The organism is Streptosporangium sp. NPDC001681 (assembly GCF_040298085.1).
In the GTDB taxonomy this organism is placed as follows: domain Bacteria; phylum Actinomycetota; class Actinomycetes; order Streptosporangiales; family Streptosporangiaceae; genus Streptosporangium.
Genome location: NZ_JBEOZN010000024.1, coordinates 1 through 57,671, shown reverse-complemented (window position 1 = coordinate 57,671; position 57,671 = coordinate 1). Strand labels below are relative to the sequence as shown.

Genomic DNA, 57,671 nt, shown 5'->3' with positions numbered 1-57,671 from the left:
GTTCTGGGTCAGCGCGGACTTGCGCGAGACGCCGTGCTTGGTCACCAGGTCGGTGTAGTACTGGAAGCCCTCCTTGAACCCGGGCTCGGTCAGCTTGCCGACCCACTTGCCGCCCTCGAACGCGGCGAAGTCGCCGCCGGCCGACCAGACGAACGGGGAGAGCGACATGTTGGCGTCGGAGCCGCCGTTGAAGGCGAAGCCGTCGACGTCCTTGCCCTTCTTGGCGACGATCTTCTTGCCCGCCTCGACGAGCTCCTCCCAGGTCTTGGGCACCTCGATCTTCAGGTCCTCGAACCAGTCCTTGCGGTAGAGGACGGCGCGGGTGCCGCCACCCCACGGGGCGGCGTAGATCTTGCCGTCCACCGTCTCGTAGCCCCACAGGTTCTGCGGGATCTGCTGGAAGTCGGGGGCGGCCTTGACGATGTCGGTGATGTCGGTCAGCGCGTCCTGTGCCACCCAGGCGGCGACCTGGTCGTTGCCGAACTCGGTGACGTCGGGGCCCTCGCCGCCGGCGAGCGCGGCGGTCCACTTGGCCTGCGCGTCGGGCCACGGCACCCACTGGAGCTTGACCTCGGCGCCGGTGGTCTCCTTGAACTTGGCGTTCAGGTCGCCCATGAGCTTGTTCTGCTTCTCGTCCGGAGCGCCGAGGCGCCAGACGGTCAGGGTCTGACCTGCGAACTTGGGTCCGGACGCGGCGGGTGCCGACGCGTCGGAGCCGGCGGCCGGGGTGGCGGGCTCGCTGCTGCCACACGCGGCGAGACCCAGGGCGAGGGCGGCCGTGGTGGCCGTCGTGGTGGCGATTCTCGCGAACTTCACTGGAGTTCTCCCTTTCAGGCTTTCGCCGGAGTTTGCGCTCATCTGTTATGGCCGGGGTCCCCGCGACCCTCTGCACTCACTGGGAGCTGTCGGAACTGTCACAACCCGCGGTCCCGATCACTTGCCTGCGGGCTGGCTAGGGATAAACTAACAAGAAACTTTCTTAAAAGAAACGATCGTTAGCGGATCGTGACGGGAAGGACGGCCTTGTCCACACGCCCGGGGACCCCCCGGTTGCTGCGCCAGCTCAACGACCGCGCGGCGCTGGAGCTTCTGCTGTCCAGCGGCCCGCTGACCCGGGCTGAGCTGGGAGAACACACCGGGCTCTCCAAGGTGACCGCGGGTCAGCTGCTCGCCAGGCTCCAGGAGCGAGACCTTGTCGCGGTGGTCGGCGAGCAGGCCGGCGGGCGCGGCCCCAACGCCGCGCTCTACGGGGTGGTGCCCTCCTGCGCGTACGTGGTCGGGCTTGACGTGCTCCCCGACCGGATCAGCGCCGGGATCGCCGACATCACCGGCACACTCGTCGCCGAGGTCTCGGCCGACCCCAGCGGGCACGACGATCCGGTACGGCTGGTGCGCGGTGCGGTCGGTCAGGCGTGCGGGGCCGCGGGCATCGGCGCGGACCGGCTCCGCGCCTTCGTGATCGGCACCCGGGGCGTCGTCGACCCCGGCACCGGCGACGTGCGGTTCTCCTTCGACCTGCCCTCCTGGCACAACGGCGTGCTCGCCGAGCTCCGTCGCGACCTCGGCGTCCCGGTGACGATCGAGAACGACGTGAACCTGGCCGCGCTGGCCGAGCGTGCGCACGGCGCGGCGCTGGGCGTCGACGACTTCGTGCTCGTCTGGGCCGGGGTCGGCCAGGGGCTCGGCGTCATGCTGGGCGGGCGGCTGCACCGCGGTTTCACCGGCGGCGCGGGTGAGATCGGCTGGCTTCCCGTCCCGGGCGAGCCGCTCCCCACCGACGTGAGCGAACCCCAGTCGGGCTCGTTCCAGCGCCTGGTCGGCGGCGACGCCGTGGCCGGGCTCGCGAGCGCCTACGGCATCGGTTCCGCCGCCGACGCGACTCCGGTGGGGGAGCGGGTCCGTACGGCCGTCGCGGAGGGTGCCGAGGCCTTTCTGGACGAGTTGGCCGGGCGGCTGGCGGTCGGCGTCGCCGCGGTCGCCGTGGTCCTGGACCCCGGGCTGATCGTGCTCAGCGGCGACGTCGGCAGGGCGGGCGGGGACGCGCTCGCCGCCAGGGTGCAGGATGCCGTGGCCCGGGTCTGCCCAAGCCAGCCCAGGGTCGTGGTCTCGCGGGTCAGGGGCAACCCCGTGCTGCGCGGCGCGCTGGTGTCGGCGCTGCAGCAGGCTCGGGAGCAGGTGTTCTCCGACACCGTCTGACGTTACCGTCTGACGTTCTTCCGCCTGGAGGACGCCGGCGGCAGATCCGTTCTCGATCCTCGCGGGTTCCCTGCCGGACGACGACACCGGACGACGACCCCGGACGACGGCGGAGGCCGGCGGGGTTCCGGAGCGCGGCTCTACCGGGAAGGCCGAAGTTGACGATCCGCAGACCGGCCCATGACCCCTTCTGGAGGACTGGGTCTCCAACCGGCAGGTGTTTGGTGAAGAATTGTCGTCATGCGTGACATCGTGCTGATCTCCGACGCCCGAGTCGCCTCGATCCCCGTCGAGGAGTCCGGTGAGCCCTTGGTCGACGTGCGGGGGCGGTTGGAGACGGACGGGCGGCTCGCCGACGCCGAGGGGGCCTTCGCCCACCTGCGGCTCGGGCTGCTGGACCGGCTGGAGAAGGCGCAGGCGCAGCTTCCCGGGGGATACCGGCTGCTGGTCGTGGAGGGCTACCGGCCACTGGCGACCCAGAAAAAGATCTTCGATGACTACTCAGCGGAGCTGCGGGCGACATTTCCGGAAATGTCGCCCGCGGAGCTCCGGAGTGCGGCGAGCCGCTACGTCTCGCCCGTCGAGATCGCCCCGCACACCGCGGGAGCGGCGGTCGATCTGACCCTGTCCGCCGAGGACGGGACCGAGCTCGACATGGGCACCCCGCTCAACGCCACCCCCGAGCAGAGCGGCGGCGCCTGCTACACCGAGGCCCCCGGCCTGTCGGCCGAGGCCCGGCACCACCGCAAGATCCTCGGCGCGGCCCTGGAGGCGGTCGGCCTGGTCAACTATCCCACCGAGTGGTGGCACTGGTCCTACGGCGACCGCTACTGGGCCATGACCACCGGCGCCCCCTGCGCCGTCTACGGCCCGACCTCCACCTGACCACGGCCACTCGCCCGTCCGGCCGCGATCCGCCCCGCCGTCGAGGAACCGTTCTCGCAGCTCACCGCAGACGAACGCCGGATCCTCGATCTCATCGCGGCGGGGTTGTCCAACCGCCGGATCGCCGAGCGCCTGGCCCTGTCACCGAAGACCGTCCGCGACGACGTGTCCGACGTCTTCGCCAGGCTCCAGGTCGCCGACCGCGCCCACGCCGTCATCCGAGCCCGCGAAGCGGGCCTCGACCGCCGGGTCGGAGCGTCCGGCGTCGACGGGAGCGGCGTCAGGGACGGACCGCGCCGAGGAGCCGGCCCCACCAGTAGTCGTCGAGGTCGACCACTTTGATGATGTCGCCGGTCCGCGGGGCGTGCACCATCTTGCCGTTGCCCGCGTACATGCCCATGTGGCCCAGCCCCTTGCTGAAAAGCAGGTCACCGGGCTGCAACCGGTTCAGATCCAGGGGTACCCGTCTGTTGGCCCCCCAGCTCCACTGCTCCCAGGTGGTGCGGGGGATGCTGACCCCGGCGTTGCGCCAGGCGGTTTGCGTCAGGCCTGAACAGTCATACGATCCCGGCCCCTCCCCGCCCCACTGGTACGGCTTGCCGATCTGCGCGTAGGCGAACTGCAGAGCGGTCCTCGCGTTGCCGGAGGCCGAGCCGGTGTAGGTGATGCCGGCACTGTTGGGGTCGCCGACCCGGAAGGCGCCGAGCCTGCGCAGCAGCTTCGTCTGCTCGGCGATCAGGCGCTTGGTCCTGGTCCTTTCCGCGGCCAGCGTGTCTCGCGCCTTGTCCGCTTCGGTCAGCGCGTCCTTGGCCTTGCCGTGCTGCAGTCTGAGGGCTCGGGTGGCGGTGTCGAAGGTACGCAGCGACTCCGCGTGCCCGGCCGATATCTGGTCGACCGCGGCCATGCCGCTCAGGAGCGAGCGTGGGTCGTCGCTGGAGATGAGCCCCGCCCCGCCGCTCAGCCCGCCGGTCTGGTAGGTGCTGACGGCCAGCGTGACGAGGTTGCGGCGCAGGGCGTCGACTGATTCGCGCTGCTGACCGTAGGCCTTGTTCAGCTTGTCGTAGTGCTTCTTGGCCTTCTTCCAGCGCTCGTTGGCCAGGTTGTAGCGGTCGACGATCTTGCCGGCCTGGTCATTGAGCTTCGCGAGTTTCGCCCTGGCCTGGGAGAGGCTGGGCTGTGGCTCGGCGACCGCTCCGTCGAGAGGTGACAGCAGGACGGCGATCACGACTCCCGCCGCCACAGGTATCCGTCTGACTCGCACCGGCATGCCTGCAACGGCCACTGTGTGATGCCTTTCCTTGTCCCGATGTCGGGCGAAATGCTACAGAAGCAGCACAGGCTATTCACCCTTTACTCCGTATTTCCGCATCGGTGCGAGACGATCATGCTTGGCGTCCGGGCGGGGCTGTGGATCCGCCCGCGATGCGCCCTGTCGCACGTTCGCTGCTCAACACGGATTTTCGAAGCTTGCTCGGGGGCCTCGCCGGCTGCCGGCCCGCCTGAGGGTGAGAGGTCGTTGGGCGAGCAGGATGACTATCGGCCGTAGTAGAAGGCACTCTATGTCGTGCCGGGCAGCCGAGTGTGTGCGGTCGGTGCGTTGGGGGATGAACCGGCCTCGGCGGTGTCTCATCAGCCTGTGTCGGCTCGGCCGGGTGTCAGGACGGCGGCCACGAGGGCCGCGGCGACCGCGGTGACCGCGGCGAGGATATAGCCGCTGGTGAACCCCGAAAGCGTGTCCCCGATCAGGCTGGCCGCTGCGACGCTGGAGATGGCGGCGGCTCCGATGGAGGCGCCGAACTCGTGGAATGTGCTGACGATGCCGGAGGCGATGCCGGATTCGTGCGGGGCCACCTGGCCCAGAGCGGCCGCTGACGCGACGACGAAGAGTGCGCCGGCCCCGGCGGCTGCGAGCGCCGTGCCCGCCACCACGGTCGCGGTGTGCATCGACAGGGCGGGCACGGTCATGCCGATCGCGGCGATGAGCAGCCCGGTCACGGCGAGCCGGCGCGCTCCCGCCCTGGCGATGGCCCGGCCGGTGAGGTTGGCGCCGAGCATCGTCGCCACCGCGACCGGGAGGAAGAGCAGGCCGGTCTGCAGAGCGCCGAAGCCCTGCGCGTGCTGGAAGTAGAAGGTGCCGAGGAAGAACACCGCGATCATCAGCGCCGTTGCCATCATGATGAGGAACGTGCCGGTGGCCACCGGGCGCCGGGCCAGCAGCGTGAGATTCATCAGGGGTGACCTGGCGGTCTTCTGCCTGGCCACGAACATCAGGTAGCCCATCACGGCCGCCGGCAGGAGCCACCCGGTCGTGGCGGTGAGCCACCCGTGGTCTCCGGCGCGGGTGATCGCATAGATCAAGGCGCCGGACGAGGCGGTGACCAGCAGTGCACCGGGCACATCTAGCCGGGGCCGAGGCGCGGCCACGGCCTGGTGCGGCAGCATCCGGGCAAGAGCGGTGAGGATCAACAGCCCGATGGGCACGTTGACGTAGAAGACCCATGGCCAGCCCGGGCCGGCGGTGAGCAGCCCTCCCAGCAGCACGCCGAGGGCCGCGCCCCCACCGCCGAGCGCGGACCAGACACCGAGCGCCTTGTTCCGCTCGTCACCGTCGAACAGGGTCACCACCAGCGACAGGGCCGACGGGGACAGCAGCGCCGCGCCGAGTCCCTGCGCGATGCGGCCGCCCAGCAGCATGCCGGCGGAGTCGGCGAACCCGGTCACCAATGACGCCGCCGTGAAGATCAGCAGGCCGGCGAGTACCACTCGCCTGGCCCCGATCAGGTCGGCGAGTCGCCCGCCCAGCAGCATCAGGCCGCCGAACGTCAACGTGTACGCGCTGACCGTCCACGTCAGCGCCTCGCGACTCAGGCCCAGGTCGGTCTCGATGTGGGGGAGCGCGATGGCCACGACGGTGACGTCGAGGATCAACATCAGCTGGGCCACACCGAGGAAGGCCAGGATGCGCCATCGCGACGGATGGGCCGGCCTGTCCTGTGGAGATGGTTCGTGGATCTCATGCTGCGTCATCGAGGGCCTCCGGCTAACTCGTATGCCAATGTACGACTTCGAGCCGTGAGAGTAACACGTATATCTCCGTACGAGTTAGAGTGGTGGCATGCCTACCGTCTCTGCCGGTCCGCGCCGGCGCGCGGACGCCGAACGCAGCATCGCCCGCATCGTCTCCGCAGCACGCAAGAGCCTGAGCAGCGATCCGGACGCGAGCGTCGACGACATCGCCAAGGCCGCGGGAGTGGGCCGGATGACGCTGTACGGCCACTTCCGCACCCGGGCGGAACTCGTCGAGGCCGCCCTGGTCGACGCCCTGCGCGCCGGTGAGGAGGCGTTGTCGTCCATCGATCTCACCGGGGACGCACGAGAGGCCCTGGACCGATTGCTCGGCTCCAGCTGGTCCCTGGTGGCCGAGTCCATGGCGTTGCTGACCGCCGCTCAGAAAGCTCTTCCCGCCGGGCGCGTTCGTGAGTTACACGCCGCCCCCGCGCAGCGTGTCGAAGAACTCATTCGCCGTGGCCAGGACGACGGCGTGTTCCGCATCGACCTGCCGATCTCCTGGCTGGTCAATGTCCTGCACTACATCCTGAAAGGCGCCGCGGAGGAGAGTCGCACCGGGAGCCTGGAGAGGGGGGATGCCGCCCGCCTCGTCATAGCGACGGCGCAGTCGATCCTGGTCGCCTCCCCACCGGACTTTCACACATCACCGAGGTAGCGCCATCGCGTAGACCCCGCTCTCACCCAGATGTCCTGTCGTTGCCATGTCCTTCGCCTCGCGACGTACCACCCGGCCGTTCCTCGCCGCGGCGGGATCCGCGGGACCAGTACACCTAGGGTGTGGGGGTCCGCCAGCGCAGTGGGCCGTCGGGAGTGGTGCCGATCAGGCGGCCGGCGTGGGCGGTGAGGGTGGTGCTCCCGGCGGCGGAACACAGGTCGGCCCACTCGCCGGGTCCCGGCAGTGGCAGCCGGGTGCGGACGCGATCGGCGCTGTCGACGGCGTAGAGGCGGCCGTTCATGGCGGTCATGGCCACCGCGCCCGTCGGCCCGCCCGCGAGTCCGCCCGTGCTCTCGTCGGCCGGGATCCACTCCGCGGTGTCCGGGGGCAGGTACCAAAGCCCGCCGGCGGCGGTGACGGCCCACAGGTCGCCGTCCACCAGGGCCAGCCCCACCCCGCCCGGCGGGGCGTCGCCGAGCGTGACCCAGGGGGCCCGCGTGCCCGGGTCGCGGTAGACGAGACGGCCGTCGCCGGTCAGCCCGTACAGGCCGACGGGCCTGGTGCCGGACGCCTCGCGCGGGGTGGCCATGGCCACGACGCCGCCGCCCGAGTCGATGCGGCGCCAGCGCAGGTTCTGGCCGCAGACGTCCCTGCGGTACAGCGCGTCGTCGGTGCCCACCCCGTACAGCCGCGAGTCGCACGCGGTCAGCGCGCGGATCGAGCCGCCGGGGCCGATCACCTCCCAGCCGGAGACGCGGCGGGAGAGCCGGTCGAGCACGTTGCGGGTGATCCGCTCCACCGCCGGGTCGTGCAGGGTGTTTCCCCAGTTCACGGTGGAGGCGGTGAACACGGTCCCGGCGCCGAGGCCGAAGACGCCCATGGTGGCCATGCCGCCCTGACCGTACCGGTGCCAGTGCCGCAGGTCGGCGGTGGCCAGGATGACGAAGGACGGCGGGGTGCCGTCGCGCCCGGTGGCCACCGGCACGCCGTCCACCTCGGTGAAGTCGCAGGCATCGGTCTCGTAGCCGATGGCGCCCCTGCCGAACGTGTCGCCCTCGCCCAGCTTGGTGCCCTCGAACACCCAGTGTTCGGGGAAGCGGACCGTGTAGGACTCCTCGTGCATGAGCCGCATGTACGGACCCCAGGTCCCCGCGCCGTGCCGGAAGCTGACCCCGGTCAGGCTGTTCTCCGGACGGTTCACCGGCGCGCTGGACCACTCGACGGTGGTGAGGGCGGGATTCACCGTGGCCATCGGATCGGCGACCGCGTCGCGGTAGCAGACCATGGTGCGCCCGTCGTCCTCCAGCCGGAACTGCCACCAGCAGGTGTTGCCGGAGAAGACGGCCAGGTTTCCACCCCGGCCGACGAACTCCTCGACGCTGTCGCGCATCCCCGCCGACCAGTACTCGTCGTGCCCGCTGACCATCAGCAGCCGGTAGCCGGCCAGCAGTTCGCGCCCGGAGTGCAGGTCCAGGGCGGAGCAGTAGTCGACGTCGTATCCGGCGGGACCCAGCCAGCGGATCATGCCCTCCTCCCAGCGCTCGGGCGGCGGCCCGCCGCCCGGCCGGTCGAAGGAGACGCGCGAGGCCCGGGTGGCCTGCTCGGTCCAGTAGATGGACTCGCCGGGGATGCCCGCCCGGTTGTACGCCTGCCAGGTCGGGAACGGGATCGACAGCAGGATCGGCGAGCCGGCCCTGGCGGCCCGTACGACGAAGTAGACCTCGCAGACCCCCTCGTCGGCGGTGAAGATCGCGCGGTAGAGCGAGCTGGGCCAGCCGGCGGAGACGTCGAGCGTCCAGGACGGGCCGGTGAACTCCCCTTCGAGCACCGCCAGGTCCGTGGCCACGTCCTCGATCAGCACCGAGCCGCGCAGCGGGGCCCGGGAGGCGCGGGCGAGGTGGAAGCGGAGTGAGCCGCCCTGGACGCAGGACGTCGACTCGGCGTAGGCGTGGACCGTCATCGGGCTCCGGTTCCGGGCAGGAGGCCGGGCGGTGGGCGCCGGCCGGGGTGGGCGTGGACCGTCATCGGGCACCTCCGGCGGGGAGCACCCGGGTTCTGGTCCGGGGAAGGAAGTGGCGGAGGAGTCAACCGACGGGCTCCAGCACCTCGCGGAACGCGGCCTCGACCAGCAGGGACTCCAGATCGAGGAGATAGCGTTCCATCGCGGGGCGGGACAGGTGGCGGGTGTCGGCGGTGAGCGAGACGCCCAGCCCGCCGGGCTCGCCGGTCACGTGCAGGCAGAACCGGCAGTTGAGCCTCTCCTGGCTGAGCGGCCAAGAGAGGGTCGTCTCCGCCAGCGCGTCCCGCACGGTCCGCTCGTCGGGGGAGGCGTCCACCTGGTCGGCGAAGCGCATGTCGTTGAAACAGCAGTACGGGTGGATCGGGGTGCCCCGCTCCCGGCTGATCCGCTCGGTGATCCCGTCCCGCTCGGCGGGGTCGTGGTAGGCGGATCGGTAGGCGCGCAGCGCGGCGGGCTTGGCCGCGCGCAGCAGTTCGGTGAAGTCGCCCCGGCGCAGGTCCAGCACGAACAGGCCCTCCTGGGAGAGCGTGGTGACGGCGCCGGCCGTGTCGCCGCGGAAGCGGTTGCCCACGATCGGCAGCATCGCGCACACGTCGTGGTCGTTCACCTGCCCGGCCAGTACCGACGCGGCGGTCAGCAGGACCGTCGAGGTGCTCGTGCCGCGCACGGCGGCGATCCGTCGCACCGCCAGGTCCATCGCCCGCGAGACGAGTCGCGCCCGCCAGATCGGCGGATCCGCGGGTACGTCCTCGCGCCGGTCGAACATGGTCGGCGGAATGCGCCGGTACTCGCTCTCCCAGTGTTCGGCGGCGATCCTCGCGACCTTCAGACCCCGCTCGGAGCCCTGCCAGCGGGCCAGATCCAGCGGTGAGGGCGGGGGCGGGCCCGGCAGGGAGCCGCGCAGCAGGAGCAGCCGCAGGTCCGTGACCGCCACCTCGGCCCCGAGGCCGTCGGCGGCCAGATGGCAGAAGACGAGCACGATGTGGGTGACCTCGCCGCGCTCGACGACGAGCCCGATCCGCAGCGGCCACTCGTTCCCGTAGTCGAAGGCGGTCTGTGCCAGCGTGTCCCGCAGCCGCTCGGGGTCGCCCTCGGAGACGGTGACCGGGACGGCCCCGGTGGTCTCCAGCACCTGCCACGGCTCCGTGCCGCCGCCTCCGTACCCGTGAGCCTTCGCGGGGTCTTGAAGGTACGGTCGCGCGGTTCCGTACGGGGGCTCGCCCAGCCTGGTGCGCAGCGACTCGTGCCGTTCCACCAGCGCGCGCAGCACCTCGGCGGCCCGCGCCACGGTGAGCGGTCTGGCCCGCCGGGGCACGGCGAGCACCCGGCCGAAGTTGAAGTAGTGGTCGTCCGGCGCCGTCCTTTGGATCGTGTCCCAGATGGCGCGCTGCCCCCAGGTCAGCGGTGCCGTCCCCGATCGGTTCCCCGAGAACCGGATGTCCATGTGCTCCCCCTGTTGTAGGAGTCGGAGGTCAGGAGCGCGAGCGCCGTGCCTCGTCGATGTGGCGCTCCAGCGCGTCCAGGTCGTCCAGCAGGTCGAGCCCGTCGCCCGACAGGTCGATCTCCACCCCGAACTCGGTCTCCACCGCGTCGATCAGCCGCATCTGCGCCAGGGAGGTGACCCCCAGCGCGGACAGCGGGACCGTGGCGGTCAACGCCTCCCCGGCCGTGACCGCGCCGTCGGAGGCCGAGGCCACCATCGCCGCCAGCCGTTCCCTGACCATGACGATCTCCTCTCGTACGCTCCCCGGCACCACTCGGTCGGACATCTTCAGGACCTCCTCGCGCTGAGCGGGCGCAGGTCGGTCCAGACGCGGTCGATGTGGGCGAGACAGTCCTCCCTGGTACCGCGGGCGCCCTCGTGCCGCCAGCCGTCCGGCAGGTCCCGGCCGTCCGGCCAGATCGAGTACTGCTCCTCGTGGTTGACCACGACGTGGTAGTCCAACTCAGCTCCCGGTCTCCATGAGGCGCGCGGCCTCCTCGTCGGACAGTTCGGCCAGTTCGGCGACGAGCAGTTCCTCCACCGCCGCCGCGAGGTCGGCCACGGAGCTCCGCGCGAACAGGGTGCGGATCGGCACGTCCACCTCGATGGCGGCGCGGAGCCTGGCGACGGCGCGGGTGGCCAGCAGCGAGTGGCCGCCCAGCGCGAAGAAGTCGTCGAAGGCACCGACCTCCTCGATCCCCAGCACCTCGCCGAAGATCTCGGCCACCAGCTCCTCGGCGTCGCCACGCGGGGCGGTTCTCGTCCGGGGGCCGGCCTCGGGTGCGGGCAGCGCGGCCCGGTCGAGCTTGCCGTTCCCGGTCAGCGGCAGGGTCGTGAGGTTCACCCAGAGCGTGGGGACCATGTGGGCGGGCAGCGCCCCGGCCAGGTATCCGGCCAGTTCCTCGCCGGTGGCCGTGCCGACGACGTAGCCGACCAGGGTCTCCCGGCGCACCGCCACCGCGGCCTGGCCGACACCGGGGTGGGTCAGCAGCCATGCCTCGATCTCGCCGGGCTCGATCCGGAAGCCGCGGACCTTGACCTGGTCGTCGAGGCGGCCGAGGAACTCCAGCCGCCCGTCGGACCGCCAGCGCGCCAGGTCGCCGGTCCGGTAGATCCGTTCTCCACGCAGGACGGGGAAGCGCTCGGAGGTGAGGCCCGGCCTGGCGAGGTAGCCGGTGGCCACCCCGGCCCCGCCGACGCAGAGCTCGCCGGGGGCTCCCGGCGGGACCTCCCGGCCGGTGCCGTCCAGCAGCAGGACCGAGGTGTCGGCGATCGGGACGCCGATGGGCGGCCGTCCCGGGGAGCCGTCCAGCTCGGCGGCGGTGGCGATGATCGTCGCCTCGGTCGGGCCGTAGGTGTTGACCAGCCGCACCCGGTCGCCGAAACGCTCGCGCCAGCGGGTCACGGCCGCCTCGTGCACCTGCTCGCCGCCGAGGATCACCAGACGCAGGGTCGGCGGCCAGGGGATCTCGTCGATGTCGTCGACCAGCGCGTGCCAGTAGGCCGTGGGCAGGTCGAGCACGGTGACCTGGTCGAGGTGGTCGGGCAGGGTGACGCCGCCCTCGGGCAGCAGCTCCAGCCGGGCCCCGGCGGCCAGCGCCGGGTAGATCTCCTCGGCGTGGGTGTCGAAGCTCAGCGAGGCGAACTGGACCATCCGGTCGCCCGGCCCCAGCCCGTACGCCTCGCGCATCCACGCGACGCGGGCGGCCAGGTTGCGGTGCGAGACCACGACGCCCTTCGGTGTTCCGGTGGACCCGGAGGTGTAGATCACGTAGGCGGCCCCGCCGTCCGGCGCCGCCGGATCGGCGATCCGGCCGGTCTCCGGAGCGGCAGGCCGGTCGTCCACGTGGACGGCCGGGGTGGTGGAGGGCAGCCGGTCGCGCAGGGCCGCCGAGGTGAGGACGAGGCGGGTGGCGCTGTCGTCCAGCATGAAGGCGAGCCGCTCGGCGGGGTGGTCCGGGTCGAGCGGCAGATAGGCCGCCCCCGCCCGCCAGACCGCGAGCAGGGCCGCGACGGCGTCGGGCGACCTGTCCAGGCAGACGCCGACCACGTCGCCCCCGGCGACGCCGTGCCCCCGCAGCAGCGCGGCCAGCTCGTCGGCACGGGCGTCCAGCCCGGCGTAGCCGAGCGTGGCGTCCCCGCATCCGATCGCGACCGCGCCCGGCGTGTCGCGTACGGTCGCCGCGAACAGGTCGGGCACCAGGGCGGCGGTGGGCCGTACCAGGCCACGGGAGAGGCGCAGGAGCAGGGCGTCGTCGTCCCCGGTGCGCAGCGGCAGCTCCGAGACGCGGTCGCCGGACGCGCCGGGCAGCGCGGTGAGCAGCAGGCGGAACCGCGCGGCCATGGCCTCGACCGTGGCCCGGTCGAAGAGTTCGGCGTCGTAGACGAAGCTGAGCATGAGCTCGTGCTCGTCCTGCCACGCCTCCAGCATCAGCTCCAGCTTGGCCTGCCGCATGCCGTGCTCGAACGCCGTGGCGGTCAGCCCGGCGAAGGCGTCTCGGGCCTGCCCGGAGTCCTGCGTGTGCAGGATGAGCATGGTCTGGAACAGCGGCGTGCGGGTGAGGTCGCGCTCGACCCCCAGGGCCCGCACCAGCTCCTCGAACGGCACGCCGCGGTGGGAGAAGGCGTCCAGGACACCGGTCCTGGTCTCGCGGAGCAGGTCCGAGAAGGTGGGGTCGGCCGACAGGTCGCCGCGCATGACCAGGGTGTCGCTGAGATAGCCGACGACCGGTTCGAGCTCGACCCGGTCCCGGCCGGCGGTGGCCGTACCGACGAGGATGTCGCTCCGGCCGCTGTGCCGGGACAGGAGAACCTGGTAGGCGGCGAGCAGGACCATGAACATGGTGGCGCCGTGCTCCCTGCCCAGCCGGGCCAGGGCGGCGGCCTCGGTCTCCGCCAGCCGGACGGTGGCCACCTCGCCGCGCCTGGCGGCCCCGGCGGTGCGCGGCCGGTCGACCGGCAGGTCCAGCGGGGTGGGGCCGGCGAGCCTGTCCCGCCAGTAGCCGAGCAGGCCGCCGAGGTCGCGTTCACGCTGCCAGCGGGCGACGTCGCCGAACTGGAGCGGGACCGGGGGCAGGGCGGTGTCGCCGGAGTACAGGCGTGACACCTCGTCGAAGACGAGGTTGAGCGACCAGCCGTCGCCGAGGATGTGGTGGAGCACGACGCACAGGACGTGGTCGTCCTCGGCGATCCGGATCAGCGCGACGCGCAGGGGCGGTTCGGCACCCAGCTCGAAGGGCGCGTTGGTCAGAGCCGAGACCAGCTCCAGTGCCTCGGCCTCGGCTGCGGCGCTCATCTCGTCGACGGCCACGGGACCCGGTGGATCGATGACCACGACCGGCGCGCCGTCCACCTCGGGGAAGCGGGTGCGCAGGCTCTCGTGGCGGGCGGCCGTGCCCGCCAGGGCGCGGGCCAGGGCGTCCCGGTCCAGTGGCCCGCGCAGCCGCCTGACCAGGCACATGTTGTACGACGCGTCGTCTCGGTCGAGCCGGTTGAGGAACCAGAGCCGCTCCTGGCCGAAGGAGAGCGGCGGGGCGGTTCCCTCGGGCCTCGGGCGCGGCCCGTCGCTCTCGCGGGCCGGGACGCCGAAGCCGGACCCCGCCCCCGCGATCGGGACGCCGGGGTCGGGCAGCAGTTCCGCCAGCCCGGCGACCGTCGGCCGGGTGAACACCTCGCGGACGGGAACCTCCGTTCCGGACAGCGCCGCCAGCCGTGAGGTGACCATGGTGGCCAGCAGCGAGTGCCCGCCCAGGGTGAAGAAGTCGTCGTGCGCCCCGATCTCCGCCGTCCCGAGCACCTCGGCGAAAACCTGGGCGACCATCCGCTCGGCGGGGGTGCGGGGGGCGGTCGCGTCCCGCGCGGGCGTCCCGCCCACCTCGGGAAGCGCGTTGCGGTCGACCTTCCCGTTGGGGGTCAGCGGCAACGCCGCCACCTCGACGAACACGCTGGGCACCATGTAGCCGGGCAGCTCGCGCGCGGCGTGCTCCCCGAGACCGTCGAGCGCGCCGCGGCCGTCCGGTCCTGGCCGCGCGGGCGGTGGCGCGGCGGGTACCGCGAAGGCCACCAGCCGGTCCCCGCGCACCGCGACGACCGCCTGCCGCACGCCGGGGTGGGTGTCGAGCACCGCCTCGATCTCGCCGAGCTCGATGCGGTGCCCCCGTAGCTTGACCTGGTTGTCGGTACGGCCGAGGAACTCCAGGGTGCCGTCGTTGCGGAGGCGGACGCGATCTCCCGTCCGGTAGTGTCGCGAGCCGCCGGGGCCGGGAACGAAGCGCTCCGCGGTCAGGGCCGGGCGGCCCAGATAGCCGGTGGCCACCCCCACGCCGCCGATGAGCAGCTCTCCGGCCACCCCGATCGGGCACGGTCCGCCGGCGGGGTCGGTGACGTGGACGACGGTGTTGGCGATCGGGCGGCCGATGACGATCTCGCCGGGATTCTCCGGGACGTCCCAGGCCGTGGACCAGATGGTGGTCTCGGTCGGGCCGTAGACGTTGACGAGCCGGTCGAGGTGCGGGCGGAGCTCGCGGGCGAGCCGGGGCGCGAGCGGCTCACCGCCGGTCAGGCCCACCACGCGCGGCAGGTCCCCGGTGAGCAGGACCCGCCAGCCCGAGGGGGTGGCCTGTACGTGGGTCACGCCCTCGGCCCTGATCAGGCGCGCGAGCCGCGCGCCGTCCCGGGCCGTCTCCACGTCGGCGACGACCACCCGGCCACCGGTCACCAGCGGCAGGTAGAGCTCCAGGGCGGAGATGTCGAACGACAGCGAGGTCAGCGCCAGCCACACGTCCCGGGGGGCGGAGCGCAGCAGCGCGCGCATCGCCAGCAGGAAGTTGGTCAGCGCCCGGTGGGGCACCACCACCCCCTTCGGCCGCCCGGTGGACCCGGAGGTGTAGAGCACGTACGCGGTGTCGCCGGGGCGTGGCCGCGTGGTCACGGCGGGGGCCGCGGTCGCCGGGGGAAGGTCGTCGAGGCCGGTCAGGACCAGCGCCGCCGCGGAGTCCTCGATCACGTACGCGACGCGGGCCTCGGGGTAGTCGGGGTCGACGGGAAGGTAGGCCGCGCCGCTCATCGCCACGCCCAGCAGGGCGACGAGCATGTCGGCGCCGCGTTCCATCCGGACCGCGACCAGTGAGCCGCGCCCGATCCCCGCCGCGCCCAGCCGCCCGGCGAGCTCCGCCGCCCGCCCGGCCAGTTCCGCGTACGTGAGTTCCTCGGCTCCGGACCCGCCCGCCGGCGCGGTGCCGGCGGGCGCGGCCCGTACCGCGATCGCGCCCGGGGTCGCCGCGGCCTGTTCGAGCAGCAGGTCGACCAGCGTGATCTCGGGCGGTTCGGTCCCGGTGTCGTTCCACTCCTCCAGCAGGGCGAGCTCGGCGTCCGGCAGCATCCGCAGTGAGCTCACCGGCGAGCCGGGGTCGGCCACCACGGCCGCGAGCAGTTCCTGGAAGCGGGCGACCAGCCGTTCCACGCTCTCGCGGTCGAACAGCTCGGTGCTGTAGATGACGGTGCCGTACAGGTGGCCGTCGTCGCCGGGGGAGAGGTCCATGGACAGGTCGAGCCGGGCACGGGACCAGCCGCTGGGGAAGGGCGTGGCGTCGAGGCCGGGCAGGGGCTCGGCCCACTCGCCGTGGGTGTGGAAGGCGAACATGGTCTGGAACAGCGGCGTGCGGCTGAGATCACGTTCCATGTCGAGGTCCGCCACCAGGCGCTCGAAGGGGACCTCCTGCCGCGAGAGCCCGTCCAGCACCATCCTGCGGGTGCGCCTGAGCAGGTCGTCGAAGGTGGGGTCGCCGGACAGGTCGCAGCGGAGGGCCAGCGTGGTCGAGAGGAAACCGATCATGGTCTCCAGCTCGGTGCTGCCGCGACCGGCCGAGGGGGTGCCCACGCAGAAGTCGTGCTGGCCGGTGTGCCGGTGGAGCAGGACCTGGTAGGCCGCCAGCAGCACCATGAACGGCGTGCATCGGGCACGCCGGGCGAGGGCGCCGATCGAGGCGGCCATGTCGGCCTCGATCCGGAAGTCGACCTCGGCGCCCTCGCCGGTCCACAGGGCGGGGCGCGGCCGATCGGTCGGGAGCTCCAGGGCGGGCACCCCGGCGAGCCGCTCGGTCCACCAGCGGAGCTCGGAGTCCGCGGGGCGCAGGTCGCGCGCGTACTCGCCGTACTGCAGGGGAAGCTCGGGCAGCGCCGCGCCGCCCCGGCTGCCGTAGTGGACGGCGACCTCGGAGCGGAGCACGTTCAGCGACCAGCCGTCGCCGTTGATGTGGTGCAGGACGACGCAGAGCACGTGCTCCTCGGGGCCGAGTTCGATCAGCGAGACCCGGAACGGCGGCGCGGCGGCCAGGTCGAAGGCCGTGTTGGTGACCGCGGAGACCAGGGCGGCGGCCTCCCGCGCGTCCCGGGCCGCCAGCCGCTCGACCGGTACCGGCGAGGGCAGGTCGACGATCGCCAGGGGCTTCCCGTCCACCTCGCGGAACCTGGTCCGCAGGCTCTCGTGCCGGGTGGCCGCGGCGGTGAACGCGGCCTCCAGGGCGGTCCTGTCAAGGCGACCTTTCAACCTGTAAACATAGGATGTGTTGTAGGTCGGGTCGCCCGGGTCGAGCCGGTGCAGAAACCAGAGCCGCTGCTGGCCGGGTGACAGGGGGTACTCCGTCGCCGGCCGGCCGGTTGGAACGGTCTCTGGTTGGAACACGCAGGGCTCCTTTTTCGGCCGCGGGTCCGGTAACTCGCGCAATCGCGCTGGAAATTGGTACGCAAAAGGCCCACTCCGTGCATATTTGCCCAGTTGGGCGGGCCTCGGGAAAGGTCACTTTCTGGAAAGAAACCTTTCAGTTAGTTCTGGGTGGTCAGTGTTACACCTTCACTCCGAGGGCGCAAGGCCCACTCTCGCGAGGGTTTTGTCCTCCCAGTGAACCTCCGCCAAAGGTCTTGCAAGGCTGTGGCGATCATGTAAGACTGGCGCTCGATTTTGAATAGTAAAGATTCTTTCCTGTAGTGGTCTCAATGGCCACATGCCTTGATCGCATATACATCCGATCTTTAGTGGGAGGTTCACCCGGTGAACCTGACCGTCCCCCAACTGCTCGGAGACCGGGCACTCGCCGACCCCGACGGGGTCGCGCTGATCGTGCACGGCTCGGCCCGGCTCACCTACCAGCAGTGGCACGAGCGATCCCTCGCGCTCGCGAACGGCCTGCTCGCGCGCGGTGTCACCTCGGGTGACCGGGTGGGCCTGGTGTTCGGAGCCGCCGACTGGACGGACTACGCCGTGGCGTTCTGCGGGGTTCTGGCGGCCGGGGCGGTGGCCGTACCGCTCTCCGACCGCCTCGCCCCCGATGACCTGCGTCTCATGCTGGCCAACTGCCGTGCGACCGGGATCGTCCACGCGGCCGGCCTCACCGCCGACCTCGCCGTGCCCGAGGTCGGCTGGAGCGCGACCGTCGACCGCCTGAGCGCCGAAACGTCCTATGAGAAGGCCGACCTCGCGGCGCCGGAGCCGGGAGATCTCGCCCAGATCCTCTACACCTCCGGCACCACGGGCCGCCCCAAGGGAGTCTCGGCCACCCATGCCAACCTGACCTATGGCTGCGGTTCCAGACGCCGCCCGTTCGCGCACTCCCGGCATCTCGTCCACGCCTTCCCGATCGGCACCAACGCCGGGCAGACGATGCTGATCAACGCGCTCGACGCCCGGCCGGCCGTCGTGACGCTGCCGCGCTTCACCCCCGGCCGCTTCGCGTCGCTGATCGAGTCCTACCGGGCGGGGACGGTCTTCCTGGTCCCCGCGATGGCCATCGAGCTGATCAACGCTGGAGTGGCCGAGCGGCACGACCTGTCCAGCGTGCTGCTGCTCGGCTCGGCCGCCGCGCCGCTGCCCTCGGCCGTCGCCCAGGCGCTGACCACGGCCTTCCCCAGCGCGACGATCGCCAACTACTACACCTCGACCGAGGCGGCCCCGGCTCAGACGATCATGATGTTCGACCCGGAGCGGCCGGGAAGCGTCGGCCGCGCCATCGCCGGGGGACGGGTCAGGATCGCCACCGCGACGGGCGAGCCGCTGGCGCGGGGGGAGACCGGAGAGGTCTGGATGCGATCCCCCGCGGTACCGCGCGCCTACTACGGCGACCCCGGCAGCGAGACCTTCCGCGACGGCTGGGTGCGGATGGGCGACCTCGGCTACCTCGACGCCGACGGTTATCTCTACCTCGTCGACCGGGAGAGCGACGTGGTGAAGTCCGGGGCCTTCAAGGTCTCCACGATCCACGTCGAGGAGGCCGTCCACCGGCACCCGGCGGTGATCGAGGCGGCCGCGTTCGGGGTTCCCCACCCGGTGCTCGGAAGCGTCGTCACCGTCGCCCTCGCCACCAGGGCGCCCCTCGCGCCGGAGGAACTGCGGATCTTCCTCAAGGGCCGGTTGGCCCCGCACGAGCTGCCCGCGCACATCGTCACCGTCGGCGCCCTGCCGCGCAACGACGGCGGCAAGGTCGACAAGAAGGCGCTGCGCCGGACGATGGGGGGCGTGTGATGTCCGGGTCCGAGGTCACGTTCACCCAGCAGGGGATGTGGGTGACCGAGCAGGCCGCCGGTGGTGGCACCGCCTACCACATGCCGTTGGTCGTTCACCTCCGCGGCGACCTGGACACCGGCGCGCTGCTGGCGGCCTGCGCCGCGGTGGTCGACCGGCACCCGGCGCTGGGCGGCGTGGTGGCGGAGGTGGGCGACGAACTGCGGCTCGTGCCCGGCGCCGAGGTCCCGGTGCGCCGGGCGGCGGCCTTCCTCGCTGATCTCTCGGCCGGCACCCCGGCGAAGGAGCCGACCGCCCCGGGCTCCCCGGACCACGGGCCGGGCGTGCGGGAGGAGATCCTTCGCGCCTTCGACCTGGAGAAGGGCCCGCTGGCCCGCTTCACCCTGTTCGAGACCGGCCCCGGGCGGCACCTGCTGCTCTTCGTCGCCCATCACCTGATCTTCGACGGGCAGTCCAAGGACATCCTGGTGCGTGACCTGGCCGCCTTCTACAACGGCGAGCCGCCGCCCCCGCTGCCCGGAATCGACCACGGCAGGGCCGAGCGCGACCGGGTGGCCGCCGTGCTTCCCGCCGCGCGCGAGTTCTGGAAGCCCCGCTGGCGAGATCCGGGCGAGACCGTCGTGCTCGGCCGGGCGCTGAGGTCCCGGCGGGCGGGCGAGGGACGCGTGCTCCGGTTCACCCTCGACCCACAGGTCTCCTCGGTTCCCGGCCTGACCCGGTTCGAGGTGCTGCTGGCCGCGCTGCACACGCGGCTCCTCGGCTACGGCAACGCCTCGGTGACCACCGCCGTCGACCTGTCCACCCGGCCCGAACAGGCCACCGGCCACATCGGCCTGTTCGTCAACGAGCTCCCGGTCGCCTCCACCCCGTCCGGGCGGGAGACCTTCCGCGAGTTCGCCACCGCGCTCCGCGCCGAGCTGCGCGAGGTCTACCGGTTCCGCCAGGTGCCGCTCTCCCGGGCACTGCCCCGCATCCGGCCGCATGCCGCACTGGTGCCCGTCTCCGTCAGCTATCGCACCCGCCGCGCCGCCGACCCGGTCTTCACCGGCCTCGACGCGTCCGTGGAGTGGACGGTCTTCAACCACGGGGTACGCGGCGCGCTGCACCTGCAGTGCGTGGACGGCCCCGGCGGGCTGGAGATCAGCCTGCGCCACGACCCCGAGACGGTGCCCGACGCCGCCCGGGTGGCCGAGGACCTGCGTCTCCTGCTGGAACGCGCCACCGATGACCCCGACCTGCCACTGCACGAACTTCTGGAGAACGAATGGGTTCCGTCACCACGCTGACCGACCAGGTGCGCGAGATCTGGGAGGAGGTCCTGGGCATCTCGCCGATCGAGGACGACGACGACATCTTCGACCTGGGCGGTCATTCGCTGACCATCACCCAGATCATCGCCCGGATGCGCAAGCGCCTGGACATCGAGGTCTCCCTGGACGACTTCTTCGACAACCCGACGATCGCCGGGATCGCCGGGATCGCGAGCTCCCTCGGCGATGACTGAGACCCTCGACGGGCTCCGTCTCTCCCGCCTCGCCGACGAGGACCTGGAGCTTCTGCTGCTGGTCAGGCACTTCGAGCTCAAGCTCCTGGAGCTGTACGGCAGGGGCGAGCTCAACGGCACCACCCACACCTGCCTCGGCCAGGAGTACGTCCCGGTCGCGCTCCGCCCCCTGCTCGGCCCGGCCGACCACGTCTTCAGCAACCACCGGGGCCACGGCCACTACCTGGCCAGGTTCCGCGACCCGCACGGCCTGCTCGCCGAGATCATGGGCAGGCAGGGTGCGGTCTGCGGAGGCGTCGGCGGCAGCCAGCACATCCACCGCGACCGCTACCTGTCCACCGGGGTGCAGGGCGAGAGCATGCCGGTCGCGGCCGGTGTCGCGCTGCATCTCAAGCGCGCCGAGCCAGGGGCCCTGGCCTGCGTCCACATCGGCGACGGCACCTGGGGCGAGGGGGCGGTCTACGAGGCACTGAACCTCGCCGCGCTCTGGCGGCTCCCGCTGCTCGTCGTGGTGGAGAACAACGGCATCGCCCAGTCCACCCCGACCGCGTCGCAGATGGCGGGCACGGTGGCCGGTCGGGCGGCGGCCTTCGGCATCCCGCACCTGCTGGTCGTCTCCACGGACGTCAACGAGATCCGCCTCGCGCTGGAGGAGGAGGTGGCGCGGGTGCGCGAGGCGGGGCCGCTGGTGGTCGAGTTCGTCACCCACCGCCTCGGGCCGCACAGCAAGGGCGACGACGTGCGCCCGGCCGACGCGGTACGGGCCGCCAGGGACAACGACTGGTACGGCCGCTACGCCCACGACCATCCCGGGCAGTTCCACCGGATCGACGGCGCGGTCAGGGCCGAGGTCCAGGCCGTCGCCGACGAGGTCGCGGCGCGCCCGCTCTCCCGCTGGGAGGCACCGTGCGCGTAGCGGAGAACCTCAACGCGGCACTGCACGGGCTGCTGGACGACGACCCCACCGCCTACGTCCTCGGCGAGGACATCCTCGATCCGTACGGAGGCGCCTTCAAGGTCACCAAGGGCCTGTCCAGCCGCTTCCCCGGACGCGTGATCGGCACTCCGATCAGCGAGGGCGCGCTGACCGGCGTCGCGGCGGGTCTGGCGCTGACCGGCAACACGGCCGTGGCCGAGATCATGTTCGGCGACTTCGTGTCGCTCGCCTTCGACCAGCTCTGCAACTTCGCCGCCAAGTCGGTGTCGATGTACGGCGGGCGGCTGCCGCTGCGGATGGTGGTGCGCTGCCCGACCGGCGGCGGCCGGGGCTACGGCCCCACGCACAGCCAGAGCCTGCAGAAGCACTTCGTCGGCATGCCGGGGCTGTCGCTGTACGAGATGTCCCCCTTCCATGACAACCGCGCGGTGCTCGCGGCGATGCTGGAACGGGGCGAGCCGTGCGTGTTCTTCGAGGACAAGATCCTCTACACCCGGCCGATGGGCCGGGTGGACCCGCTGTTCCTCCTCCGCCGCGACGGAGACCTGGCCGTGGTGGACATCCGCGACTCCACAGAGCGCCCCGACTGCGTTGTCATCGCCCCCGGCGGGATGGCCCACCGGGTGCTGGCCGCGATGCGCTCCCTGCTGGTGGAACAGGAGATCTCCACCCGGCTGCTGGTGCCCTCCCGTCTCTATCCGCTGGACGCCGACGCGCTCCTGCCACACCTCGCGGACGTCGTCGTGGTCGCGGAGGAGAGCACCGCCGGGGGCACCTGGGGCAGCGAGGTGGCCCACCTGCTGCACGCCCGCGTCTGGGAGCGCCTGCGCGGCCCCGTCCGCCTCGTCCACTCGCGGGCCGCCGTGATCCCCACCGCCGCGCACCTGGAGAACGAGGTCCTGGTCGGGGAGTCCACGATTCACCGTGCCGTACGGGAGGCCCTGCGTGGCTGACATCCGCGTCCCCAAGCTCAACAACAACGACACCGAGTACCTGATCGTCGAGTGGCTCGTCGAGGACGGCGGTCCCGTCATCGCGGGGGAGGCGGTCGCCGTGCTGGAGACCTCCAAGGCCGCCGACGAACTGGAGGCGGGGGAGTCCGGCCACCTGCACCACGCCGCCGCCCTCAACACCTGGATCGCTCCCGGCGCGCTCCTCGCCCGCGTCACCGCCGAGGCCACCCCGCCGCCCGCCTCCCCCGTCCTGGAAAGTCCCGCCCCGGCTCCGTCCGGCTCTGCCCTTTCCGGCGCTGTTCTTTCCGGCCCCGAGCCGGTGGCAGGCGAGGGCATGGCGGGACGAGGGAACGCACCGGCTCTCCAGCCGGTCGTCACCGATCCCGCCCGCGCCGCCATGGAGGAGTTCGGGGTCTCCGACTCCGATGTCGCGGCCCTGGGCCTGGCCGTCATCCGCCGGGCCGACGTGGCGGCCCTGGTCGCCCGCCGTACCGGGGAGACGACCGCCACTGTGCGGGCCGACGCGCCGGAACCCGGCACGGATCCGGATAAAGCCGACGGGCGACAGGCGGGCACCCACCGCCTGTCGCGGGTGCAGCGCGCCGTCGCGCGCGCCGTCACCGTCTCGCACGCCGCGATCCCCGCCGCGTACACGGTCGTGAGGTTCGAGGTGGGCCCGCTGCTGGCACGGACCGGGGAGCTGAGCAGACAGGTCCGCAGGCCGGTCGGCCTGGCGGAGCTGTTCGTACAGGCCGTGGCGGCGCTGCACCCCGCCTTTCCGCTCTTCTTCGCCTCGATCGACGGGGACGAGGCACGGCTGGCCGACGCCCCGCGCGTCGGCGTCACGTTCGACCTGGGCGAGGGCCTGTACGTGCCGGTCGTCCGCGACACCGGGTCGCTCAGGGAGATCGCCGAGGCGCTCATGCGTTACCGGCTCGCCGCGGCCGAGGGAGACTTCCGCGAGAAGGACCTCACCGGCGCCAACATCGCCGTCACCCTGCACACCGACGCCGACGTCGTCCTCGCGATCCCGCTCATCTTCCCCGGCACCGTCTGCGCCCTCGCGATCACCTCGCCGCAGTCCGAGCCGGTACTCGCCGAGGACGGCACGGTGACCGTGCGAACCGTCGCCAACATCGGCCTCGCCTACGACCATCGACTGATCAACGGCCGGGACGCCGCGCTCTTCCTCGCGGCCCTCAGAACGGAGCTGCGGGCTTGAGCGAGACAACGCTGTCGGACGCGAAGAAGGCACTGCTCGCGAGAAGGCTCCGGAACCGGGGGGAGTCGCGGGCCGTCGTCGCCCGCGCTCAGGGAACCGTTCCGCCCCTGTCCCACGCGCAGGAGCGCCTGTGGTTCCTGGAGCAGTACCGCCCCGGCACCACCACCTACACGGTCCCCGTCGCGGTGCGCCTGCGCGGGGAGCTGGACGCCGACGCGCTGCGCCGGGCGCTGGACGAGATCGTCGCGCGCCACGAGGCCCTGCGGATGCGGTTCCTCACCACCGAGGACGGCACCCCCGAGCTCGTCGTCGACGAGCCGGGACCCGCCGAGCTGCGCGTCACCGAGGCGGCCGACGTGGCCGCCGCGATCGAGCTGCTCGACGCCGATCTCGCCGTCCCGTTCGACCTGGAGCGCGGCCCGCTCTTCCGCACGGTGCTGGTCCGGGTGGCGCCCGACGACCACGTGCTCCTGCTCGCCGCCCACCACACGGTCATCGACGGCTGGTCAAGCGACCTGCTCATCCGCGAGCTGCTCGCCCTGCACGACGGCGAGACCCCGCCGCCCGCGCCGGTCGGCTACGGCGACTACGCGCTCTGGCAGCGGGGCCGGGACCACCGCCGCGAGCTTGATCACTGGCGCGACCGGCTCGCCGGGCTGCCCGCCCTCGAACTGCCCACCGACCGGCCGCGCCCCGCCGAGCAGCGTCACGCGGGAGCCGCGCTCGACGTCCGGGTGGACGCCGACCTCACCCGGCGGCTGGCCGAGCTGGGTGCCGCGTCCGGCGCCACGCCGTACATGACGTTGCTGGCCGCCTTCCAGGTGCTGCTGGCCCGCTACTCGGGGCAGGCGGACTTCGCCGTCGGCTCCCCGGTCGCCGGACGCGGGCTGCCCGAGCTGGACGGTGTCGTCGGCATGTTCGTCAACACCCTGGTCCTCCGCGCCGACCTGGCGGACGACCCGCCGTTCACCACCTTCCTGGCCCGTACCCGGGAGAGCGCGCTGGACGCCTTCGCGCACCAGGAGCTCCCGTTCGACCAGCTGGTCAGCGAGCTGAACGTGGTCCGCGACGTCAGCCGCTCGCCGCTCGCGCAGGTCACGTTCGCGCTGCAGAACTTCAAGGCGGGCCAGGAGGACGGGCGCGTCTCCTACCTCACCCTCCCGGCCAGGACGACCCGGTTCGACCTCGGCCTCTACCTGTTCGAGAGCCCGGACGGGCTGGTCGGTCACCTCTCCTACAGCACCGCGCTGTTCGACCCCGAGACCATGGAGTTGCTGGCGGCGCGGTTCGAGACGCTACTGCGCTCGATCGTGGCGGATCCCGGTGCGCGGGTGGGCGAGCTCTCGCTGCTCGGCGATGACGAGCGGGACCGGGTCCTGGGCTTCGGGGCCGGACCCGCGCTCCGGCCGTCCGGCCATGACCTGCTCCACGACCTCCTCACCGCGCAGGCCGCGCTGACCCCCGGCGCGACGGCGGTGGTCCACGCCGGCTCGCCGGCCTCGGGCACGGCGTCTGTGACGTCCGGGGTCCGCGGCGGCTCGCTGACCTACGCCGAGTTCGACGAGCGTTCCACTCGGATCGCCGCCCTGCTGAGGAACCGCCACGGCGTGGGGCCGGACAGCAGGGTCGGTGTCCTTCTCGAACAGTCCACGGACCTCGCGGCGGCGGTCATCGGCGTGCTGAAGGCCGGTGGCGCGTACCTGCCCCTCGACCCCAAGCAGCCTCGCGACCGCCTGGCGTACATGCTCGCCGACGCCGGGGTCGTCGCCGTCCTCACCACCTCCGACCTGTGCGACCTGGTCCCCGATCTCCCCGAGGCGCCGGTGATCCGCCTGGACTCCGAGGCGCTGGACGAGACCGGGTTCGAGCCTCCCGGGGTCTCACCGGACCACCTGGCGTACGTGATCTACACCTCGGGGACCACCGGGCGGCCGAAGGGCGTCGGGGTGCAGCACCGGCAGGTGCTCAACTACCTCACCGGGGTCAGGGAGCGCTTCGAGGTCGAGCCCGCCTCGGTGCACACGCTGCTGCAGTCGCTCTCGTTCGACTTCGGGGTGACGATCCTCTACCTGTCGATCATGACCGGCGGTGAGCTGCACCTGGCCGACCCGCAGGCCCCGGCCGAGGAGCTCGCCGGGCAGCTGAGCCGCACCGACTACCTGAAGATGACCCCCTCCCACCTCGCCTCGCTGCTCGCCGCGGTGGACGACCCCGCCGAGCTGCTCCCACGCAGGCTCCTCATCCTCGGCGGTGAGGCCTCCGGGTGGAGCTGGGCCCGCGAGCTGGCCGCGCACACCACGGTGGTCAACCACTACGGCCCCACCGAGGCCACGGTCGGCATCTCCACCCACGCCGTCACCGGTGAGGAGGCGCGGGCGCTGAACCTGCCGATCGGCAGGCCACTGCCCGGCGCCCGGGTCTACGTGCTGGACGAGCACCTGCGGCCGGTTCCGCCGGGCATGACCGGCGAGATCTACCTCGGCGGTGACCGGCTCGCCCGCGGATACCTCGGCCGCCCCGGGCTGACGGCCGACAGGTTCCTGCCCGACCCGTACGGCGAATCCGGTGCCCGGATGTACCGGACGGGTGATCTGGGCCGCTGGCTGCCCTCGGGTGACCTGTGCTTCCTCGGCCGCCGCGACCTGCAGGTCAAGGTCAGGGGCTATCGGGTGGAGCTGCCGGAGATCGAGTCGGTACTCGCCGGCCAGCCGGGGATCGCCCACGCCGTCGTCGAACTGCGCGCGGACCGGCTGGTCGGGTACGTCGTCGCGGAGACCGCCGGCGACCGGAGCAGCGTCAGCGAGCTGCGGGCGAGGCTCGGCGAGCGGCTTCCCGAGTACATGATCCCCGGTCGGTTCGTCTGGTTGGACGAGCTGCCGCTGAAGTCGCACGGCAAGGTCGACCGGGCAAGGCTGCCGGAACCCGACGAGGCACGACCCGACCAGGAGGCCGGATTCGTCCCGCCGGGAACGCCGCTCGAAGAGGCGATCGCAGCGGTATGGGCGAAGGTGCTGGGACTCGTCCAGGTCGGCGTGCTGGACGACTTCTTCGACCTGGGCGGACACTCGCTGCTCGCCGCGCAGGTGGTCGCCCGCCTCAGGAAGGCCATCCCGGAGGGCGGGCGCCAGGTCACCATCCTGGACCTGTTCAAGAACCGGACGGTCCGCGAGCTCGCCCGGCTCGTCGAGACGGCCGACGACGGCCCGCGCATGCTCCTGCACCGGCTCACCCCGGCCCGCGCGGCCACCTCGACCCTGGTCTGCGTGCCGTACGGCGGTGGCAGCGCGGCCATCTACCAGCCGCTGGCCGACGCGCTGCCGGCGAACTGGGCACTGCACGCGGTCGCCGTCCCCGGCCAGGAGATGGGGCTGATCGAGGAGACCCGGCCGGTGGAGGAGGTCGCGCGGGGCTGCGTGGCGGAGATCCTCAGGGACGTCCGGGGGCCGCTCGCGCTGTACGGGCACTGCGGGCTCGGCGTCATGCTGACCGTGGAGATCGCCCGCCACCTGGAGGCGGCGGGCCGCCAGGTCGAGGCGATCTACCTCGGCGGCATCTTCCCCTTCGCGCGCCCCAACTCGCTGCTGGCCCGGCTGTCGAACCTGACCGACCGCCTCCGCAGCGACCAGGTCTGGGCCAACGCCCTGCAGGCCGCCGGTCTCGACGTGGAGGACCTGGAGCGCGACCAGCTCAAACTGATGATCGACAACCGCCGCAAGGGCACCAGGGAGGCGGAGCGCTACTTCACCCGCCTCTTCACCGACGGCGTCGAACCGCTCAGGGCGCCGATCATCTCCGTGGCGGGCGACCGCGATCCGGCCACCGAGTTCTACCAGGAGCGCTACCGCGAGTGGCACCTGCTGACCGGCTCCACGGCCGTGGTCGTCCTCGACGAGGCCGGGCACTTTTTCCTGAAATATCGGGCGGAGGAGCTCGCGGCCATCGTCACCGGCACCCACCGGGCCATCGCCTCCGGCGACACGGCGAAGCTGGGCCGCACCGACAGGTCCACCTGGTGGCTCGACGGCGTCTCCATCCAGGACGCCTCTGCTCAGGGCGTCTCCGTTCAGGACACATCGACCCGGGCCGCCTTCACCCGAGCCGTCACGCCTCCGGCCGGGCCGGTAAAGGACGCGGAGGCCGGAACCGGTCAGGACCCCGGTGAGCAGGCCATACCCACCGGAGCCGTCGTCCGGGCCGGGCGGACCCCGGCCGGGCCCGCTCTCGCCGGTCCCGGCACGGGCGGCGCGCCACCGGCGACCGGGCACCCCGGAGCGGCGGTCTCCTCGGTGAGTCCCGGCCCCCAGCCGAGCATGAGGCGGTTCGCCACCGTGGCCGCGGGACAACTCGTCTCGATCGTCGGGTCGTCGCTGACCGAGTTCGCCGTACCGCTGTGGATCTACATCACCACCGGCTCGCTCGCCAGGTTCGCCCTGTTCTCGGTCCTCGCGCTGGTCCCGGGCATGCTGGTCTCCCCCCTCGCCGGTGCCCTCGTCGACCGTTACGATCGGCGCCGGGTCATGCTCGCCGGAGACGTCGGCGCGTTCGGCACCCAGCTGGCACTCGGCGTCCTGCTGTGGACCGGCAACCTTCAGGTCTGGCACATCTACCCGCTCCTGGTACTGCTCTCCGTGGCGCTGACCTTCCAGCGCCTCGCGTACAACTCGGCGGTACCGCAACTGGTCCCCAAGCGCTTCCTCGGCCACGCCAACGGGGTGGTCCAGATGGTCACCGGCACCGCGCAACTGGTCGTCCCGCTGCTCGCGGTCGGCCTGATGGCGGTGGTCGGCCTGGAGGGCATCCTCGTCCTGGACGTCGTCTCCTACGTCTTCGCGATCGGGGTGCTGCTCTTCGTCCGCTTCCCGAGGACCATGGCGTGGAAGCGCAGGGAGTCGCTGGTCGCCGAGATGGTCGAGGGCTGGAGGTTCTCCTGGGGTAACCGGGGCTTCCGCGGCATGCTGTTCTTCTTCGCGGTGCTCAACGTCTTCCTGTCCCCGCTCTTCCTGCTCATCTCGCCGCTGGTCCTTGGCTTCGCCACGCTGGAGGACGTCGGCCGGATCTCCTTCGCCGGCGGCCTCGGGGTCTTCCTCGGCGGCCTGACCATGACCGTCTGGGGAGGACCGAGACGGCGGCGGCTGCGCGGCGTCATGCTCTCCACCCTCGTGCTGAGCCTCTTCTGCCTGGTCACCGGTTTGCGGCAGAACCTGCCCCTGATCGCGGTGGGCGCCTTCGGGATGTCGTTCTGGCTGACCATGCTCAACGGCGTCTACGCCACGATCATCCAGGTCAAGGTGCCGCAGCGGTTCCACGGCCGGGTCATCGCGCTCAACACGCTCATCGCCTGGTCCACCCTGCCGATCGGGTTCGGCCTGGTCGCGCCGTACGGCAGCGCCCTGTTCGAGCCGCTGCTCACCTCAGGAGGGCCGCTCGCCGGCACGGTCGGCCTCGTGCTCGGTACCGGCGAGGGCCGCGGCGTCGGCCTGATGTACGTGCTGTTCGCGGTCGCCATCGCGGTCACGGCGCTGGTCGCGATGCGGACCCGCACGCTGTCCAGGTTCGACGTGGACGTGCCCGACGCGCTCCCGGACGACCTGGTCGGGTTCCAGAGCATCCAGAGGCGTCAGGAACGGGAGCGTGACGAGCCGGTCGCCGAGGTGGTCTCGATCCGGAGATGACCTCGTCCTGACCGGTGGAACCCCGGAAGAGGACCGGTACACCGGAGGGTTCCGGGGGAGAACGAGGTGGGGAACGCCGACGGGGCGCGGCCACCGGCCGCGCCCCGTCCCCCTGCGTTATATGGCTACCCGCGTCCGTTCAACGCGATGGCCTGGCTGACGCCTGGTCGGATCAGTAAGCCGGGCCGCCGGGAGCGAAGTCCTCCCAGTGGTAGCACGCCCAGTAGTAGCCACCGTTGACCTGCGCGAGCTGGTCCTCGTCCAGTTCGCGGCCGAGCGCGGACAGAGCGGAGAGCTCCGACTTGCCGTTGGTTGCCATTTGTTCCCCCTTCGATTGACTTGCATGACCAGTGTCGCGACGGCACTTGGAAACCTCTTAGGAATTACTAGCGACAGGCTTGAGCATCGTCGACCGGCTGAAAGGCGTGCGGCTTGAGAAAGGCGTGCGGCACTTCAGGCTCGCAGGCGCAGCCCCCTTGGGGTCGGGTGGAAGCCCGCGGACTCCAGGGCGGCGGCCAGGGGGGAGTCGTTGATGGCGGTGCCGTCCGCGCGCTCGACGGTCAGCTTGCCGAGGGCGCCGTCGCGTACGGCGAGCGCGAGGGCGTCGACGGCGGGCCGGAGGCGGTCGTCTCCGGAGAAGGAGAGCAGGGTCTTACCGCCGCGCTCGACATAGAGGATCAGGTGCCCGTCGACGAGCACGACCAGGGATCCGGCCTTCCTGCCCGGCTTGTGGGACACCTCGCCAGGATGGGCGGGCCAGGGCAGGGCCGCCCCGTACGGGTTGGCCGGGTCGGTCGCCGCCAGCACCACCGCTCGCCGACCGCTTTCCCCCGTGCCCTCGGGCTTCCGGGAGCTCCACGGGTCGGGTACCGGTGCCGCGCTCGGCGGCGCGGCAAGGGAGACGGACATGGCGCGCATCCGGTCGACGGCACCGGGAAGGGCGAACTGGGCGCCGCCCAGCCCCTCCACGAAGTAGCCCCTGCGGCACCGGCCGCTCTCCTCGAAGGCACGAAGCACCTGGTAGACGGCGGCGAACCCGCCCGGCAGCCGCTCGGCGGTCACCGCGCCCCTGGTCACCACGCCGTACCGTTCCAGCAGCACCTCGGCCTGGGCGTGGGCGCGCTGGGTGGCGTCCTCGGCGGGGGCGGGCAGCGTCCACCAGCGCCCGCCCACCGTGGGCGGGCCGCTCCGGCTCGGCAACACCGCCCGCCGGCGCCGGGTCGGAGCCGGGCGATGCGCGGGGCGCCCCGTCCCGAGCGTGGCCCGTAGCGGCGCCAGCGTGTCACCGGTGATCCGGCCCGACCACACCAGGTCCCACACGGCGGCCGACAGGGCACGGTCGTCCGGGACCGAACCGGGCAGAAGAACGCCGGCCCGGCTCGCCAGCTCGCGGAAGAAGAGCGCGCCCCCACCGCCCAGCGCCTCCAGCACCGCCCCGTGCACCGGGGTCAGCGTGATGTCGGCGGGATCGGGCATCAGCAGCGGCGCGGTGTCGGCGAAGTAGAGCGACACCCAGCCGTCGCCACCCGGCAGAGACCCCTGCCCCGCCCAGATCACCTCGCCGGAGGCCGTCAGCTCGTCCAGCAGCGACGGGTCGTATCCGGGCACCCGCGAGGGCAGGATCAGCGTCTCCAGCGCCGAAGCGGGCAGCGCCGAGCCCTGCAACTGCTCGATCGCGCTCACCAGCGCGTCGATCGGCGGCCTGCCCCGCCGCGGGGAGTCGGTGATGCCGTGCCAGGCGGGGGCGAAGACGGCCAGAGTCTCCGCGGAGACCGGTTCCACCTCCTTGCGGAGCCTGGCCAGGGACCTGCGGCGCAGCATCCGCAGCACCCCGGCGTCACACCACTCCTCGCCTCGGCCACCCGGCCTGAACTCCCCGCTCACCACCCGCCCGGATGCCGCCAGGCGGCGCAACGCGTCGGTGACGACCGCGGTGCCGAGGCCGAACCTGGCCGCGGCCGTGCTCGCGGGGAAGGGGGCGCGCGTGCGGGCGTGCCTGGCGAGCAGGTCGCCCAGCGGATCGTCCACCGGTTCCAGGAACGCGTGCGGCACTCCCATCGGCAGCGGCACGCCGAGCGCGTCGCGCAGCCGGGCGGCGTCCTCGACCGCCGCCCACCGCTCCTGCCCGGCCACCCGAACCCTGATCGCCCGCCGGGAGCCCTCCAGCATGGCCAGCCACGCCGGGTCACCCTCGCGCACGCTCACGTCCTCGGCCATCAGGGGGCCGTGGGAGCGGAGCAGGTCGGCCAGGTCCTCGGCGTCGCGCAGCGGCCGGTCCAGCCGGGCCAGCTCCCGCTCGGTGTCGGCGATCACATCGGGGTCGAGCAGCTCGCGCAGGTCGGCCTGGCCCAGCAGCTCGGCCAGCAGGCTCGTGTCGAGCGCGAGTGCCTGGGCACGGCGCTCGGCCAGCGGAGCATCCCCCTCGTACATGAACGCGCCGATGTAGTTGAACAGCAGCGACGCGGCGAACGGCGACGCCTTCCCGGTCTCCACCTCCACCAGCCGGACCCGCCGCGCCTCGATGTCGCGCATCAGCCGGACCAGCCCCGGAACGTCGAACACGTCCTGAAGACACTCGCGCATCGTCTCCAGCACCACGGGGAACGACGCGTAGCGGCCGGCCACGTTCAGCAGGTGCGACGCGCGCTGCCGCTGCTGCCAGAGCGGCGACCGCCTGCCCGGCACGCGGCGCGGCAGCAGCAGGGACCGCCCCGCGCACTCGCGGAACCGCGCCGCGAACAGCGCCGAACCGCCGAGCTCCTCGGTGACGATCCGCTCGATCTCGTCCGGGTCGAAGGCGGCGATGTCGGACGGAGGTTCCGAGAGAGTGTCGGGGATGCGCAGCACGATCCCGTCGTCGGAGTGCACGGCCTGCACGTCGACGCCGTAGCGCTCCCGCAGCCGCCGCCCGATCGCCAGCGCCCACGGCGCGTGTACCCGTGCTCCGTACGGGGAGTGCACCACCACCCGCCAGTCGCCCAGCTCGTCGTGGAACCGCTCGACCAGCAACGTCCGGTCGTCGGGCACATAACCGGTCGCCTGCCGCTGCTCGGCCAGGTAGGCGAGCAGGTTGGCCGCGGCGAACCCGTCCAGCCCCGCCGCCCTGATCCTCTCCAGCGCCCCATCCCGTGCCGCGTTTCCGGCCTCCGCGTTTCCCGCTTCTGCCTTCGCCCTTCCCGCCTCCGGGTTTCCCGTCCCTGAGCCCGGTGTTTCCGGATGCCCTGTCCTCGTGCTTCCCGTCCGTGCGTTCCCCGCGACCGAGCTCGGCGTTCCTCGGGCTCCCGCCCCCGCGTCCCTCGGCCGCGCGCTCTCCGTACCACCGTCTCCCGCCTCGGCGTCCGCGCCCGCCGAGGACATCTGGCGGAGGAACGCGCCGATGGCCTTCCCCAGCTCCGCCGGGCGCCCCGCGGTGTCGCCGTGCCAGAACGGGAGCTTCCCCGGCTGTCCGGGCGCGGGAGTGACCAGCACCCGGTCAGCCGTGATCTCCTCGATCCGCCAGGAGGTCGCGCCCAGCACGAACACGTCACCGGCCCGCGACTCGTAGACCATCTCCTCGTCCAGCTCGCCCACCCGGGAGGACTTCTCCCCGACCAGGAACACGCCGAACAACCCCCGGTCGGGGATCGTGCCGCCGCTTGTGACCGCCAGCCGCTGGGCTCCGGGACGGCCCCGCAGGGTGCCGGCCACCCGATCCCAGACGATGCGCGGTCGCAGCTCGGCGAACTCCTCGCTCGGGTAGCGCCCGGCGAGCATGTCAAGGGTCGCCTCCAGCGCGCTTCTGGGCAGCGTCCGGTAGGGGGCGGCTCGCCGTACCACCTCCTCCAGCTCGTCGACGGTCCACTCGTCCAGCGCGGTCATCGCCACGATCTGCTGGGCGAGGACGTCGAGAGGGTTGCGCGGATAGCGCAGCTCCTCGATCTCCCCACTTCTCATCCGTTCGGCCACCACGGCCGTCTGGACCAGGTCACCCCGGTACTTGGGAAAGATCACACCACGTGAGACGGCTCCCACCTGGTGCCCGGCCCTGCCGATCCGCTGCAGGCCGCTCGCCACGCTCGGCGGTGCCCCCACACAGGCCACCAGGTCCACCGCGCCCATGTCGATGCCGAGTTCCAGGCTGGAGGTCGCGACCACGGCGGGCAGTCGCCCGGACTTGAGCGCCTCCTCGATCTGGGAACGCTCCTCCTTCGACACCGACCCGTGGTGGGCCCGCACGATCTCCGGGACGACCCCCTTGGCCGAACCGGCCTGCGCCATCATGGCCGCCGGGGTGGAGAGGGAGGCGGGGAGCTCGGGGAAGTTCTCGGCCCAGTGCGCGGGATCCGCCTCCGTGCCCTTCTCGGACCGCTCCGCCTCGGCGGCCCGCTCCCACGCCAGCTCGTTGAGGCGGGTGCAGAGCCGTTCGGCCAGCCGCCGTGAGTTGGCGAACACGATCGTGGAACTGTGCCCCCCGATCAGGTCGAACAGCCGCTCCTCCACATGCGGCCAGATCGACCGCTTGGCCGGGGTCTCGGTCAGCCACCGGTCGTCGTCGGAGGCGGGGGAGGTGGGCGGCGTGTCGAGCTCTGTCATGTCCTCGATCGGGACGACCACCTCGACCTCGATCTCCTTACCCGCGGGCGGCTGGACCACGGTCGCCGGACGGGACCCGCCCAGGAAGGCGGCGACCTCGCTCACCGGCCGTACGGTCGCCGACAGGCCGACGCGCTGCGCGGGCCGGGGCAGGAGGGCGTCGAGCCGCTCCAGGCTGAGTGCCAGGTGCGCGCCGCGCTTGGTGGCGGCCACCGCGTGCACCTCGTCGACGATGACCGTCTCCACGCCGCGCAGTGCCTCGCGGGCCTGACTGGTGAGCAGCAGGAACAGCGACTCGGGGGTGGTGATCAGAATGTCTGACGGCCTGGTCGCGAACCGGCGCCGCTCCTCGGCTGAGGTGTCGCCCGAGCGGATCGCCACCGAGATCTCCGGCACCGGGAGGCCGAGCCTGCTCGCGGTCTGTCTCAGCCCGGCCAGCGGCGCCCGGAGGTTGCGCTCGATGTCGACGGCCAGAGCCTTGAGCGGCGACACGTAAAGGACCCGGCACAGCCTCGGCGGCTCCTCGTCCCGCCGGGAACGGCTCCGCCTCCCCCCGGCGCCCGTGCCGCCCGTCATGTCCGGGACGGCGGCGCCTGCCGGGGCGTCCATGATCGTGGTGGCGGCTCCGGCGCTTCCGGGGAACCCGGCGTCCTCGCCGGGCGGGGGAGACCCGGGGGCCGAGTGCCCGGCCGCCAGCCGGTCGAGCGACCACAGAAAGGCGGCCAGCGTCTTGCCGGAGCCCGTGGGGGCGACCACCAGGGTGTTGTCACCCCGGGCGATCGCCGCCCACGCCCCCTCCTGTGCCGCGGTCGGCGCGGCGAAGGCCCCGGTGAACCAGTCCCTGGTCATCCGGGTGAAGTGCCCCAGCGCCCCGCCCGCGCCCGCCGTCTCGCTCATCGCGCCCCCTGCCTCCCGGCTCGGCCGACCAACCGGGCCACCGCCCATACTGCACGGCGTCACCGACAGAACCCGTCACCGCCTGCCGCGGGCCGGAATCATCGGCTGCGGATACGTGATCCACCGGTGCCACCGCCAGATCACCGGGCCACGCCCCAGGAGTAGGTTGGCTCCTGTCGCCACAGGCATGCTTTGGCGAACACAGGACGCATTGAGTGGTGAGCTAACGGTGAGCATCGACTACCAGGCCATCGAGGCGAAACGCGAGCGGATCAAGGCGGAGCACCTCAGGGAGAACCGTCCGCCGAGCAGCGCGAGAGGGCTGCACCACTTCGCGCTGATCTCCTCAGACGTCGAGACGACGATCAGGTTCTACCAGGACCTGCTGGAGTTCCCCCTCACGGAGATCTTCGAGAACCGCGACTACCGGGGGTCGAACCACTTCTTCTTCGACATCGGCAACGGCAACCTCCTCGCCTTCTTCGACTTCCCGGGGCTGGACCTCGGCCCCTACCGGGAGGTCCTCGGCGGGCTCCACCACGTCGCCGTCTCCGTGGACCCCTCCACCTGGGAGCGCCTGCGAGGCAAGCTGGTGGCGGCGGGCGTGCCGCACCAGGTGGAGAGCGATACCTCCATCTACTTCACCGACCCGGACGGGGCGCGCGTGGAACTGCTCGCCGACCCCCTCGGCGAGATGTACGGCTCCCGCGTGCTCTGACGGTCCGCGTCGCCACTCAGCCGCGAGCCGGTCGCCCTCGGTTACGGTTCCCGCGTGCTCCGGCGGTCCGCCTTGCCCCCGTGGTGGCCCGTACTCCCGCCGACGCGCGGACCCCGCCCCCGCCGGTCCCCGTCCCCGGGTCTCCCTTTCACCGGGACCGGGCGACCGGGACGCCGCCGACGTGCGGCGTGCCGGGCGCGGGCCGAGGTACGCCGGTGTGGTCTCATACTTGGGGCATGCGCCTGTCGGATTTCTGGAAGCGGATGAAGCTGCACTTCGGCGACCAGTACGCCGAGTCGTGGGCCCATGACTACGTCATCGCCGACCTCGGCGGCCGGACCGTGATCCAGGCGCTGGCCGAGGGGGTCGGGGCGAAGGAGGTCTGGCACGCCGTGTGCGGGGTGACCGACGTCTCTCCCAGGCTCCGCTGAGGAGTGGGCCGGGGGACGACGGTCAGGAGGGCTCCGCGGGCGGGGCGAGAAGTCTCTCCACCGAGCCGGCCGCGTGCACGGGGTCGTCGGCTCTCTCCTCGCCGTCCGGCGACCACAGAAACAGCCAGCCGTCCCTGACGGGGGTGGCGAAGACGATGGTCTGCCGGCCGCTGTCCGGATGCCATACCCACAGCACCGGGGCGGTGCCTCCGAGGGTACGGCTCACCAGCCCTCGTTGTCGCAGTTCGGCGGCCAGGGAGTCGAGATGGGCTAGGCGTTGCTGCGTGAACGTGTTGGGCACGTCGGGCACCTCGGGTCGTTTCCCCTCAGGATCACCCCAGGTCAGCCTGGTTACAACAGGCTCAGGACAATTCTCGGAAATGTCGCCTCCCGGATGGGTCCGCGCTCCTCGCGGCCACGGCCACAGATCTGCGACCGGCCCTGCGCGGGCCCTGTGCGGGAGAGTCCCGCGGTGGATCACGGTTCCCGGAACACGTGATGCCAACGGGCCGCGATCGAACAGTCGTTCGGCTATATTGAACAGGCCGTCACTCCTGGCGTGCCCTCCCGAAATTGTCGGCGGCACCCCGTAGCTTTCTGGCAACCGATCCAACCCGCGACCCTCCAGGGGGGCTCCCATGGCAGCTAACGACCGCGAGAAGGCGCTCGAGACCGCGCTCGCTCAGATCGAGCGGCAGTTCGGCAAGGGCTCCATCATGCGCCTGGGCGACGAGACCCGGGCGCCCATCGAGGTGGTCCCCACCGGCTCCATCGCGCTCGACGTGGCGCTCGGCATCGGGGGCTTCCCGCGCGGCCGCATCATCGAGGTCTACGGTCCCGAGTCCTCGGGAAAGACCACGATCGCCCTGCACGCGGTGGCCAACGCCCAGCGTGGCGGCGGCATCGCCGCGTTCATCGACGCCGAGCACGCGCTCGACCCCGAGTACGCCCAGAAGCTGGGCGTCGACACCGACGCGCTGCTCGTCTCCCAGCCGGACACCGGTGAGCAGGCGCTGGAGATCGCCGACATGCTGATCCGGTCCGGCGCCGTCGACCTGCTGGTCATCGACTCGGTCGCGGCCCTGGTGCCCAAGGCCGAGATCGAGGGTGAGATGGGCGACAGCCACGTCGGCCTCCAGGCACGCCTGATGTCCCAGGCGCTGCGCAAGGTCGCGGGCGCGCTCAACAACACCGGCACCACCGCGATCTTCATCAACCAGCTCCGCGAGAAGATCGGCGTCATGTTCGGCTCGCCCGAGACCACGACCGGTGGAAAGGCGCTGAAGTTCTACGCCTCGGTCCGTCTCGACATCCGCCGTATCGAGACGCTGAAGGACGGCACCGAGGCGGTCGGCAACCGCACCCGGGTGAAGGTCGTCAAGAACAAGATGGCCCCGCCCTTCCGGGTGGCCGACTTCGACATCCTCTACGGCGTCGGCATCTCCCGAGAGGGCGGCCTGATCGACATGGGGGTGGAGCACGGCTTCGTCCGCAAGTCCGGAGCCTGGTACACCTACGAGGGCGACCAGCTCGGCCAGGGCAAGGAGAACGCGCGAAACTTCCTCAAGAACCACCCGGACATGGCGAACGAGATCGAGAAGAAGATCAAGGAGAAGCTCGGCGTCGGCCCGCGCGTCGACAGCCCGGCCACCCCGCCGCCTGCCGCTCCGGCGGCCGCCGCGTCCGGTCGCGGTTCCAAGGCGGCCACTCCCAAGCCGGGTGACGCCTGATTCGGGCTGAACGATGATGATGGGAGCCGACCTCGGTCCGCCCGGTGAGGCCGGGCCGAGAGACTGGGGTGCCTGGCCCGACGAGCCCCGGATCGGCTCGCCGGGCAGAAGCGGGCGGGGGCGGGGCGATGGTCTCCCCGCTTCCGAGGGGGAGGCCGCAGGTCCTGCCGGCGGCGAGCCGCGAAGCCGGAAGGGACGTGGCTCCCGCCGTGGTGGGCGACGGTCCGGGGGCGGTTCTCCGGGCGCTCTTCCTGATGGCCCCCTTCCTGACGGACCGGTCGAGGAATCTCCCGCGAGGAAGGGAGCCGGGGCCGATCCGCAGGCGGTGGCGCGGGCGATCTGCCTGCGGCTGTTGACGATGGCGCCGCGCACCCGAGCTCAGCTCGCGGAGGCGCTGCGCAAGCGTGAGGTGCCCCAGGAGGCGGCGGACGCCGTGCTGGAGCGCTTCTCCGAGGTCGGGCTCATCGACGATGAGGCGTTCGCCGCGGCATGGGTGAGCTCTCGCCATGCCGGGCGGGGGCTTGCCAGAAAGGCCCTTGCCTCCGAGCTCCGGCACCGGGGGGTGGACGAGGAGACCGTGAAGGACGCGATGGAGCAGCTCGACCCCGAGCAGGAGGCGGAGACCGCCCGTGGCCTCGTGCGGCGCAAGCTCTCCTCGACCCGCGGCCTGGACCCCGCGGTCAGGACCCGCAGGCTGGCCGGCATGCTCGCTCGGAAGGGATACGGTCCTGGCCTGGCGTTTCGCGTTATCCGCGAAGTGCTGGAGGATGATGAGGCAGAAACAGCGCCATTCACGGAAGATTCGGGCTATCCCCTCGACTAGCTCAAAGCAGCCTGACGCTAGGTCTTTGCTTGCTCGTTACCTCTCTGACGCTTAATCTCAACGGCAGTGAGGAGTTACTCCGCGCAGTGCGGATTGTCATAGCGGTGTAATACGGACAAACAGGCTTGGCGGATGAGGGCGAGAGAGCGGGCCGGCGGGAAGAGCCGGTGAGTGATCTCTCTGGGCTCACTTCTGTCCCGACAGCGCCGTCTGTTGAGCTTTCCGTGCCGTGCGTGTGACCCCTCGTGTGCTTGATATTTGCGACGCGAGGAAGGTGAGGCGCGCATGGATCCGGTCGTGGTCGTCATATTGGCAGTGGCGGTTGTGGCTCTTGTCGTGATGACAGCCGTGCTGGTCGTGTTGCTGCGTCGCATCGGAGGAGCCGGGCCGAGGGGCCTCACCTCGGAGCAGGAGGCCGAGGTCTCGGCCCAGCTGGAGGAGGCCAGGCGTGAGGCCGCCGGTATCCGGGCGAAGGCCCAAGACGACGCCGGAGAGCTCCTGCGCAAATCGGAGTCGGCGGTCGAGGCGGCGGCCGAGATGCGCAAGGAGGTCGAGGCCGAGGGCAAGGTGCTGAAATACGAGCTCAAGGAACTCCGGGCAGACCTCGAACGCAGGGAGAACCGGCTGGCCGAGCGGGAGCAGCGCCTCGACGATGAGGCCAGGCGCCAGGCCGACCGGGCCCGCAAGCTCGCCGAGACGGAGACCGAGCTGGCCGATCGCCGCGAGGATCTCGAACGGGTGGCCGAGGAGCGCAAGGCCATCCTGGAGCGGGTGTCCGGGCTGACCGGCGACCAGGCCAGAGCCGAGCTGGTCCGGGAGATCGAGAACCAGGCCAAGCGCGAGGCGGCCCTGATCGTCAGGGAGATCGAGAGCGAGGCACGCAAGGAGGGCGAGAAGCGCGCCACCAAGATCGTTACATTGGCGGTCCAGCGGGTGGCCACCGAGCAGACCGCCGAGTCCGTCGTGAGCGTCCTGCACCTGCCGGGTGACGAGATGAAGGGGCGCATCATCGGCCGCGAGGGCCGTAACATCCGTGCCTTCGAGTCGACCACCGGAGTCAACCTGATCATCGACGACACGCCGGAAGCCGTGTTGCTGTCGTGCTTCGACCCGGTCCGCCGCGAGACCGCGCGGCTGACCCTGGAGAAACTCGTCCTTGACGGCCGCATCCACCCGCAGCGCATCGAGGAGGCCCACGAGCGCAGCAAGGCCGAGGTCCAGGAGCTGTGCGTGCGGGCGGGGGAGGACGCCCTGGTGGAACTCGCCATCACCGACATGCACCCCGAGCTGGTCACGCTGCTCGGCCAGCTCCGCTACCGCACCTCCTACGGTCAGAACGTGCTCGGCCACCTCATCGAGTCCGCCCACATCGCCGGCATCATGGCGGCCGAGCTGCGGCTCGACACGACGCTGCTCAAGCGCTGCACGCTCCTGCACGACATCGGCAAGGCCCTCACCCACGAGGTCGAGGGCAGCCACGCGCTCATCGGCGCCGAGATCGCCAGGCGGTACGGCGAGCACGAGGACGTGGTCCACGCCATCGAGGCCCACCACAACGAGGTCGAGGTCAAGACCGTCGAGGCCGTCCTCACCCAGGCCGCCGACGCGATCAGCGGCGGCCGTCCGGGCGCCCGCCGAGAGTCGCTGGAGGCCTACGTCAAGCGACTGGAGCGCCTGGAGGAGATCGCCGCCTCCTACGAGGGGGTCGAGAAGGTCTTCGCCATGCAGGCGGGCCGTGAGATCAGGGTCATGGTCAAGCCGGGCTCGGTCGACGACATCCAGGCTCAGGTGATCGCCCGCGACGTCGCCAAGCAGGTCGAGGAGGAGCTCACCTACCCCGGTCAGATCCGCATCACGGTCGTCCGTGAGTCCCGGGCCACCGAGTTCGCCCGCTGACCGGCCCGGCACTCGAAAGGTCGCCCGCCGGACGGAGACTCGCGCCGGGGGCGGGAGGCCGCAGGTGAGCGTTCAGACGTGGAAGATCTGCTGGTAGAAGGCGAGCTCGGTGGCCAGCGCCGCGCTGCGGGTCTCGGCGCGGCGGAAGCCGTGGGCCTCGCCCTCGAACGTGAGGTAGGTGCAGGGAATGCCACGCTCGGCGAGGGCGTCGACGAAGGCCTGCGACTGCTCAGGGGGGACCACGGGGTCGGAGAGGCCCTGCAGGAGCAGCATCGGGCAGCTCACCCCGGCCACCTGGCCGAGGGGCTCGCGCGAGGCGTACAGAACAGGATCTTCCTGGCCGATCAGCCATTCGATGTAGCGTGACTCGAAGTCGTGGGTGGTCGCGCTGAACGTGGCGAGCGAGCTTATGCCGTAGTAGGAGACGCCCCCGGCGAACGCGTCGGACGTGCAGCAGGCCGCCATGACCGTCCAGCCGCCCGCGCTGCCGCCTCGGATCGCGATCCGCGCCGGGTCGGCCAGTCCCTCCGCGGCCAGCCATTCGGCCGCGGCGATCGAGTCCTCGACGTCGACCACGCCCCACTGGCCGCGCAGCCGCTCGCGGTAGGCGCGGCCGTAGCCGGTGGAACCGCCGTAGTTGACGTCGATCACCCCGATGCCCCTGCTGGTGAAGAACGCCTTCTCCAGGTCGAGCGCTCCGACGCTGTGCCCGGTCGGCCCGCCATGCACGAACACGACGTACGGCGGGGGGCCCTCGCCGCGCGCCGAGGGGTTGGCCGGCGGGTAGAGGAACGCGTGCACCTCGCGCCCGAACCGGCTCTCGAACTCCACGGTTCTGGGGAGTGGCAGGTAGGCGGGGTCGGGCAGCTCGTTGATGTCCCTGCGCAGTTCCTGCGCGCCGCCGGTCACCGTGTCGACCCGGACGATCGAGCGGGACAGCGCCGGGCCGTACCCGATACCGACCAGGGCGTGCCCGTCGGTGGCCAGCGCCGGATCCCAGCCGTCGTAGGGCACGTCCAGGTCGCTCAGCAGGCCGCTGTCCGGGTCGAAGACGCCCAGCCGCAGACCGCCCAGCCCGTGCAGGACCGCGAGGCTGCCGTCGGCCATCAGCGCGTACGGTGTCGCGCCGAGCTGCCACAGCGGGCCCGCGAACTCCTCCTCCGCCGGGTAGAGCGCCCGGGTCGCGGTGCCGTATATCCCGACCAGGTAGAGGTTCCACCAGCCGGACCAGTCGGAGATCGCGTAGAGGTGCCGCTCGTCACGCCACTGCGGGGCGAGCACCGACTCGGAGATGCCCCCCTTGACCTTCCAGGAGGTGCCGTCGGCCAGCCGGCAGACCCGCAGCTCGGTACCGTTCCACGGCATCTGGGGATGGTTCCAGCAGATGAAGGCCAGGTGCTCGCCGTCGGGGGAGACGGTGGGGGAGGCGTAGAAGTCGTGCCCGCTGATCCGCTCGCGGGGCTCGACCTCGCCGGAGAGGGGGATCGACACGATCGACCGGCTCACCTCGCCGTCGTCGTGCCGCTCCCTGACGCACCAGACCTGACCGTCGTGGACGAGGAGGTCCGCGTAGCGCAGGGCGGCGGGCTGCTCGGGCTCGGGTGTGAGCGGCCGGGGCTCGCCATCGGTGGGCAGCAGGTAGAGCCGCTGGTCTGTGAAGTTCGTGAACACCAGGCCCTCGCCGGGCACCACCGCGTACGACCGCCCGCCGTACTCGTGGACCCTGGTCCTGGCGCTCCACGGCGCGCTCAGCAACTCACGCCGGGTGCCGTCCGCGCTCTGGTGCACGATGGTGGTCCGCCCGCCCTCGGCGGGACGGTCCTCGGTCCACCAGACCTCCTCGCCGAGCACTGTCGGGAACCCGAGGCGCAGCCCGGAGCGGGCGACGTCGGAAGTGGAGATCGGCGAGGGCCAGGTGGCGTACGGCAGGATGGCCTGCTCGGGGGACATGGCGCAATCCTGCCCGATAACCCGCTCCGTGTCGCCGGTATCACGCTCGCGTCACCAGAGATATGCCGCCGGCGGTCGGCACGAGCCGCAGGATCGGGGGGGAATGAGGGGGTAGAGGTAGTTGATCCGACCTCTTTCACAGGTGAGGATTTCACCGCCGGTGGAATCCTCACCTGCCGCGGAGCACCCGGCCCGACATGGGAGGAGGGCGGACACCGGACCCGGTGACCGCCCTCGACCGCTGTGGTTCCTACGGCGCCGGATTTCCCGGGCCGCCCTCGACCGCGGTCGGTGAGTCGGGCCGGGCGATCGGCTGTGCTGCCGTCTTCCTGCTGCGACGGCTCCGCATCTCCAGCCAGGTGGCGACGGTGCCCACCATCACGTTGATGATGATGTAGATGATCGCGATGACGATCACCGCGGGAATGATGTTGTTGAAGTTGGAGGGCAGCACGCGCGCCCCCGCGTTCAGCAGGTCCTCGAACGACACGATGAAGCCCAGGGCGGTGTCCTTCAGCAGCACCACCAGCTGCGCGACGATGGCCGGCATCATCACGGTGACAGCCTGCGGCAGCAGGATCATCCGCATCACCTGACCGGGACGCAGGCCGACCGCCAGCGCGGCCTCCCGCTGTCCCCGGGGGATCGACAGGATGCCCGCCCGCACGATCTCCGCCAGCACCGAGCCGTTGTACAGGACCAGGCCGACGACCACCGCGGTGAACGGCGTCACGGTGAGCCCGAAGACCGCGCTCCCGCCGAACATCACCGCGAAGATCATGATCAGCAGCGGGATCGCCCTGAAGAACTCGACCACCGCACCCGCCGCGAGGCGGATCCAGGCCCGTTCCGAGAGCCGGCCGATGCCGAAGACGAAGCCGAACGGCACCGCGATCACGGCGGCGACCGCGGCCGCGCTGAGCGTGTTCAGCAGGCCGGGCAGGATCAGGTTGAGCCACACGTCGCCGCGCAGGAACGGTGTCCACATCTCGGCGCTGAGCTGGTTCTTCTCGTCGAGCTTGGTCACCATCACGTACACCGCGAACAGCGTGGCGGCGATGACCAGCACGGTGAGCACGGTGTTGCGGATCCTGGCCCTGGGACCGGGAATGTCGTACAGGACGCTGACGCGCTCGGAGCTCCCGGCGCGCCCGCGCGCCGGGCGCCGGGTGCGCTCGGTGGTCACCGCGGTCATCGGACCACCGCCAGACGCTTGGCCAGCCAGCCGAACAGCAGCCCGGTCGGCAGGGTCAGGATCAGGAAGCCCAGCGCGAACCCGGCGAAGATCTGCACGACCGCGTCGCCGTGCGCCTCGAAGAGCGTCTTCATCGTCAGGGACGCCTCTCCGACCCCGATGGCGGCGGCGATCGTGGTGTTCTTGGTCAGCGCGATCAGGATGCTGCCCAGCGGGGCGATCACCGCGCGGAACGCCTGGGGCAGCACGATCAGCCTCAGGTTCTGGCCGAAGGTGAGCCCGATGGCCCGGGCCGCCTCGGCCTGGCCGACCGGCACCGTGTTGATCCCGGCCCGGATCGCCTCGCAGACGAACGCCGCGGTGTAGGCGGACAGGCCGATGATGGAGAGCCACATGTAGTTGGTGGACAAACTCGTGGAGAACGAGACGTCCAGGACCAGTCCGAGGCCCAGCCCGCAGAACACGATCACCAGGGTCAGCGGGGTGTTCCGCAGGACGTTCACGTACGTCGTGCCGATTCCGCGCAGCACAGGTAACGGGCTGACCCGCATCCCCGCGAGGATCGTCCCGAGCACGAGCGCCACCAGCCCGCTGGCGAGAGTGAGCCGGATCGTCAGCCAGAAAGCGCCCAGAATGACCGGGAATTCATCGAAGAGTGCCTGCACTCGTCCCTCCAGTGGTCACCGGCCGGGGCGTCCGCGCGCCCCGGCCGAGATGTGACCGGTCAGTAGCGCTCGACAGCCGGCGGGTTGGTGAAGAACTTCCCGAACTCCCCGAAGTTGGCGTCGACGGCCTTCTTCCAGCTGCCGTCCTGGAACATCTTCTCCACCGCCGCGTTGACCTTCTCGCGGGTCTCCTTGTCCTCCAGCTTCAGGCCGATGCCGTACTTCTCCTCGGAGAAGGGCTGGCCGACGAGGCGGAACTTGCCGGGGGACTGGGCGGCGAAGCCGGCCAGGATCGTCGCGTCCGTGGAGATCGCGTCAACCTGCTTGTTCTCCAGCAGCGGCAGGCAGGCGCCGTAGCCCTGCTGCTCGGTGAGGAACTGGCTCTTCCACTCGTCGCCGAACTTCTCGACCAGGCGCGCGGGAGAGGACGAGCCCTGAGCGCCGCAGACCTTCTTGGTCTTGAGGTCCTCGACGCTGTTGATCGTGGTGTCGTCCGCCCGGGTCAGGATGTCCTGGCCGGTGACCAGGTACGGGCCGGCGAAAGCGACCTTCTTCTTACGGTCGTCAGTGATCGAGTAGGTCGCGATCACCGCGTTGACCTGGCCCTGCTGGATGAAGGACTCACGGTTGGCCGAGATGGCCTCCTTGAACTCAATCTTGTCGTCGGCGTAGCCGAGCTCCTTGGCGACATACCTGGCCACGTCGACGTCGAAACCCTTGAAGGAGCCGTCGGGCTGCTTCTGCCCGAGGCCGGGCTGGTCGACCTTGATGCCCACGACGAACTTGTCGCTTCCGCTGCCGCCGTCACCACACGCGGTCAGGCCGGCCATCGCCGCGGCGGCTGCGATCACCACGGCTCCAATACGACGTACACGCATTCTTGCTACCTCGTCTTTCCTCAGGGGTTGAACAGAGCCGTCAGTGAGTGAGGATCTTGGAAAGGAAGTCCTTGGCCCGGTCGGTACGGGCGTTCGTGAAGAACTCCTCGGGGGTGTTCTCCTCCACGATCTGGCCCTCGGCCATGAAGACCACGCGGTCGGCCGCGCGGCGGGCGAAGCCCATCTCGTGGGTGACGACCATCATCGTCATGCCCTCCTGGGCAAGGCTGATCATGACGTCGAGCACCTCCTGGACCATCTCGGGGTCCAGCGCAGAGGTCGGCTCGTCGAACAGGATCATCTTCGGGTCCATGGCCAGGGCGCGGGCGATGGCCACGCGCTGCTGCTGGCCTCCGGAGAGCTGCGCGGGATATTTCGACGCCTGCGCGCCGATGCCCACCCGCTCCAGCAGCTCCATGCCCCGACGCTCGGCGTCGGCCCTGGCGATGCCGCGGACCTTGATCGGCCCGAGCGTGACGTTCTCCAGGATCGTCTTGTGCGCGAACAGGTTGAAGGACTGGAACACCATCCCGACCTCGGACCTGAGCTTGGCCAGCGCCTTGCCCTCGGCGGCGAGCGGCTGCCCGTCGAAGGTGATCGTCCCCTGGTCGATCGTCTCCAGCCGGTTGATCGTCCGGCAGAGGGTCGACTTGCCGCCCCCTGAGGGGCCGATGACGACGAGGACCTCACCACGAGAGATCGTCAGGTTGATGTCCCGCAGGACGTGCAGGCTGCCGAAGTGCTTGTTGACGCCTTCGAGCACCACCAAAGGAGTCTTGTCCCCGTTCTCCGTCATGGTGGATAACGTAATTCTGTAAAGGGCACCCCGTGCTAACCCTGCGGTACCGATCAGATCACGGCCTACTCACCTCCCGGTAATCGGCGGACGGTGACGCGCCCGTTACCCTGAGTCCGGCCGATGGTGAGCCGTACCCGAAGGTTCGGCGGAGCGCCTACCCTTGTCGTGAGATGACTGCCACCGTGGAGAGCGCCCGCACGTACGAGGTCCGTACCTATGGGTGCCAGATGAACGTGCACGACTCCGAGCGTCTGTCGGGTCTGCTGGAAGACGCCGGATACGTTCCGGCAGCCCAGGGGGAGACGGCCGACGTGGTCGTGTTCAACACCTGTGCCGTACGGGAGAACGCCGACAACAAGCTCTACGGCAACCTCGGGCACCTGCGCCCCTCGAAGATCGGCAATCCCGGCATGCAGATCGCCGTGGGCGGCTGCCTGGCGCAGAAGGACCAGGGAGAGATCGTCCGCAGGGCGCCCTGGGTGGATGTGGTGTTCGGCACCCACAACATCGGCTCGCTGCCGGTGCTGCTCGAGCGCGCGCGCGTCCAGCAGGAGGCCCAGGTCGAGATCAAGGAATCCCTGGAGACCTTCCCGAGCACGTTGCCGACCAAGCGCGAGTCCGCCTACGCCGCCTGGGTGTCGGTCTCCGTGGGCTGCAACAACACCTGCACGTTCTGTATCGTGCCCGCCCTGCGCGGCAAGGAGAAGGACCGCCGCCCCGGCGACATCCTCAACGAGGTCCGCACCCTGGTCGACCAGGGCGTGCTGGAGATCACCCTCCTCGGCCAGAACGTCAACACCTACGGTGTGGAGTTCGGAGACAGGCTGGCCTTCGGCAAGCTGCTGCGGGCCTGCGGCGAGATCGAGGGGCTGGAGCGGGTCCGCTTCACCAGCCCGCACCCGGCGGCGTTCACCGACGACGTCATCGCGGCCATGGCCGAGACGCCTAATGTGATGCACCAGCTCCACATGCCGCTGCAGTCGGGCTCCGACCGGGTCCTCAAGGCGATGCGCCGCTCCTACCGGGCCGAGCGCTACCTCGGCATCATCGAGCGGGTCCGCGCAGCCATGCCCGACGCGGCCATCTCCACGGACATCATCGTGGGCTTCCCCGGTGAGACCGAGGAGGACTTCCAGGGCACCCTCGACGTGGTGCGCGAGTCGCGGTTCGCCAACGCCTTCACCTTCCAGTACTCCATCAGGCCGGGCACCCCTGCCGCCACCATGGACCACCAGATCCCCAAGGAGGTCGTGCAGGAGCGCTACGAGCGACTCGTCGCCCTGCAGACCGAGATCTCCTGGGCGGAGAACAAGAAGCAGGTCGGCCGGACCCTCGACGTGCTGGTGGCCGAGGGCGAGGGCCGCAAGGACGAGGCGACCCATCGCATGTCGGGGCGGGCCCCCGACAACCGCCTGGTGCACTTCACCCCGGGGGCCGAGGTTCCGCGCCCCGGCGACGTGGTGAGCGCCGAGGTCACCTACGCGGCGCCGCACCATCTGGTGGCCGACGGCCCCGCCCTGAGGCTCCGCCGTACCCGCGCGGGCGATGCCTGGGAGGCCCGCCAGGGTGCCCCGGCGGGCTCCGGCTCCGGTGTCATGCTCGGCATGCCCTCGATCGGCCGCCCGGCTCCGCTCCCGGACATCTCGGGCTGCTCCGCCACCTGAGGTCCCGCACGAGGCTTCGGGTACGCCTCCGCTGAGATTTTTTTCCGGACGGATCTCCCCGGGACGTCCCTCGCCGAGGTGGCCGTTCCGGGGGGCGTACGCTCATGATCGAATAGTTGGAATCCCCTGCGGGAGCGGGGATTCCGGCGCTGTCACCTTCCCTGCCAGGGCATACGCGGACGATGACACCACGAGTCCTCTAAGGGACGATATTTCGTGATTCATTTGTGATTGGTGTGTGAGCATTTCCCCGCTGTGGTTACTGTGGTTCGGCACCCTTCGGAAACCGAGGAGGTTTCCCCCCGAGAACCGCAGGGAGTTTTCCCCATGCATGTCCCTCCATCTCCGGGCGGTCCCGGAGAAACAGAGATCCTTACCGGTCCCGCCGGTGAGCCCGGCAAGCCACGCAGGTCCCGCAGGTCCCAGCGGAGAAGCGGCCCGGCCATAGCCGCCTTCTCCGTCCTCGCCGCCGCCCTCCTGGGCGGGGGCGTCGTCTTCGCCGTCGTGAACGGCGACCAGGACGGCCCTGGAGCGCCGCCGGCAAGGGCGCCGGAGAGCACCCAGGAGGCCGCTCAGAACCCCGAGCCCGACCAGAACGCGCCGCAGGAGGAGAAGCAGAAGCCGGAGAAGGAGTCGAACACCGCCTCCGGCGGCGATGACACCTCCACCGGAGGCGCGGGTACCGACGCGGGCACGGGCACCGACCGGACGGGCCAGAGCGAGCCGGGAGCCGATTCGGCCGCGGGGAAACCCGCGGCGGACAAGCCGTCGCAGCAGCAGAGCAGTCCCCAGAAGCCGCAGGAGGTTCCGGACGACCCCCGTGCCGACGGCGCCACCGGCTACGTGCACCCCCAGGGCCCGATCGGCGGCTGACACGGGGCCGGCAGCCGTGCCTCCTGCCTCTGCGCGGCTTTCGGTCATGAAGCGGGACGCCGGGGCGCGCTGAGAGAATCACCGTGCCCCGGCGCTCTTTCCCGGGGCGGTTCCCCGGGAGGACTCGGTTAGTCTGGCCGGGTGCTTGTCGCCGCGGCTGTGTGCCCGCACCCCCCGCTGCTGCTCCCCGAACTGGCCGGAGCGGCGGCTGTGGAACTCGACGATCTCAGGGCGGCCTGCGCGGCCGCGCTCGGCGCGTTGCGTGATGCCGGAGCCGACACGATCGTGGTGGTCGGCGGCGCGGACCGGACCGTCACGTACGGCGCGGACGCCGCGGGAAGCCTCGCTCCCTGGGGCGTCGACGTACGAAGCGGCGAGGGGGAGCCCGTCCTGCCACTGTCGCTGTCGGTCGGCCGCTGGCTCCTCGACAGGGAGCACCTGACCGCCTCGGCATTTCATGCGATCTCCTTCGACGCGCCCCCGGCGGAGTGCGCGGCCCTGGGCGAGCGGCTGGCGGCCACGGCCGGTCGCGTGGCGATGCTCGTCATGGCCGACGGCTCGGCCTGCCTCACCGAGAAGTCCCCCGGTTATCTGGACTCGCGTGCCGAGCCGTACAACAGGGCGATCGCCCTGGCGCTGGCCCGCGCCGAGATCCCGCCGCTCGACCCCGGAGAGGCCGCCGAGCTGTGGGTCGCCGGCCGTGCGGCCCTGCAGGTCCTGGGCGGCTGCGGCAGCGCCCTGCGCGGAGAGCTCCTCTATGACGACGCGCCCTACGGCGTCGGCTACTTCGCCGCCCGCTGGACGGAACGGACGGCCCCGCCGACGGACTGACGCGGGAGATGGCAACGAACAGGTGGACCGCAGTGGTCACGGTGACGGATGGGCGCCGTGCCCGAGGTGACGGGGATGCGAGGTCGATGGTGGGAACGGTGGCGTTCGGGAGTGTCGCGACGCAGTTGGGGGACATGGTCGTCGCGGTGACCGAGGAGGGGGTGGTGAGCGTGGGCTGGGGTGACCCGGCGGCGTTCAGGACCCGCGCGCTTGAGCGGCTGAGGCTGGACGAGGTGGACGATCCCGGCAGGACCGCCGGGGTGCTCGCCGAGCTGAGCGACTATTACGCGGGCAGGCTGAAGGTCTTCGGCGTGCCGGTGGACTGGCGGCTGACCTCGCCGGTGCAGCGCAGGGTGCTCGGCACGCTTTACGAAACGGTGCCATATGGCAAGGCGGTGACCTACGGGGAACTGGCGGCCCGGAGCGGGACGGGCGTTCCGGCGCGGGCCATCGGGTCGATCATGGGAGCCAACCCGATCCCCGTCATCGTGCCGTGCCACCGGGTGGTCGCCGGAAACGGCCTCGGCGGGTTCAGCGGGGGCGAAGGCGTGGAGTCGAAGCGGTGGCTGCTGACCCTGGAAGGGTATCTGCAGCCGACGCTCGACTGGGACTGACCGGGACCGGGATCCGCTCCATCGTGCGGCCGGCGCCTACGGGCCGTGGGGCGGAGGCGTGTCGGGCCGGCCGGTCTGACCGGGATCGGGCGCGGCGCCGCTCTGACCGGTGCCGGGTGTCGTGCCCGGCTGATCGTCGATCTTGTCAGCCATCTCCCTCGCCTTCTGCGCGGCGGTGCTGATCTGCTGGTCGTGCTTCCCTCCGGTCTTCTCCCTGGCGATCTGCTCCGCCTTGTCGATGCCCTTCTTGACGAGCTCCTCGGTCTTGGCATCGCCGCCCAGCATGTTCTTGACCTTGTCGAAGATGGACATGATGTATCCCCCAATCCCGATGCACGGGATGCATCGCCTCTCCCCCATACCCAGCGAGTTGGCAGAATTACCCCGTGCCTCAGCTACCCGTCATAGCCGTCGTCGGCCCGACCGCCGCCGGAAAGTCCGATCTGGCCGTGGATCTCGCCCTCGAACTGGGGGGCGAGGTGATAAACACCGACTCGATGCAGCTTTACCAAGGTATGGACATCGGGACGGCGAAACTCTCCATGGGGGAGCGGCGGGGGGTTCCCCACCACCTGCTGGACATCTGGGACGTGACCAGAACCGCCAGCGTGGCCGAATACCAGTCGCTGGTCCGGCCGCTGATCGACGACCTGCGGGCCAAGGAGGTGGTGCCGATCCTGGTGGGCGGGTCCGGGCTGTACGTGCGGGCCGCCCTGGACGACCTGGAGTTCCCCGGCACCGACCCGCGGGTCCGTGCCCTGCTGGAGGCCGAGCTCGACCTGCACGGCCCCGCCCCGCTGTACGAGCGGCTCCGCGAGCGCGACCCCAAGGCGGCCGAGACGATCCTGCCGAGCAACGGTCGCAGGATCGTCCGCGCACTGGAGGTCATCGAGATCTCCGGGCGGCCGTTCTCGGCCACGATGCCGTCGTACGACGCCGTCTACGACAGCGTTCAGCTGGGGGTGGAGGTGCCGAGGGCGGTGCTGGACGCCCGGGTCGAGGCGCGGGTCGAGCGCATGTGGCGGGCCGGGCTGGTGGACGAGGTCAGGGAACTCGCCGCACATGGGCTCGCCGGAGGCCGCACGGCCAGTCGTGCCCTCGGGTACGCGCAGGTGCTGCGCTTCCTCGGCGGTGAGTGCACCGAGGAGGAGGCGAAGGAGGAGACGGTACGGGCGACGCGCAGGTTCGTCCGCCGTCAGGAGTCGTGGTTCCGTCGCGACCCCCGGGTGATCTGGCTCCCCCAGCAGGAACCCGACCTGCTGGGACGCGCGCTCGCCGCGATTCGCGGCTGACCGCGCCGGCCTTCCCGGCCGGGCGTGGTTCCCGATCCCGCCCGGCCGGGAAGGCCGGCGGTTCCCCGGCCGATGTGCCGGAGGATGGGCCGTTCCCCGGGGCGACGGGGGCGGACGCGGGCCTGGATAGAGTTGGGGCATGCGATTCGCGAAGGGGCACGGCACCGAGAACGACTTCGTCATCCTTCCCGACCCGGACGGTGAGCTGGAGCTGCCCGCGACACTCGTGGCGGCGCTGTGCGACCGGCGCGCCGGGATCGGCGCGGACGGCGTGCTACGGGTGACGCGGACGAAGCTCAGCCCGGAGGTGTCCGGCCAGGCCGGCGAGGCCGAGTGGTTCATGGACTATCGCAATGCCGACGGCGGCATCGCCGAGATGTGCGGCAACGGGGTGCGGGTCTTCGCCCGTTACCTGGTCGACGAGGGGCTCGCCGCGCCCGGGGAGTTCGGCGTCGCGACACGCACGGGGGTCAGGCGCGTACGGCTGGCGGAGACGGGGGACGTGACCGTCGACATGGGCCCGCCCCGGGTGCTGGGGTCGAGCCGCGCGATCGTCGCGGGCCACGAGTACGAAGGCGTCCACGTCGACATGGGAAACCCCCACCTGGCCTGCGTCATCGGCGACCCGGTGGCCCAGCTCGACCTGAGCCACCAGCCCGCCTTCGATCCCGAGGTGTTCCCCTCCGGAGTCAACATCGAGCTGCTCAATCCGGTGGGTCCGCGCCGGGTCGTCATGCGGGTCTTCGAGCGCGGTTCCGGTGAGACGCGCTCCTGCGGCACCGGCGCGGTCGCCTCGGCCGTGGCCGCCGCGCGACTGGCCGGTGAGACCAGTGGCACCTGGGCGGTCGAGGTGCTCGGCGGCACCGTCACCGTCACCCTGGACGAGCGGACCAGCTACCTGGCGGGGCCCGCCGTCCTCGTCGCGTCCGGTGAGATCACGCTCTGACCCGCGCGGCACCGTCGCGGGCGCGTCGGGTCCGGTAAGGTCACGCTCCAAGCCGTGCGGGCGGAAGCCGTAACGCCGCCCCTCTGGACCGTGCGGGATCGCCAAGTCGTTTGGGGCATGCTTCCCGACCTGGCAGACTGACGTCTCATGGACGTGGACATCTGGGCCTGGGTGGGCGACACCCAGCGGCAACTGCACGAAGCAGGTAACACCGGTCTGGCTATGGCGATCGGAGATGTGCCCGCGCAGGCGCTGGAAGGCCGATACGCGCAGCTCGACGTGCTCGCGCCCGCGATCGCGCAGCAGGCGGAGAACCTGCAGATGCCCTGGCTGGAGTTCTACGCCCGCTACTGGCATCTGATCGGCCGTATCGGCGACCGCGCGCAGGGGGCGGTCGCGATCGCCGACGCCGAGGCACTGGTCGAGTTCACCAGGCGCGAGGACGTCCGCGAATGCCCGGCCGCGCCCGGTGCCGTCGTGGCGCTGGCCCTCGCCCAGGCGAACGCCGACGGCCCCGGTTACGCCGCCGAGCGGCTGGCCGCGCTCTCGGCACTGGAGGTCGAGCCCGGCTCGCTGGCCTTCGCCTCCGTCGCCGAGCACTATGTCGCGGCGCTTCTCGACGCGGGGCGCGTCGAGGAGGCCGTCTCCCACGCCGAGACCGCCGTGGCGGCGCTGGGCGGCGCGGGCCGCGAGGCGAGCTGGGAGCTGGGGGCCGCCTCGGCCCGCGCGCTGCTCGCCGCGGGCCGCGCCGAGGACGCGCTCACCGCGCTCGACGCCGCGGCCGGTTTCAAGCCGGACGACCCGGTGGCCAAGGGGTATCGCGAGGGAGTGCTCCGTGCGCTCGTGCTCGTGACCCTCGATCGCGTGCAGGAGTCCGTCGACGCCCTGCCCGATCTCGACGTGGTCGGCGAGCACCCCCGCGCCTGGGTCGAGTGGTCGTACGCCATCCGCGCGCTCGCCGGGTCGGCGCAGATCACCAACACCTGGCAGCTGGGCCGGGTGCTCAAGCAGTGGATCGACTACTTCGCGATGATGGGCGGCTACCGCGCCCGGGTCGAGCTGGCGCTCGTCGCCGGGCAACTGGCGGTCGCCCGCCAGGGAATCTGGCAGGCCCGTCTCCTGGCCGACCTGGCGGAGTCGGCGGCGGGAGAGCTCAGGAACTCCGGTGACGTCGCCGAGCGGATCGCCGCGCTGCGCGCCGCCGCCGACGAGGCCACCGCGCTTCCTGCCCCGGTCTCCGAGGACGAGCTGGTCGGCTCCTTCGACGCCGCCGACGGCTTCAACGCCGACCCGGAGCGCTGGGTGGGCTGGCTGGCCCCGCTGTCCGGCCGCGACGTGGAGGGCACCCGGCGCCACACCACCACGCTGGGCTTTCTCGGCTACCCGGCGAGGGGTGCCGACATCTACTGGACCATGCTGGTCGAGTCCGGCGACATCGAGAACGCCGACCCGCAGGACTCCGCGTACCTCAGCAGCCTGCTGATCGAGGCCCGTCAGGACGAGCGCCTGGAGCAGATGGCCGAGCGGCTGCCCGCCGCGCAGCGCCACATGGCCCTGGGGCGCCTGCACACCGCACGGGAGCGCTGGGAGCAGGCGGCGGCCGAGGGAGAGGCGGCGGTCGCCGCCGGCGGCGGTATCGACGCGGCCAGGCTGTGGTCGGCCGCGGCGCAGCAGCTCGGCGACAACGCCAAGGGTGCGGGCATCCTGCGCGATCTTCTCGACTCCGAGGAGATCGAGCAGCAGGACCTGTGGAGGATGGTCGTCATGGCGACGGCCGCCGAGGACTGGGAGACCGTCCGCCTGGGCGCAGCCAGGATCGGGATTCCGCTGCAGTCGAGCGAGGGACCGATCGAGGAGGAGATGGGCCTGGTGCGCATCATCCTCCCCGCCCCCGACGGCAGCCAGCGTCAGGTCCTGAGCGTGCGCACGGGCCCCGCGACGGCGCGCCTGGCCATTCCCCAGCCCCCCGGCATGGAGTACAACGCCGGTGACCTGGTCGTCTTCGAGCCGCAGTTGCTGGAGCCGATTCCGGAGAGCGCCGAGGAGCAGGAGAAGTTCGTCCCACCCTTCGCCGCGGTGAGCATGCTCCGCCCCGGTGGTTACACCAGCTGGTTCTTCGACGGTGCCGCGCCCAGTCAGGCCGACTGGACGGAGTTCAACGAGGTCATGGCCGAGCGCGGCTGGCCGATGTGGGTCTACAGCGACGACAACTACACCGTGACCCACCCGACCACGGGCGAGCCGCTGCCCGGCGTGTTCGGCTGGATCGCGGTCCCGCCGGACATCAGCCCGGTCGAGGTCGACGCGCTCCTGGACGACGCCACCGAGCGCTGGGTGCACCCGCTGGCCTGGCTCGATCTGGCCAAGGCCGTCGATGTCGAGGTGGAGCGGCACGAGCGGATCACCAAGGAGTACGGCCTGTAGGACGGATCGCCGCGGGCCGTTCCCGAAGCCCGCGGCGCCGCTCGGAGCCTTGAGCCCGGAAAACCGCACCGCCCGTGAGGAGGCCCCTCACGGGCGGTTCTTTTCTTGGTCATTAGAATCTTGTTCGGCATGTGGGGTGGACTGAGGAGGATTGAATGCTGGACCGATTCCGGCTGGACGGCAAGGTCGCGATCGTCACCGGCGCGTCCTCGGGGCTCGGCGTCGCGTTCGCCAGGGGCCTGGCCGAGGCGGGTGCGGACATCGTGATCGGCGCTCGCAGGAAGGACCGTCTTGAGGAGACCCGCGCCCTGGTCGAGGAGACCGGCAGGCGCTGCGTGGCCCTCGTCACCGACGTGGTCAAGCCCGAGGACTGCCAGGCCCTGGCCGAAGCCGCGGTCGCCGAACTGGGCGCGGTGGACATCCTGATCAACAACGCGGGTGTGGGCACCGCGGTCCCGGCGCTGAGGGAGACGCCCGAGCAGTTCCGGCAGGTGGTGGAGATCAACCTGCACGGCACCTACTGGATGGCGCAGGCCTGCGCCAGGGTCATGAAGCCCGGCTCCTCGATCGTCAACGTCGGCAGCATCCTGGGCGAGACGACCGCCGGGCTGCCGCAGGCCGCCTACAGCGCGTCCAAGGCGGGGGTCGTCGGCCTTACCCGTGACCTCGCCCAGCAGTGGACGGGACGTCGCGGCATCCGGGTCAACTGCGTCGAGCCGGGTTTCTTCGCCTCGGAGATGACCGACCAGTACGCGGAGGGCTACCTGGCCTGGCAGCTTGAGCACCGGGTGCTGATGAAGCGCCCCGGAGATCCCGCCGAACTCGTCGCGGCGGCGATCTTTCTCGCCTCGGACGCCGCCTCGTATGTCACCGGTGCGGTGATCCCGGTCGACGGCGGGATCCTGATCACCTGACCTGGGCGGTCGCGGAGACCTTCTCCCCGAGGCCCGGACGGGCGGGCGCGCGGGGAGAAGAAAGGGGGCGGGGGTCAGTAGCGCCAGTCGACGGCGTCGACGCTGTCGTTGGTCTCGGGGGGCTCTTCGAAGGAGTTGCCGGGATACAGCGTGCGCTCCTCGCCCTCGTAGTCGATCAGCAGGACGTAGTAGCCGGTGTTGTTGATCCATGACGAGACGTTGTTCGCGGCGGTGGAGGAGCCACCCACCCCGCCCGGCATCGGCACGTTGTTCAGATCGGTCGGGTAGCCCGCGGGGATGCTGTATCCCGGTCCGTTGAAGCCGTGGTCGCGGTAAAGACAGAGGCTGTTGAAGGGGCAGCTCGCGTTCTCCGCGAGCTGGACCACTCTCGGCGGCAGGCTGGAGGCCTGCTGAGCGGCCGCCGCGGCGGAGCCGGTGGAGGCCAGGAGCAGGGCGGCCGCAGTGCTGAACAGTCCTGTCGCGGTCCGTGCGAGGTGGGGATGACGCGATGAGATCTTACCCATGCGAATCCTCTTCGTAGTTGTTTGCTCACCCATTGTGAGCGCTCTTGGCCATTAGAGCATCGTTACTTTACGTAGTCGATAGTCGCGTTGCGTAAAAATTCCGAGGCGTGCTTCCGGCGGGGTGGTGCTCGAAATGCATTTGTGCAGGTCAGATGTGAGACGTGGTTAAGGTGCGGATTGGCGCGCCGAAAAGCCTCCCGGCCTCCCACAGACTGCTTGAGGCTTTTAGGATTGAAGGAGGTATCTGGAATAATTTGCCGCTTCAGAGGTAGTGAACGCGCGGGAGAGGTGGCATAGTGCGGGCTGCGCTGGCACGAGGGGTGGTCATCGCGACGATCGCGTTCACGGTGGTGGGCTGCGGTCCGATTCCGGGCGGTCCGGACGACGGTACGAAGTCCTCCGGCGGCGGGCAGTCCGCGTCCGAGGCGCTCCAGGAGCTGAAGAAGCTCGAGGTCAAGGGCCGCGCCCCGATGACCGGTTTCGACCGTGGCGAGTTCGGGCCCGCGTGGTCGGACGTCGACAAGAACGGCTGCGACACCCGCAACGACATTCTCATCCGCGACCTGAAGGATGAGACTTTCAAGGAGGGCGGCAAGAACTGCATCGTGCAGTCCGGCATTCTCGACGACCCCTACAGCGGTAAGACCATCAAGTTCGAGCGTGGGACACGGACCAGTTCGGCGGTGCAGATCGACCACGTGGTCGCGCTCGCCGACGCCTGGCAGAAGGGTGCCCAGGAGTGGACCAAGACCAAGCGCAAGGAACTGGCCAACGACCCGCTGAACCTGCTGGCCGTCGACGGGCCGCTGAACAGCCAGAAGGGCGCCGGTGACGCGGCGACCTGGCTCCCGCCGCGCCACGCCTACCGGTGCCCCTACGTCGAGCGCCAGATCAAGGTGAAGGTCAAGTACGGCCTGTGGGTGACGCCCGCGGAGAAGGACGCCATGCAGGCCGTACTCGAGGCCTGCTGATCAGTCGTCGTACTCGCGCTTCAACTTGATGATCTTCCCTGTCCGCGCCGACACGTAGACGTCGTACTCCCAGGCGCCCTTGCGCAGCTCGATCTTCCAGGCGCGCTGGCCGTGCTCCCACTCGCGCTCGACCTTGGTCACCCGCGCGCCGGGGACGCGCTTCTTGGCGATCTGTACGGCCTTGCGGGAGGAGATGTCCGCCGCGGTCGTGCCGGCGGCGGCGATGGTGGTGGTGGAGGTGATCGCCGTGCTGTCCGTCTGGTGCGCGGCGAGGGCGACGCCGCCCCCAGCGGTCAGCAGGGCGGCGGTTGCGAGGGTTCCGACGGTGATTCTGGTGATTCGTTTCATGGGTCAAGATTTGCGGAGATTTTGATAGGGGCACGCTAAGAGATCGTTAAGCGAGGGAATCCGGCTTCGGATCTCACCGCCGGGCGGACCGGATCGGGCTTCCCGGCTGTCAGGGCAGTGCCACCCGAACGCGGCCCGTCATCCGGCCGGACGCCCGTGGAGGACCGTGGGGGACGGGAGCGCCCGGTGCTCGTTCACGACGAGCACCGGTGCGAAAGGGGTAACGCCGCCGCGGCAACCCGCTGGGCCGCTCAGCCGGAGGCCGAGGATCGGCGAACGGCCGCCGATCCTCAGGACGTGGCGGCGGGCAGGAACAGGATCACGCCCGCCCCGCCCGCGGCAGAGGTCCGCAGGGACAGTGAGCCGCCCGCCGACTCGGCGGTGCGGCGGGCGATGTCGAGGCCGAGGCCGGTCGACCCGGCCCCGCTCGCACCGCGCTGCAGCGGGTCGGAGGTGGCGAAGCCGGGACCGGCGTCGGCGACGGTCAGCAGCGCGCCGCCCTCGGCCGGCTCCAACCGTACGGAGAACGAGACCCCCTCGGGCGTGTGCGCGAACACGTTGCCGAGCAGCGCGTCCACGCAGGCGGCCAGCTCGTCCGCGGGGAC

The 57,671-nt window shown here is 71.2% G+C and carries 45 protein-coding genes (1 of these 45 running past the window's edge); 25 read left to right on the top strand and 20 right to left on the bottom strand.

The window, feature by feature from the left end; genetic code table 11:
* On the bottom strand, positions 1-816 hold the 5' portion of the coding sequence (locus ABT130_RS14070; protein ID WP_350913098.1) for a sugar ABC transporter substrate-binding protein. 522 nt of this gene lie to the left of the window's left edge; only the first 816 of its 1,338 coding nucleotides appear in the window; the start codon lies at positions 814-816; its stop codon lies beyond the left edge, outside the window.
* A 207-nt stretch (positions 817-1,023) separates the two neighbouring features.
* Between ABT130_RS14070 and ABT130_RS14065 the strand changes: the two genes are divergently transcribed.
* The 3 genes from ABT130_RS14065 (at position 1,024) to ABT130_RS14055 (ending at position 3,423) form a co-directional block, all read left to right on the top strand.
* Complete coding sequence (locus tag ABT130_RS14065) at positions 1,024-2,196, top strand: ROK family transcriptional regulator (RefSeq protein WP_350913100.1); 1,173 nt, start codon at positions 1,024-1,026, stop codon at positions 2,194-2,196.
* Positions 2,197-2,436: 240 nt separating this feature from the next.
* On the top strand, positions 2,437-3,081 hold the full coding sequence (locus tag ABT130_RS14060; protein WP_350955640.1) for a M15 family metallopeptidase: 645 nt from the start codon (positions 2,437-2,439) through the stop codon (positions 3,079-3,081).
* A 27-nt stretch (positions 3,082-3,108) separates the two neighbouring features.
* The gene (locus ABT130_RS14055; protein ID WP_350955673.1) at positions 3,109-3,423 is read left to right on the top strand and encodes a response regulator transcription factor; all 315 of its coding nucleotides are present in this window, start codon (positions 3,109-3,111) and stop codon (positions 3,421-3,423) included.
* Here the strand turns inward: ABT130_RS14055 and ABT130_RS14050 are convergent.
* Positions 3,362-4,321, bottom strand: coding sequence for a C40 family peptidase (locus ABT130_RS14050; protein WP_350955638.1), 960 nt, complete (start codon positions 4,319-4,321; stop codon positions 3,362-3,364). The two genes, ABT130_RS14055 and ABT130_RS14050, sit on opposite strands and share 62 nt — an antisense overlap.
* Before the next feature lie 389 nt (positions 4,322-4,710).
* On the bottom strand, positions 4,711-6,108 hold the full coding sequence (locus ABT130_RS14045; protein ID WP_350955636.1) for an MFS transporter: 1,398 nt from the start codon (positions 6,106-6,108) through the stop codon (positions 4,711-4,713).
* A gap of 88 nt (positions 6,109-6,196) precedes the next feature.
* On the opposite strand from ABT130_RS14045, the gene ABT130_RS14040 reads away from it, so the two are divergent.
* Positions 6,197-6,805 carry a TetR/AcrR family transcriptional regulator gene (locus tag ABT130_RS14040; RefSeq protein ID WP_350913109.1) on the top strand — a complete coding sequence of 203 codons (609 nt, stop codon included), beginning with the start codon at positions 6,197-6,199 and terminating at the stop codon, positions 6,803-6,805.
* 115 nt (positions 6,806-6,920) lie between these two features.
* Here the strand turns inward: ABT130_RS14040 and ABT130_RS14035 are convergent, their stop codons facing one another.
* The 5 genes from ABT130_RS14035 to ABT130_RS14015 form a co-directional block, all read right to left on the bottom strand.
* Positions 6,921-8,765 carry a N,N-dimethylformamidase beta subunit family domain-containing protein gene (locus tag ABT130_RS14035; protein WP_350955634.1) on the bottom strand — a complete coding sequence of 615 codons (1,845 nt, stop codon included), beginning with the start codon at positions 8,763-8,765 and terminating at the stop codon, positions 6,921-6,923.
* A gap of 124 nt (positions 8,766-8,889) precedes the next feature.
* The gene (locus ABT130_RS14030; RefSeq protein WP_350955632.1) at positions 8,890-10,269 is read right to left on the bottom strand and encodes a condensation domain-containing protein; all 1,380 of its coding nucleotides are present in this window, start codon (positions 10,267-10,269) and stop codon (positions 8,890-8,892) included.
* Between the two features lie 28 nt (positions 10,270-10,297).
* Entirely contained in the window at positions 10,298-10,594 is a 297-nt protein-coding gene (locus tag ABT130_RS14025) for an acyl carrier protein (protein ID WP_350913115.1), read from the bottom strand.
* 2 nt (positions 10,595-10,596) lie between these two features.
* The gene (locus tag ABT130_RS14020; protein WP_350913117.1) at positions 10,597-10,770 is read right to left on the bottom strand and encodes an MbtH family protein; all 174 of its coding nucleotides are present in this window, start codon (positions 10,768-10,770) and stop codon (positions 10,597-10,599) included.
* A 1-nt stretch (position 10,771) separates the two neighbouring features.
* Entirely contained in the window at positions 10,772-16,990 is a 6,219-nt protein-coding gene (locus ABT130_RS14015) for a non-ribosomal peptide synthetase (protein ID WP_350955629.1), read from the bottom strand.
* Between the two features lie 366 nt (positions 16,991-17,356).
* On the opposite strand from ABT130_RS14015, the gene ABT130_RS14010 reads away from it, so the two are divergent.
* Genes ABT130_RS14010 through ABT130_RS13980 form a run of 7 tightly spaced genes read left to right on the top strand, consistent with a single transcriptional unit; the run spans position 17,357 to position 29,111 of the window.
* Positions 17,357-18,823, top strand: coding sequence for a class I adenylate-forming enzyme family protein (locus ABT130_RS14010; protein ID WP_350913121.1), 1,467 nt, complete (start codon positions 17,357-17,359; stop codon positions 18,821-18,823).
* The gene (locus tag ABT130_RS14005; protein ID WP_350955626.1) at positions 18,823-20,109 is read left to right on the top strand and encodes a condensation domain-containing protein; all 1,287 of its coding nucleotides are present in this window, start codon (positions 18,823-18,825) and stop codon (positions 20,107-20,109) included. The genes ABT130_RS14010 and ABT130_RS14005 overlap by 1 nt, the downstream gene beginning before the upstream one ends.
* Positions 20,088-20,327 carry a phosphopantetheine-binding protein gene (locus ABT130_RS14000; RefSeq protein ID WP_350913125.1) on the top strand — a complete coding sequence of 80 codons (240 nt, stop codon included), beginning with the start codon at positions 20,088-20,090 and terminating at the stop codon, positions 20,325-20,327. Before ABT130_RS14005 ends, ABT130_RS14000 begins: the two co-directional genes overlap by 22 nt.
* On the top strand, positions 20,320-21,243 hold the full coding sequence (locus ABT130_RS13995; RefSeq protein ID WP_350955623.1) for a thiamine pyrophosphate-dependent dehydrogenase E1 component subunit alpha: 924 nt from the start codon (positions 20,320-20,322) through the stop codon (positions 21,241-21,243). The genes ABT130_RS14000 and ABT130_RS13995 overlap by 8 nt, the downstream gene beginning before the upstream one ends.
* On the top strand, positions 21,234-22,217 hold the full coding sequence (locus tag ABT130_RS13990; protein ID WP_350955620.1) for an alpha-ketoacid dehydrogenase subunit beta: 984 nt from the start codon (positions 21,234-21,236) through the stop codon (positions 22,215-22,217). The genes ABT130_RS13995 and ABT130_RS13990 overlap by 10 nt, the downstream gene beginning before the upstream one ends.
* Complete coding sequence (locus ABT130_RS13985) at positions 22,210-23,439, top strand: 2-oxo acid dehydrogenase subunit E2 (RefSeq protein WP_350955617.1); 1,230 nt, start codon at positions 22,210-22,212, stop codon at positions 23,437-23,439. The genes ABT130_RS13990 and ABT130_RS13985 overlap by 8 nt, the downstream gene beginning before the upstream one ends.
* On the top strand, positions 23,436-29,111 hold the full coding sequence (locus tag ABT130_RS13980) for a non-ribosomal peptide synthetase/MFS transporter (protein WP_350955615.1): 5,676 nt from the start codon (positions 23,436-23,438) through the stop codon (positions 29,109-29,111). Before ABT130_RS13985 ends, ABT130_RS13980 begins: the two co-directional genes overlap by 4 nt.
* Positions 29,112-29,283: 172 nt before the next feature.
* Here ABT130_RS13980 and ABT130_RS13975 read toward each other — a convergent pair whose 3' ends face one another.
* Both ABT130_RS13975 and ABT130_RS13970 read right to left on the bottom strand, forming a co-directional pair.
* Complete coding sequence (locus ABT130_RS13975; protein ID WP_350913137.1) at positions 29,284-29,430, bottom strand: bacteriocin; 147 nt, start codon at positions 29,428-29,430, stop codon at positions 29,284-29,286.
* A gap of 134 nt (positions 29,431-29,564) precedes the next feature.
* Positions 29,565-34,580: an ATP-dependent helicase gene (locus tag ABT130_RS13970; protein ID WP_350955612.1), complete on the bottom strand. Its 5,016-nt coding sequence runs from the start codon at positions 34,578-34,580 to the stop codon at positions 29,565-29,567.
* A gap of 229 nt (positions 34,581-34,809) precedes the next feature.
* Between ABT130_RS13970 and ABT130_RS13965 the strand changes: the two genes are divergently transcribed.
* Positions 34,810-35,298 carry a VOC family protein gene (locus tag ABT130_RS13965; RefSeq protein WP_350955610.1) on the top strand — a complete coding sequence of 163 codons (489 nt, stop codon included), beginning with the start codon at positions 34,810-34,812 and terminating at the stop codon, positions 35,296-35,298.
* A gap of 236 nt (positions 35,299-35,534) precedes the next feature.
* Positions 35,535-35,729: a DUF3046 domain-containing protein gene (locus ABT130_RS13960; RefSeq protein ID WP_030904097.1), complete on the top strand. Its 195-nt coding sequence runs from the start codon at positions 35,535-35,537 to the stop codon at positions 35,727-35,729.
* Between the two features lie 22 nt (positions 35,730-35,751).
* Here the strand turns inward: ABT130_RS13960 and ABT130_RS13955 are convergent, their stop codons facing one another.
* Positions 35,752-36,030, bottom strand: coding sequence for a hypothetical protein (locus ABT130_RS13955; protein WP_350913142.1), 279 nt, complete (start codon positions 36,028-36,030; stop codon positions 35,752-35,754).
* Between the two features lie 337 nt (positions 36,031-36,367).
* Here ABT130_RS13955 and recA point away from each other — a divergent pair, with 337 nt between their 5' ends.
* From recA to rny, 3 genes are all read left to right on the top strand, one after another.
* Positions 36,368-37,459 (top strand): recombinase RecA, encoded by a 1,092-nt coding sequence (gene recA, locus ABT130_RS13950; protein WP_350955607.1) that lies wholly within the window; start codon positions 36,368-36,370, stop codon positions 37,457-37,459.
* Positions 37,460-37,472: 13 nt separating this feature from the next.
* Positions 37,473-38,282 carry a recombination regulator RecX gene (gene recX / locus ABT130_RS13945; protein ID WP_350955605.1) on the top strand — a complete coding sequence of 270 codons (810 nt, stop codon included), beginning with the start codon at positions 37,473-37,475 and terminating at the stop codon, positions 38,280-38,282.
* A 285-nt stretch (positions 38,283-38,567) separates the two neighbouring features.
* On the top strand, positions 38,568-40,178 hold the full coding sequence (rny, locus tag ABT130_RS13940; protein WP_350913146.1) for a ribonuclease Y: 1,611 nt from the start codon (positions 38,568-38,570) through the stop codon (positions 40,176-40,178).
* Between the two features lie 72 nt (positions 40,179-40,250).
* On the opposite strand, the gene ABT130_RS13935 is transcribed toward rny, so the two are convergent.
* The 5 genes from ABT130_RS13935 to ABT130_RS13915 all read right to left on the bottom strand — a co-directional run bounded on the left by ABT130_RS13935 (position 40,251) and on the right by ABT130_RS13915 (position 45,662).
* Positions 40,251-42,128 carry a S9 family peptidase gene (locus ABT130_RS13935; protein ID WP_350955602.1) on the bottom strand — a complete coding sequence of 626 codons (1,878 nt, stop codon included), beginning with the start codon at positions 42,126-42,128 and terminating at the stop codon, positions 40,251-40,253.
* Between the two features lie 250 nt (positions 42,129-42,378).
* Positions 42,379-43,323 (bottom strand): amino acid ABC transporter permease, encoded by a 945-nt coding sequence (locus ABT130_RS13930; RefSeq protein WP_350913149.1) that lies wholly within the window; start codon positions 43,321-43,323, stop codon positions 42,379-42,381.
* Positions 43,320-43,988: an amino acid ABC transporter permease gene (locus ABT130_RS13925; protein WP_350913151.1), complete on the bottom strand. Its 669-nt coding sequence runs from the start codon at positions 43,986-43,988 to the stop codon at positions 43,320-43,322. Before ABT130_RS13925 ends, ABT130_RS13930 begins: the two co-directional genes overlap by 4 nt.
* 59 nt (positions 43,989-44,047) lie before the next feature.
* Positions 44,048-44,866, bottom strand: a complete 819-nt coding sequence (locus ABT130_RS13920) for a glutamate ABC transporter substrate-binding protein (RefSeq protein WP_502991359.1) — start codon at positions 44,864-44,866, stop codon at positions 44,048-44,050.
* Positions 44,867-44,906: 40 nt separating this feature from the next.
* Positions 44,907-45,662 carry an amino acid ABC transporter ATP-binding protein gene (locus tag ABT130_RS13915; RefSeq protein ID WP_350913155.1) on the bottom strand — a complete coding sequence of 252 codons (756 nt, stop codon included), beginning with the start codon at positions 45,660-45,662 and terminating at the stop codon, positions 44,907-44,909.
* 173 nt (positions 45,663-45,835) lie between these two features.
* On the opposite strand from ABT130_RS13915, the gene miaB reads away from it, so the two are divergent.
* From miaB to ABT130_RS13895, 4 genes are all read left to right on the top strand, one after another.
* Positions 45,836-47,329, top strand: a complete 1,494-nt coding sequence (gene miaB / locus ABT130_RS13910) for a tRNA (N6-isopentenyl adenosine(37)-C2)-methylthiotransferase MiaB (RefSeq protein WP_350955600.1) — start codon at positions 45,836-45,838, stop codon at positions 47,327-47,329.
* A 327-nt stretch (positions 47,330-47,656) separates the two neighbouring features.
* Positions 47,657-48,202, top strand: coding sequence for a hypothetical protein (locus tag ABT130_RS13905; RefSeq protein WP_350955598.1), 546 nt, complete (start codon positions 47,657-47,659; stop codon positions 48,200-48,202).
* 141 nt (positions 48,203-48,343) lie between these two features.
* The gene (locus ABT130_RS13900) at positions 48,344-49,033 is read left to right on the top strand and encodes a class III extradiol ring-cleavage dioxygenase family protein (RefSeq protein ID WP_350955596.1); all 690 of its coding nucleotides are present in this window, start codon (positions 48,344-48,346) and stop codon (positions 49,031-49,033) included.
* A gap of 98 nt (positions 49,034-49,131) precedes the next feature.
* Positions 49,132-49,647, top strand: coding sequence for a methylated-DNA--[protein]-cysteine S-methyltransferase (locus ABT130_RS13895; protein ID WP_350913163.1), 516 nt, complete (start codon positions 49,132-49,134; stop codon positions 49,645-49,647).
* Positions 49,648-49,683: 36 nt separating this feature from the next.
* Here the strand turns inward: ABT130_RS13895 and ABT130_RS13890 are convergent, their stop codons facing one another.
* Complete coding sequence (locus tag ABT130_RS13890; RefSeq protein WP_350955593.1) at positions 49,684-49,959, bottom strand: antitoxin; 276 nt, start codon at positions 49,957-49,959, stop codon at positions 49,684-49,686.
* 74 nt (positions 49,960-50,033) lie between these two features.
* On the opposite strand from ABT130_RS13890, the gene miaA reads away from it, so the two are divergent.
* The 4 genes from miaA (at position 50,034) to ABT130_RS13870 (ending at position 55,223) form a co-directional block, all read left to right on the top strand.
* Positions 50,034-50,939, top strand: coding sequence for a tRNA (adenosine(37)-N6)-dimethylallyltransferase MiaA (miaA, locus tag ABT130_RS13885; protein WP_350955591.1), 906 nt, complete (start codon positions 50,034-50,036; stop codon positions 50,937-50,939).
* A gap of 139 nt (positions 50,940-51,078) precedes the next feature.
* Positions 51,079-51,885: a diaminopimelate epimerase gene (gene dapF, locus ABT130_RS13880; RefSeq protein ID WP_350955589.1), complete on the top strand. Its 807-nt coding sequence runs from the start codon at positions 51,079-51,081 to the stop codon at positions 51,883-51,885.
* 147 nt (positions 51,886-52,032) lie between these two features.
* Entirely contained in the window at positions 52,033-54,309 is a 2,277-nt protein-coding gene (locus ABT130_RS13875; protein ID WP_350913172.1) for a tetratricopeptide repeat protein, read from the top strand.
* Between the two features lie 155 nt (positions 54,310-54,464).
* A complete protein-coding gene (locus ABT130_RS13870; protein WP_350913174.1) occupies positions 54,465-55,223 on the top strand; it encodes an SDR family NAD(P)-dependent oxidoreductase in 759 nt (252 codons plus the stop codon).
* A 74-nt stretch (positions 55,224-55,297) separates the two neighbouring features.
* Here the strand turns inward: ABT130_RS13870 and ABT130_RS13865 are convergent, their stop codons facing one another.
* On the bottom strand, positions 55,298-55,747 hold the full coding sequence (locus ABT130_RS13865) for a peptidase inhibitor family I36 protein (protein WP_350955587.1): 450 nt from the start codon (positions 55,745-55,747) through the stop codon (positions 55,298-55,300).
* A gap of 296 nt (positions 55,748-56,043) precedes the next feature.
* Here ABT130_RS13865 and ABT130_RS13860 point away from each other — a divergent pair, with 296 nt between their 5' ends.
* Positions 56,044-56,718 (top strand): HNH endonuclease family protein, encoded by a 675-nt coding sequence (locus ABT130_RS13860; protein WP_350955585.1) that lies wholly within the window; start codon positions 56,044-56,046, stop codon positions 56,716-56,718.
* Here the strand turns inward: ABT130_RS13860 and ABT130_RS13855 are convergent, their stop codons facing one another.
* On the bottom strand, positions 56,719-57,066 hold the full coding sequence (locus ABT130_RS13855) for a PepSY domain-containing protein (RefSeq protein ID WP_350913179.1): 348 nt from the start codon (positions 57,064-57,066) through the stop codon (positions 56,719-56,721).
* A gap of 290 nt (positions 57,067-57,356) precedes the next feature.
* Positions 57,357-57,671 (bottom strand): sensor histidine kinase (locus ABT130_RS13850; RefSeq protein ID WP_350955583.1); only part of this gene is annotated, 315 nt, incomplete at its 5' end.

Excerpts from the sequence above, each read along its gene's own strand:
- ABT130_RS14025 (WP_350913115.1), bottom strand. The coding sequence starts at position 10,594 with ATGTCCGACCGAGTGGTGCCGGGGAGCGTACGAGAGGAGATCGTCATG.
- ABT130_RS14040 (WP_350913109.1), top strand. The coding sequence starts at position 6,197 with ATGCCTACCGTCTCTGCCGGTCCGCGCCGGCGCGCGGACGCCGAACGC.
- ABT130_RS13935 (WP_350955602.1), bottom strand. The coding sequence starts at position 42,128 with ATGTCCCCCGAGCAGGCCATCCTGCCGTACGCCACCTGGCCCTCGCCG.
- ABT130_RS14045 (WP_350955636.1), bottom strand. The coding sequence starts at position 6,108 with ATGACGCAGCATGAGATCCACGAACCATCTCCACAGGACAGGCCGGCC.
- ABT130_RS14030 (WP_350955632.1), bottom strand. The coding sequence starts at position 10,269 with ATGGACATCCGGTTCTCGGGGAACCGATCGGGGACGGCACCGCTGACC.
- ABT130_RS13875 (WP_350913172.1), top strand. The coding sequence starts at position 52,033 with ATGGACGTGGACATCTGGGCCTGGGTGGGCGACACCCAGCGGCAACTG.
- ABT130_RS13995 (WP_350955623.1), top strand. The coding sequence starts at position 20,320 with ATGACTGAGACCCTCGACGGGCTCCGTCTCTCCCGCCTCGCCGACGAG.
- rny (WP_350913146.1), top strand. The coding sequence starts at position 38,568 with ATGGATCCGGTCGTGGTCGTCATATTGGCAGTGGCGGTTGTGGCTCTT.
- ABT130_RS13905 (WP_350955598.1), top strand. The coding sequence starts at position 47,657 with ATGCATGTCCCTCCATCTCCGGGCGGTCCCGGAGAAACAGAGATCCTT.
- ABT130_RS13870 (WP_350913174.1), top strand. The coding sequence starts at position 54,465 with ATGCTGGACCGATTCCGGCTGGACGGCAAGGTCGCGATCGTCACCGGC.
- ABT130_RS13920 (WP_502991359.1), bottom strand. The coding sequence starts at position 44,866 with ATGCGTGTACGTCGTATTGGAGCCGTGGTGATCGCAGCCGCCGCGGCG.
- ABT130_RS13915 (WP_350913155.1), bottom strand. The coding sequence starts at position 45,662 with ATGACGGAGAACGGGGACAAGACTCCTTTGGTGGTGCTCGAAGGCGTC.
- ABT130_RS13975 (WP_350913137.1), bottom strand. The coding sequence starts at position 29,430 with ATGGCAACCAACGGCAAGTCGGAGCTCTCCGCTCTGTCCGCGCTCGGC.
- ABT130_RS14035 (WP_350955634.1), bottom strand. The coding sequence starts at position 8,765 with ATGACGGTCCACGCCTACGCCGAGTCGACGTCCTGCGTCCAGGGCGGC.
- ABT130_RS14000 (WP_350913125.1), top strand. The coding sequence starts at position 20,088 with ATGGGTTCCGTCACCACGCTGACCGACCAGGTGCGCGAGATCTGGGAG.
- ABT130_RS13890 (WP_350955593.1), bottom strand. The coding sequence starts at position 49,959 with ATGTCCATCTTCGACAAGGTCAAGAACATGCTGGGCGGCGATGCCAAG.
- miaB (WP_350955600.1), top strand. The coding sequence starts at position 45,836 with ATGACTGCCACCGTGGAGAGCGCCCGCACGTACGAGGTCCGTACCTAT.
- recA (WP_350955607.1), top strand. The coding sequence starts at position 36,368 with ATGGCAGCTAACGACCGCGAGAAGGCGCTCGAGACCGCGCTCGCTCAG.
- ABT130_RS13970 (WP_350955612.1), bottom strand. The coding sequence starts at position 34,580 with ATGAGCGAGACGGCGGGCGCGGGCGGGGCGCTGGGGCACTTCACCCGG.
- ABT130_RS13855 (WP_350913179.1), bottom strand. The coding sequence starts at position 57,066 with ATGAAACGAATCACCAGAATCACCGTCGGAACCCTCGCAACCGCCGCC.
- ABT130_RS13865 (WP_350955587.1), bottom strand. The coding sequence starts at position 55,747 with ATGGGTAAGATCTCATCGCGTCATCCCCACCTCGCACGGACCGCGACA.
- ABT130_RS14060 (WP_350955640.1), top strand. The coding sequence starts at position 2,437 with ATGCGTGACATCGTGCTGATCTCCGACGCCCGAGTCGCCTCGATCCCC.
- ABT130_RS14005 (WP_350955626.1), top strand. The coding sequence starts at position 18,823 with ATGTCCGGGTCCGAGGTCACGTTCACCCAGCAGGGGATGTGGGTGACC.
- ABT130_RS13960 (WP_030904097.1), top strand. The coding sequence starts at position 35,535 with ATGCGCCTGTCGGATTTCTGGAAGCGGATGAAGCTGCACTTCGGCGAC.
- recX (WP_350955605.1), top strand. The coding sequence starts at position 37,473 with ATGATGATGGGAGCCGACCTCGGTCCGCCCGGTGAGGCCGGGCCGAGA.
- dapF (WP_350955589.1), top strand. The coding sequence starts at position 51,079 with ATGCGATTCGCGAAGGGGCACGGCACCGAGAACGACTTCGTCATCCTT.
- ABT130_RS13930 (WP_350913149.1), bottom strand. The coding sequence starts at position 43,323 with ATGACCGCGGTGACCACCGAGCGCACCCGGCGCCCGGCGCGCGGGCGC.